The organism is Loigolactobacillus bifermentans DSM 20003, assembly GCF_001434575.1.
In the GTDB taxonomy this organism is placed as follows: Bacteria; Bacillota; Bacilli; order Lactobacillales; family Lactobacillaceae; genus Loigolactobacillus; species Loigolactobacillus bifermentans.
Map to the genome: position 1 here is coordinate 115344 of NZ_AZDA01000046.1, position 57671 is coordinate 173014.

56 protein-coding genes (1 of these 56 only partly in view) are annotated in these 57671 nt (G+C 45.1%); 10 read left to right on the forward strand and 46 right to left on the reverse strand.

Annotated elements, in window-relative coordinates:
- The first annotated feature begins 200 nt into the window (after positions 1 to 200).
- Together FC07_RS07140 and FC07_RS07145 are read left to right on the forward strand one after the other, a co-directional pair.
- Positions 201 to 1889: an ATP-binding cassette domain-containing protein gene (locus FC07_RS07140; protein WP_057904441.1), complete on the forward strand. Its 1689-nt coding sequence runs from the start codon at positions 201 to 203 to the stop codon at positions 1887 to 1889.
- Entirely contained in the window at positions 1889 to 3496 is a 1608-nt protein-coding gene (locus FC07_RS07145) for an amino acid ABC transporter ATP-binding/permease protein (protein ID WP_057904442.1), read from the forward strand. Before FC07_RS07140 ends, FC07_RS07145 begins: the two co-directional genes overlap by 1 nt.
- A gap of 86 nt (positions 3497 to 3582) precedes the next feature.
- Here FC07_RS07145 and brnQ read toward each other — a convergent pair whose 3' ends face one another.
- The 6 genes from brnQ to FC07_RS07175 form a co-directional block, all read right to left on the reverse strand.
- Positions 3583 to 4914 carry a branched-chain amino acid transport system II carrier protein gene (gene brnQ, locus FC07_RS07150; RefSeq protein ID WP_057904443.1) on the reverse strand — a complete coding sequence of 444 codons (1332 nt, stop codon included), beginning with the start codon at positions 4912 to 4914 and terminating at the stop codon, positions 3583 to 3585.
- A gap of 172 nt (positions 4915 to 5086) precedes the next feature.
- Positions 5087 to 6394: an NAD(P)H-dependent oxidoreductase gene (locus FC07_RS07155; RefSeq protein WP_057904444.1), complete on the reverse strand. Its 1308-nt coding sequence runs from the start codon at positions 6392 to 6394 to the stop codon at positions 5087 to 5089.
- 48 nt (positions 6395 to 6442) lie between these two features.
- A complete protein-coding gene (locus tag FC07_RS07160; RefSeq protein WP_057904445.1) occupies positions 6443 to 7036 on the reverse strand; it encodes an NADPH-dependent FMN reductase in 594 nt (197 codons plus the stop codon).
- A gap of 34 nt (positions 7037 to 7070) precedes the next feature.
- Complete coding sequence (locus FC07_RS07165) at positions 7071 to 8003, reverse strand: FAD:protein FMN transferase (protein WP_057904446.1); 933 nt, start codon at positions 8001 to 8003, stop codon at positions 7071 to 7073.
- 359 nt (positions 8004 to 8362) lie between these two features.
- Positions 8363 to 8704 (reverse strand): hypothetical protein, encoded by a 342-nt coding sequence (locus FC07_RS07170; RefSeq protein ID WP_057904447.1) that lies wholly within the window; start codon positions 8702 to 8704, stop codon positions 8363 to 8365.
- A 24-nt stretch (positions 8705 to 8728) separates the two neighbouring features.
- Positions 8729 to 10177: an amino acid ABC transporter substrate-binding protein/permease gene (locus tag FC07_RS07175; protein WP_057904448.1), complete on the reverse strand. Its 1449-nt coding sequence runs from the start codon at positions 10175 to 10177 to the stop codon at positions 8729 to 8731.
- A gap of 295 nt (positions 10178 to 10472) precedes the next feature.
- Here FC07_RS07175 and FC07_RS07180 point away from each other — a divergent pair, with 295 nt between their 5' ends.
- Positions 10473 to 10790: a thioredoxin family protein gene (locus FC07_RS07180; RefSeq protein ID WP_162255869.1), complete on the forward strand. Its 318-nt coding sequence runs from the start codon at positions 10473 to 10475 to the stop codon at positions 10788 to 10790.
- Here FC07_RS07180 and FC07_RS07185 read toward each other — a convergent pair.
- On the reverse strand, positions 10769 to 11311 hold the full coding sequence (locus FC07_RS07185) for a DNA-3-methyladenine glycosylase I (RefSeq protein ID WP_057904450.1): 543 nt from the start codon (positions 11309 to 11311) through the stop codon (positions 10769 to 10771). The genes FC07_RS07180 and FC07_RS07185 overlap by 22 nt on opposite strands.
- Before the next feature lie 119 nt (positions 11312 to 11430).
- Here FC07_RS07185 and FC07_RS07190 point away from each other — a divergent pair, with 119 nt between their 5' ends.
- Both FC07_RS07190 and FC07_RS07195 read left to right on the forward strand, forming a co-directional pair.
- A complete protein-coding gene (locus FC07_RS07190; RefSeq protein WP_057904451.1) occupies positions 11431 to 11931 on the forward strand; it encodes a phosphatidylglycerophosphatase A family protein in 501 nt (166 codons plus the stop codon).
- Positions 11932 to 12031: 100 nt separating this feature from the next.
- Positions 12032 to 12244 carry a hypothetical protein gene (locus tag FC07_RS07195; protein ID WP_057904452.1) on the forward strand — a complete coding sequence of 71 codons (213 nt, stop codon included), beginning with the start codon at positions 12032 to 12034 and terminating at the stop codon, positions 12242 to 12244.
- A gap of 13 nt (positions 12245 to 12257) precedes the next feature.
- Here FC07_RS07195 and FC07_RS07200 read toward each other — a convergent pair whose 3' ends face one another.
- The 16 genes from FC07_RS07200 to FC07_RS07275 all read right to left on the reverse strand — a co-directional run bounded on the left by FC07_RS07200 (position 12258) and on the right by FC07_RS07275 (position 26930).
- Entirely contained in the window at positions 12258 to 12908 is a 651-nt protein-coding gene (locus tag FC07_RS07200) for a GNAT family N-acetyltransferase (protein ID WP_057904453.1), read from the reverse strand.
- 296 nt (positions 12909 to 13204) lie between these two features.
- Entirely contained in the window at positions 13205 to 13558 is a 354-nt protein-coding gene (locus FC07_RS07205) for a metal-sulfur cluster assembly factor (protein WP_057904454.1), read from the reverse strand.
- Positions 13559 to 13615: 57 nt separating this feature from the next.
- Positions 13616 to 15316, reverse strand: coding sequence for a dihydroxy-acid dehydratase (gene ilvD, locus FC07_RS07210; protein WP_057904455.1), 1701 nt, complete (start codon positions 15314 to 15316; stop codon positions 13616 to 13618).
- A gap of 312 nt (positions 15317 to 15628) precedes the next feature.
- Positions 15629 to 16765 (reverse strand): GGDEF domain-containing protein, encoded by a 1137-nt coding sequence (locus FC07_RS07215; RefSeq protein WP_057904456.1) that lies wholly within the window; start codon positions 16763 to 16765, stop codon positions 15629 to 15631.
- A gap of 174 nt (positions 16766 to 16939) precedes the next feature.
- A complete protein-coding gene (locus tag FC07_RS07220) occupies positions 16940 to 18163 on the reverse strand; it encodes an ABC transporter permease (protein ID WP_057904457.1) in 1224 nt (407 codons plus the stop codon).
- The gene (locus FC07_RS07225; protein WP_057904458.1) at positions 18156 to 19052 is read right to left on the reverse strand and encodes an ABC transporter ATP-binding protein; all 897 of its coding nucleotides are present in this window, start codon (positions 19050 to 19052) and stop codon (positions 18156 to 18158) included. The genes FC07_RS07220 and FC07_RS07225 overlap by 8 nt, the downstream gene beginning before the upstream one ends.
- Positions 19053 to 19361: 309 nt before the next feature.
- Positions 19362 to 20723, reverse strand: coding sequence for an MFS transporter (locus FC07_RS07230; RefSeq protein ID WP_057904459.1), 1362 nt, complete (start codon positions 20721 to 20723; stop codon positions 19362 to 19364).
- 83 nt (positions 20724 to 20806) lie between these two features.
- A complete protein-coding gene (locus FC07_RS07235) occupies positions 20807 to 21253 on the reverse strand; it encodes a DUF3021 domain-containing protein (protein WP_057904460.1) in 447 nt (148 codons plus the stop codon).
- Entirely contained in the window at positions 21250 to 21687 is a 438-nt protein-coding gene (locus FC07_RS07240; protein ID WP_057904461.1) for a LytTR family DNA-binding domain-containing protein, read from the reverse strand. The genes FC07_RS07235 and FC07_RS07240 overlap by 4 nt, the downstream gene beginning before the upstream one ends.
- 254 nt (positions 21688 to 21941) lie before the next feature.
- The gene (locus FC07_RS07245) at positions 21942 to 22700 is read right to left on the reverse strand and encodes a nitronate monooxygenase (protein WP_057904462.1); all 759 of its coding nucleotides are present in this window, start codon (positions 22698 to 22700) and stop codon (positions 21942 to 21944) included.
- Positions 22693 to 23430, reverse strand: a complete 738-nt coding sequence (locus FC07_RS07250) for an SDR family NAD(P)-dependent oxidoreductase (RefSeq protein ID WP_057904463.1) — start codon at positions 23428 to 23430, stop codon at positions 22693 to 22695. The genes FC07_RS07245 and FC07_RS07250 overlap by 8 nt, the downstream gene beginning before the upstream one ends.
- The gene (locus FC07_RS07255; RefSeq protein ID WP_057904464.1) at positions 23412 to 23723 is read right to left on the reverse strand and encodes a hotdog family protein; all 312 of its coding nucleotides are present in this window, start codon (positions 23721 to 23723) and stop codon (positions 23412 to 23414) included. Before FC07_RS07255 ends, FC07_RS07250 begins: the two co-directional genes overlap by 19 nt.
- Entirely contained in the window at positions 23674 to 24018 is a 345-nt protein-coding gene (locus tag FC07_RS07260; RefSeq protein ID WP_057904465.1) for a hypothetical protein, read from the reverse strand. Before FC07_RS07260 ends, FC07_RS07255 begins: the two co-directional genes overlap by 50 nt.
- Positions 24012 to 25148 carry a thiolase family protein gene (locus FC07_RS07265; protein ID WP_057904466.1) on the reverse strand — a complete coding sequence of 379 codons (1137 nt, stop codon included), beginning with the start codon at positions 25146 to 25148 and terminating at the stop codon, positions 24012 to 24014. Before FC07_RS07265 ends, FC07_RS07260 begins: the two co-directional genes overlap by 7 nt.
- 1 nt (position 25149) lies before the next feature.
- A complete protein-coding gene (locus tag FC07_RS07270; RefSeq protein ID WP_057904467.1) occupies positions 25150 to 26385 on the reverse strand; it encodes a class I adenylate-forming enzyme family protein in 1236 nt (411 codons plus the stop codon).
- Entirely contained in the window at positions 26382 to 26930 is a 549-nt protein-coding gene (locus tag FC07_RS07275; RefSeq protein WP_057904468.1) for a biotin transporter BioY, read from the reverse strand. Before FC07_RS07275 ends, FC07_RS07270 begins: the two co-directional genes overlap by 4 nt.
- Positions 26931 to 27127: 197 nt before the next feature.
- Between FC07_RS07275 and FC07_RS07280 the strand changes: the two genes are divergently transcribed.
- Entirely contained in the window at positions 27128 to 27688 is a 561-nt protein-coding gene (locus FC07_RS07280) for a TMEM175 family protein (protein ID WP_057904469.1), read from the forward strand.
- 120 nt (positions 27689 to 27808) lie between these two features.
- Here the strand turns inward: FC07_RS07280 and FC07_RS07285 are convergent, their stop codons facing one another.
- Positions 27809 to 28405 carry a TetR/AcrR family transcriptional regulator gene (locus tag FC07_RS07285; protein WP_057904470.1) on the reverse strand — a complete coding sequence of 199 codons (597 nt, stop codon included), beginning with the start codon at positions 28403 to 28405 and terminating at the stop codon, positions 27809 to 27811.
- Between the two features lie 113 nt (positions 28406 to 28518).
- Between FC07_RS07285 and FC07_RS07290 the strand changes: the two genes are divergently transcribed.
- From FC07_RS07290 to FC07_RS07300, 3 genes are all read left to right on the forward strand, one after another.
- Complete coding sequence (locus tag FC07_RS07290; RefSeq protein ID WP_057904471.1) at positions 28519 to 29871, forward strand: MFS transporter; 1353 nt, start codon at positions 28519 to 28521, stop codon at positions 29869 to 29871.
- 69 nt (positions 29872 to 29940) lie between these two features.
- Positions 29941 to 30231 (forward strand): ArsR/SmtB family transcription factor, encoded by a 291-nt coding sequence (locus FC07_RS07295; protein ID WP_057904472.1) that lies wholly within the window; start codon positions 29941 to 29943, stop codon positions 30229 to 30231.
- Positions 30232 to 30292: 61 nt separating this feature from the next.
- Positions 30293 to 31438 (forward strand): MFS transporter, encoded by a 1146-nt coding sequence (locus tag FC07_RS07300; protein ID WP_057904473.1) that lies wholly within the window; start codon positions 30293 to 30295, stop codon positions 31436 to 31438.
- A 102-nt stretch (positions 31439 to 31540) separates the two neighbouring features.
- On the opposite strand, the gene FC07_RS07305 is transcribed toward FC07_RS07300, so the two are convergent.
- Positions 31541 to 32407 carry a LysR family transcriptional regulator gene (locus tag FC07_RS07305; protein ID WP_057904474.1) on the reverse strand — a complete coding sequence of 289 codons (867 nt, stop codon included), beginning with the start codon at positions 32405 to 32407 and terminating at the stop codon, positions 31541 to 31543.
- A gap of 112 nt (positions 32408 to 32519) precedes the next feature.
- Between FC07_RS07305 and FC07_RS07310 the strand changes: the two genes are divergently transcribed.
- A complete protein-coding gene (locus FC07_RS07310; protein WP_057904475.1) occupies positions 32520 to 33809 on the forward strand; it encodes a Na+/H+ antiporter NhaC family protein in 1290 nt (429 codons plus the stop codon).
- Between the two features lie 36 nt (positions 33810 to 33845).
- Here FC07_RS07310 and FC07_RS07315 read toward each other — a convergent pair whose 3' ends face one another.
- The 21 genes from FC07_RS07315 to FC07_RS07405 form a co-directional block, all read right to left on the reverse strand.
- Positions 33846 to 36368, reverse strand: a complete 2523-nt coding sequence (locus FC07_RS07315; RefSeq protein WP_057904476.1) for a M1 family metallopeptidase — start codon at positions 36366 to 36368, stop codon at positions 33846 to 33848.
- A 100-nt stretch (positions 36369 to 36468) separates the two neighbouring features.
- Positions 36469 to 36645 (reverse strand): hypothetical protein, encoded by a 177-nt coding sequence (locus FC07_RS15860; protein ID WP_155797715.1) that lies wholly within the window; start codon positions 36643 to 36645, stop codon positions 36469 to 36471.
- 250 nt (positions 36646 to 36895) lie between these two features.
- A complete protein-coding gene (locus FC07_RS07320; protein WP_057904477.1) occupies positions 36896 to 39382 on the reverse strand; it encodes a KxYKxGKxW signal peptide domain-containing protein in 2487 nt (828 codons plus the stop codon).
- Between the two features lie 252 nt (positions 39383 to 39634).
- Positions 39635 to 40279: a YczE/YyaS/YitT family protein gene (locus tag FC07_RS07325; RefSeq protein WP_235807473.1), complete on the reverse strand. Its 645-nt coding sequence runs from the start codon at positions 40277 to 40279 to the stop codon at positions 39635 to 39637.
- A 51-nt stretch (positions 40280 to 40330) separates the two neighbouring features.
- Positions 40331 to 40762, reverse strand: coding sequence for a MarR family winged helix-turn-helix transcriptional regulator (locus FC07_RS07330; RefSeq protein ID WP_057904478.1), 432 nt, complete (start codon positions 40760 to 40762; stop codon positions 40331 to 40333).
- A 461-nt stretch (positions 40763 to 41223) separates the two neighbouring features.
- Positions 41224 to 41355: a hypothetical protein gene (locus FC07_RS16285; protein ID WP_268872044.1), complete on the reverse strand. Its 132-nt coding sequence runs from the start codon at positions 41353 to 41355 to the stop codon at positions 41224 to 41226.
- A 15-nt stretch (positions 41356 to 41370) separates the two neighbouring features.
- The gene (locus tag FC07_RS07335; protein WP_057904479.1) at positions 41371 to 41622 is read right to left on the reverse strand and encodes a GlsB/YeaQ/YmgE family stress response membrane protein; all 252 of its coding nucleotides are present in this window, start codon (positions 41620 to 41622) and stop codon (positions 41371 to 41373) included.
- Between the two features lie 32 nt (positions 41623 to 41654).
- Positions 41655 to 42164 (reverse strand): Asp23/Gls24 family envelope stress response protein, encoded by a 510-nt coding sequence (locus FC07_RS07340; protein WP_057904480.1) that lies wholly within the window; start codon positions 42162 to 42164, stop codon positions 41655 to 41657.
- A gap of 268 nt (positions 42165 to 42432) precedes the next feature.
- Positions 42433 to 42618 carry a DUF2273 domain-containing protein gene (locus FC07_RS07345; protein WP_057904481.1) on the reverse strand — a complete coding sequence of 62 codons (186 nt, stop codon included), beginning with the start codon at positions 42616 to 42618 and terminating at the stop codon, positions 42433 to 42435.
- Between the two features lie 17 nt (positions 42619 to 42635).
- Positions 42636 to 43187: an alkaline shock response membrane anchor protein AmaP gene (gene amaP / locus FC07_RS07350; RefSeq protein WP_057904482.1), complete on the reverse strand. Its 552-nt coding sequence runs from the start codon at positions 43185 to 43187 to the stop codon at positions 42636 to 42638.
- A 152-nt stretch (positions 43188 to 43339) separates the two neighbouring features.
- Positions 43340 to 43984 (reverse strand): TetR/AcrR family transcriptional regulator, encoded by a 645-nt coding sequence (locus tag FC07_RS07355; protein ID WP_057904483.1) that lies wholly within the window; start codon positions 43982 to 43984, stop codon positions 43340 to 43342.
- A 25-nt stretch (positions 43985 to 44009) separates the two neighbouring features.
- Positions 44010 to 45161 (reverse strand): ABC transporter permease, encoded by a 1152-nt coding sequence (locus FC07_RS07360; RefSeq protein ID WP_057904484.1) that lies wholly within the window; start codon positions 45159 to 45161, stop codon positions 44010 to 44012.
- A gap of 1 nt (position 45162) precedes the next feature.
- Entirely contained in the window at positions 45163 to 45885 is a 723-nt protein-coding gene (locus tag FC07_RS07365) for an ABC transporter ATP-binding protein (RefSeq protein ID WP_057904485.1), read from the reverse strand.
- A 150-nt stretch (positions 45886 to 46035) separates the two neighbouring features.
- Complete coding sequence (locus tag FC07_RS07370; RefSeq protein ID WP_057904486.1) at positions 46036 to 52038, reverse strand: mucin-binding protein; 6003 nt, start codon at positions 52036 to 52038, stop codon at positions 46036 to 46038.
- 276 nt (positions 52039 to 52314) lie between these two features.
- Positions 52315 to 52989, reverse strand: coding sequence for an EAL domain-containing protein (locus tag FC07_RS07375; protein WP_235807474.1), 675 nt, complete (start codon positions 52987 to 52989; stop codon positions 52315 to 52317).
- Between the two features lie 70 nt (positions 52990 to 53059).
- A complete protein-coding gene (locus tag FC07_RS07380; RefSeq protein ID WP_235807475.1) occupies positions 53060 to 53836 on the reverse strand; it encodes an alpha/beta hydrolase fold domain-containing protein in 777 nt (258 codons plus the stop codon).
- Positions 53837 to 54295: 459 nt separating this feature from the next.
- Entirely contained in the window at positions 54296 to 54796 is a 501-nt protein-coding gene (locus tag FC07_RS07385) for a DUF3278 domain-containing protein (RefSeq protein ID WP_057904489.1), read from the reverse strand.
- 15 nt (positions 54797 to 54811) lie between these two features.
- Positions 54812 to 55009: a helix-turn-helix transcriptional regulator gene (locus FC07_RS07390; protein WP_057904490.1), complete on the reverse strand. Its 198-nt coding sequence runs from the start codon at positions 55007 to 55009 to the stop codon at positions 54812 to 54814.
- Positions 55010 to 55317: 308 nt separating this feature from the next.
- Positions 55318 to 55749: a hypothetical protein gene (locus FC07_RS07395; protein WP_057904491.1), complete on the reverse strand. Its 432-nt coding sequence runs from the start codon at positions 55747 to 55749 to the stop codon at positions 55318 to 55320.
- A gap of 356 nt (positions 55750 to 56105) precedes the next feature.
- Positions 56106 to 57317 carry an MFS transporter gene (locus tag FC07_RS07400; RefSeq protein WP_057904492.1) on the reverse strand — a complete coding sequence of 404 codons (1212 nt, stop codon included), beginning with the start codon at positions 57315 to 57317 and terminating at the stop codon, positions 56106 to 56108.
- A gap of 1 nt (position 57318) precedes the next feature.
- A protein-coding gene (locus FC07_RS07405) for an ADP-ribosylglycohydrolase family protein (RefSeq protein ID WP_057904493.1) crosses the window boundary here: on the reverse strand, positions 57319 to 57671 show its final stretch. 646 nt of this gene lie beyond the right edge of the window; the window shows 353 of its 999 coding nt (coding positions 647-999); its start codon lies off the right edge, out of view; the stop codon is at positions 57319 to 57321.

Sequence of the window (57671 nt, forward strand, 5' to 3'; positions counted from 1 at the left end):
GCATCACGTTTTGATTGCCTGCGACCAGCAGTTGATCGCGCCTAACCGTTACAGCTTGACAGTCGGCACCGCTTTCAGGTTAAATTGACATTCGTAACCGCGAATGGGAAAATTATAACTTAATGAAGTCCCTTGTTTGACACTTTTAAACCGTCTGATTTTAAGGACGTGATTGAGATAGATGAAAGGAAGTTTTTAGCTTGTTAAAACGCTTATGGCAGTTAGGCCAACAACAGCGCTGGCGCACTTATTTACAGGTTCTAGGCCAGTGGCTCAGTGAACTACTTGTTTTAACGATTTTAGTCACACTGACCTTGCGCTACACAAATCACCAGTGGTCCCAATTTTGGGTCACGTTGCTGGTCGTTCAAGTGGTGCTGGTCCTTTTATATCAAGGCTTGCTGGCATCACGCCTGAGTGACCGTTGGGCCCACGCTGCCAGTACTGAGTTACAAACACAATTTTTTGATTACTATTTAGCTCAAACTGGCCCTAGTCAGCAACAAACCATGACGGTGATCCATCAAGATCTCGGCACGATCAAACGGCTTAGCGTGCTGTATGACACCATTATTCCCACCACCTTACAATTGATTTTAACCGGTGTGATGATGGTGGTAGCGATCATTTGGTACCATCCGATTACCGTATTGATCCCCTTATTCGGTATTTTAGCCGTTGGTGCTGGGATGGGCATGCTTCAAGGAATGGGCAACAAAAAGAACATGGCTTATATCGATAGTTTTAATCAAATGGGTGAACGCTTTTTAGCAGATTTTAATGGGATGAAAACCTTGATCATGTACAATCGCCAACAGCGCTATGCCAAGGATTTTGCCACAGATTCTGAAAACTTTCGGCAAAAAACGATGGGTGTGCTCAGTTATCAACTCCAAACCCTGACCATTATGGACTTTTTTCTCTATGGTGCTTTAGGCTGGTTTGTCATGGCACAAGGTCAGGCCATTCAACAAGGGACATTGACCCTGCCGCACGCAGTCTTGATCAGTACCCTCGTTTGTTTATGGTTGATCGATTTTCGTAAATTTGGCTATTTTATTCATATTTTCATTTCACTATTACCCAAGGTCAGTCATTTATTTCAGCTGCTCGATCAGCCGCTAACAGTTACCACTACAACAACTGGTCAAGCCTTAACCCCTCACAAGATCCAATTGTCCGGTACTGTTGGCTATGAAGCCCCTTTATTAACTGACGTCGACTTCACCTTAACACGCGGTCACTTGGTGGGCTTAGCAGGTACCAGTGGCAGCGGTAAGAGCACATTGGCCAAAACATTGCTGCAGCAACTGCCGCTGTTACGTGGTACGCTAACGGTTGATGACCAACCGTTAGCGGCGATTGCGCAGTTAGACTGGTGGCAAACGATTGCCTACCTTGGGCCAGATACGGTTTTATTTGACGATACCATCGAACACAATTTACTGTTAGGTGTGTCGCATCCTGATAATTGGCAAGCACGCTTGGCAGACCTTGGTCTGTGTCAATTTGTACTGGCGCTACCGAACCAGTTTCAAACGCAAGTTGGTGAAAATGGCGCACAACTGTCGCAAGGTCAGCGGCAACAAGTCGCTGTCGCGCGGGCCATTCTTGCTGATAAAGCTGTTTATTTATTCGACGAGATCACAGCAAATATTGATGTGGAAAATGCTGACGTTATTTTAGCGGCCATTCAAAAATTGGCCCAAACAAAACTGATGCTCTTGATCACACACCGTTTAGCCGATATTGAACAATTACCAGCTTGCTATTTGATCGACCAAGGCCATTTGACTTACGGAACACCACAACAGTTGGCGCAACAGGTGCCTGCTTTTCAGGCGCTTCTTGACGAACAAGCAGCATTATTAAAGGAGGTGCACGGCTAATGCTCAAACGCTTATTAAAAAACGCTGGCCGTTTAAATATGATTTTAAGTGCCAGTATTCTTGTAGGTGTCTTGGCCACTATGCTCCAACTCGGCATTCTCGGGTTAGGGTTTACGGCGTTAACCCACGGCTTTACCCGCACTCCCTGGCTGGGATTAGGCGTCTTGGCCCTTGTTGGTGGATTTGCCCGTTTCGGTGAACAGTACCTAGGACATTTAGTCGCCTTTAAATTATTATCCCGTTTTCGCAATCAAGTTTATCAAAAAATCATCACCTTAGCGCCAGCAAAACTTGATCATAAACGGAGTAGTGATCTTTTAAAACTTATTGCACAAGACATTGAACAAATCGAAATTTTCTACGCCCATACCCTATCCCCCATTGTGATTGCGGTACTGGTCTCGATTTTACAAGTTTGGCTATTCTGGCGAGTTGCCCCTAGTCTTGGTTTGATTGCCTTGCTGGCTTATCTCACCATTGGTGGTCTATTACCACTATGGCAGCAACGTCGCATGCAACAACCTGCGCTTGCATTTGGTCAAGCCGACCAACGCCACCAACGTTTGGCAAGTGAAACAGTGCATGGTAAATTTGAATTACAACAATATCAAGCCATCACGCAACAACGTGCTAAATTAGACCAAGCCACAACAGCCTACTGGCAAGCCAATCGACAAAAAATGATTCGGCAGGACCAGCAAGCTGGTCTCATGCAACTGATCTTAGTCGGTTACTTGTTCATTTTCGACCTGGTTGTCGTTTTACAACAACTCCCGTTAATGTGGTTATTGCTGTTTCCCTTTACATTTGGGCGCGTTTTGGCATTGGCGACTTTGCCGGGCTCCTTATCCGGGGGCTTACTGGCAGCCCAACATTTATTTGATTTACTAGATGAAACGCCTGCCGTTGCAGCGCAATTGACGGGGGCCCCTTTAACCACCGTCCAGCAAGGTCACTTTGACCAAGTCACCTTTCAATATCCAACCCGACCTGATCAAATGATTTTAAACGCTTTAAATTTCCAATTTAAGACGGGACAACGGATTGGGATTATCGGCACCAGTGGTGAAGGTAAAAGTACCATTGTCAAATTGTTAATGCGCTGGTACGCGCCTACTACAGGACAGCTCACTTTGAATCAAGCCGGCATCGAGACGTATCAACTGACCACAATTCATAAAACCATGAACTATGTGCCACAAATGGCGCAAATCTTTAGTGGGTCACTGCGGGAAAACCTAACATTACGCAAAGCCAACTTTACAGATCAACAACTGTGGACGGTATTAGATTGGGTCCACCTCACCGAATTCGTTCAAGGCTTACCACACCAATTGGACACGACTATTGGCGCCGACGTTGAAAACCTATCGGCTGGTGAAATGCAGCGGTTGGAACTCGCTCGAGCGTTTCTCCACCCCAGTGATGTCCTTATTTTAGATGAACCAACCAGTAATTTAGACGTTCTGAATGAAGCAATGATTCTTGCAGCCGTTAAACAACACTACGCTGGCACTGTCCTGATCGTCACCCACCGTCAAAGCACGTTGGCAATCTGTGATCAAGTCTATCGCCTGCAAAACGGCCAATTAACCGTGCCTCGCTAGCAACCAAAAAAGCTATTTAACCAAAAAAAGACAAGCAAACGTCGCATCACGCAACGTGGCTTGTCTTTTTTGATAACTGCTAAATTTTAAGTGTTTTTAAGCTTTGCCAGCAATAAACCAACGACCACGCCAACACAAGCCGGTATCAACCAACCTAATCCCATACTAAAACCCGGTAACCAATGGCCCAGGCGTAACACTGCAGCAATCCAACCGTGATGCAGCGTTGCTGGTAACACATTCAAGCTATCCAACAGCGCCGGCAATAACGTGAACACCGTCACAGTACCAAATAGCCAGCGAGATTCGCCTAAGAAACGACTGAATAGCCCTAATAAAATCAGTGTAATGGCCAACGGATAAATAAAATACAAAATCGGAGTTGAGATTTGTAGTAACCGTTCCAAACCAACATTAGCGAAAATCAACGGCACCGCACTGGCAAGCCCAATCAAGGCTGCATATGGAATTTTGGGAAACAACGCTTTAAAAGTGTCCCCAAAAGCGGTGATCAATCCAATGGCCGTCTTCAAACAAGCAATCACCACTAACACAGCCAGTAACACATTGCCAAAGCGACCGAAGTAAGCGTTGGCCACATTGGCTAATACCGGTCCCCCATTTGCGGCTGGTGCAAACTGGCTGGTGGCATTACGGCCTAACAGTGCCAACAACCCATAGATTACGGCCATCAGCAATACGGCTAAGCCACCGGCCCGCATGGTGGAAACGGCAATTTGTGTGGGCTGGGTAATGCCTAAATTCTTCAACGCATTCACCACAATGATACCAAACGCCAAGGCAGCCAAGGCATCCATGGTGGAGTACCCTGCCGTAAACCCAGCACTGATCGGTGTGGTGGCATAAACGCCAACGGCTGCCTTCCCCGTCCCCATTGGTTTTAAAACGACCATGATCAATAAAACACCTAACAACACTAAAAAGGTAGGCGTCAGTACTTTCCCAACGTAAGTCATAATTTTGCTAGGTTTCCGAGCAAAAAACCAAGCCACACCGAAAAATAAAAGCGAGTAAAGTAACAAACCGTGGCCTTGCTGTGGCGCTGGTACAAATGGTGCCAGCCCCACTGTAAATGAAATGGAGGCCAACCGCGGTAACGCAAACAACGGGCCAATGCACAGATACAACAAAATGGTAAAGGCATAAGCATAAGGCCGCCCGACCTTTTGGGCAAGGCCAAAAACGCCACTGACCTTGGTGATGCCAATGGCCATTACCCCTAATAAAGGTAACCCAACACCAGAAATCAGAAAACCAAACAAGGCCGGCCAAAAAGCATGTCCGGCTTGTTGACCAACAAAAACAGGAAAAATCAAATTACCGGCACCAAAGAACAAGCCGAATAACATCATCCCAATAAAGATTAAATTACGTGTACTTAACTTTTGAGTCTGCATCGCGAATCCTTTCTCACAAAACGTTCGATAATCGTTGTATGAATTTTACCTGAATTTTCTTTGAATCCGCTGTCAATTTTGTTAGAAAATCGCCATGTTTTTTGAAATGATTGCCACACAAAAAGCGTCTCACCCTTAGTAAGACGCCTTTTGTTCAAAATTCAGATTCTCATTAATCGTTAATTGAAGCGCTGCTTTCTGTATCTGTTGCAGCTGGCTTAGCAGGTGCTTCAGGTGCTGGTTCATCAACAGAAGCACTGGCCTCTGTATCAGCAGGTGCCGCCTTTTCAGAAGCACCAGCATCGGCATCAGCAACAGGCGCTTTTTGAGAAGCACCGGCGCCAGTATCAGCCTTAGCATCTGGATCGGCCACTAATTTTTGACCTGTCCGTTGCAAGAATTTCTTGACGATTGGCATAATGTCTAAGACCAATTCATTGATCCCAGCATAATCACCGTTTTCATCATGCATGGCTTTATAGTAATGCATAACATACTTGTCGGCAGTGTTCCCTGGAACAGGCATTTGGACCATTGGGGTCTTTCCGGTCCGCAAAGCATGGATCACTTGCTTTACATGTTTCACGGCGCGCTTAGGGTGAACGCTTTCTAACGGATCGCCTGCTTGGCCTGGCCGACGTGGTGCCAACATTTCTTCAGTTGGTGCCATGTTGTTGTAATAAATGAACTGGTTATTGCTATCCGCATAAGTCAATTCCATTGGCATCGAATTTAAGAAATAATTCAATTGATCAACCGTTAAGATCCCACGGTCTAACTTCACATAAGTGTTGCCAGAAACGGCGTGGACCTTTTCAGCGGCCTTTTCAACCCAATGTTCGTCCGTCATTTCAACGCCTTCAATGGTGGTTGAAATCTTGCCAGAAGCGGTTAAGTCTTCTTGTTGGGCGGCATCTTCTTTAGCCACAACATTCATGGTGTTAATCACTTTTACGAAACTATGGAACTTCTGTAACGTACTGCCTAAGAATTTCACAGTCCCAGCATCTTTTAAGTTCCCATTTTCATCAAAAGCTGTTTTCACATTAGCCAGTAAAAATTCATTGCTTGGCATCACAACGGCATTGACCCCTGGTGATTCCAAAATTTGGCGCAAGTTTAATTGGGCCCGAGATGAGCCTTGATCATAGTAAGAAGCGCCAACCAGTAAAATAGGCTTGTCTGTTAACGGATGGATTTTATAGGATAACCATTCGATCAGACTCTTTAAAGCTGGTGTGGTGGTATGGTTGTGTTCTGGTGTGGCAATGATCACGCCGTCTGCGGCTTTGATCTTGCGGTTTAAATATTGAATGGCGCCACTGTTGGTTTGGTCATTATCTTGATCAAACATTGGTAGATCATCAATGCTTAAGATTTCCACGTCGACTAAATCACTAAATTGATTGGCAATGTATTGAAGCAACATTTTGTTGTAAGAGACTTCTTCAGTGGTCCCTGCAATTCCGACTAATTTCATGATGACACTCCTCTTAATTAAATTGTAATCAGGTCTATTATAACGTTACTATGCTTGCGTGGCGTTTTGTTTGTCGAACTGTGCCGTGTGCCAGAGTTCGTCTGAAATTTCAACAAAACGTTGGAAATCTGCAAATAAAGCATCCAAATGTTCAACTAATTTATCATCGGTTAAGTTCCCATTTTCATCCAAGACTTTTAAGACGCTACCGACCCGATATTCAGAACTTGGCATGATGCGCGCCCGAATTTCAGGTGAGTCTAAGATTTGACGTAAATGTCCTTGCGCCCGCGATGTGCCTAATGCACCAAAAGAGGCGCCGACCACCATGACTGGTTTGTCCATTAAAGGCTGAATGCCATAGGACAACCAAGCCAAAGCATTCATTAAAATAGCAGGTACAGCATGATCATATTCTGGTGTGCTAATGATCACCCCATCAGATGCTTCAATTTTTTCCGCCATTGCCAAAGCTTGATCAGGTACTTTCATATTCCGCGGTTTATTAAACATTGGTAAACCAGAAACTTCCATTAATTCAATTTCAGCTTGGTCTGCAAAATGACGTTGCATGTACTGTAGTAACTTACGGTTGGTAGAGTTTGTTGTGTTGGTGCCAACTAGTGCGATAAATTTTCTCATGGGCATAAGCCTCCTGTTCTGATTTTAAAGACTTCTATAATAAATGGTAAGCCGTTGGTGGCAACGTGGTTGTCACGCGACCATCTTGAGTCATAACAATACCATCAATTCCTGGTGTAACAGCAAGTGTGGCCATGATGTGATTCCGTGATGTTCCAAATAAGCGTGTGGTCCATAATTCACCATCAAGCGAACGGTCTGACAAAATCGTTAAACTGGTTACATCCGTTGTGACTGGATAACCCGTTTGACGATCTAAAATATGGTGATAATCATGGCCGTTTTGTGTCAGGTGTCGTTCATAAATCCCTGAGGTCACAACCGAGCGATCTTGAACCGGCACGATCAAGCGATACTGACCACGCGAACGACTTGGATCTTGAATCCCAATTTGCCACTGACCTGTTGGCCGGTTTGGATTGGGACCAAACACCACCACATTGCCGCCTAAATTGATCAAAGCAGCTGTTACCGCATGTTGCTTTAAAAATTCAGCAATCAAATCCGCAAAGTAACCTTTGGCCAAGGCACCGAGATCGAGCCACATACCTGCCTTTTTCAAGAAAACACTGTGTTGACTTGCATCAAGCATAATATCATGTGGATCAGACAGTGCCAAAGCTTGGTGGATCGCCGTTTGCGTAGGCACATGCGCATCGTCAAATCCAATGCGCCAAGCCTGCACCAGCGGTCCTAAGGCAATATTCAAGTTATCCTGTGCCGGTAAGCTGGCCTGAACACCAATGTCAATCAAGTGATATAAAGCCGGATCCACAACGACTGGTGCAAGCCCCGCCTGTTGGTTCACCTGCCCTAATTCAGAGTCCAGCGTATTGGCATTAAAACGTTGCTCATAAGATTGCAACTGCTGAACCACCTGCGTCAGTAACGGTGCCGGATCATCATGGGTGATCTGAATGGTGATAATCGTGCCCATTAAACGAATGACTTGACTTTGCGTTGCCATGCACCGCGCCTCCCTTTTGGACTAGATACTTAATTTTTATAGAATTAATATAAAAAATTATATCACTGCCACAATGTGATTATATATCATTTAAATAAAAAAATCACTAATTCATCTCGGATTCTAAATATTTTTTAAGTATTACGGCCAAAATAGGCGTGTTGACAGCCATCTTGTGAAATCGGTTTTATCTTTTGTTTAACAAGACTTGTAACCGAATTCGTTGTGGTACATGTTTCCAAATGCTTTACATCAAACTAGGAATTGATTTTGGATATATTGATTCACAAACTCATTAAAATTTAAAAAACGTATTGACTCAGTACAGCTTTTTAGTCAATACGTTTTATTTTATCTGGTTACGCGGTTTGATGAATTGGAATCGTCGTCAGTCGACTGTGGACAGACACTGAAATCGAGGTCACAAATGAGCTTTGTTGTGCGTACTGAAAATCAACACAGCACTTAAATGGATTGTCACGTACCAGTGATAAACATGCGACTGGCGTGCTTTGGGGCAACGATTGCCGTTGTTGCAGCCGTCGTTGCAGCCGTTGAACTAATACCTGCTGCGCCGTGGCCAAGGCTGCGGTTAATGTCGTTGCCTGAATACTGCGGCCACCCCAATCTGGAAAATAAACGAGGAATTCGCCACCAGCCTGGGTGGCGGCGTAAACAAACGCTGGATAAGTCATCATCATCGGACATCGCTTCTCTCTTTTAAGTTAAACTTTTAATCGTTTTTGAACAAAATTTGACAACCAAGTTAACAAGGTAATCATGGCGATATAAATCATTGCAATGATGGTCCAAATTTTGAAACCTTCCAAGTTACGGGCAATAATCACCTTGCCGGTTTGGGTGAGTTCCAACAGGCCGATCACCGATAAAATCGAGGTATCTTTTAGTGTCATAATAAATTGATTGATAAACGATGGTACCATAAGTCGTACGCCTTGCGGCAGAATTACTTTTAATAGTGATCGACCATACGTAACACCTAAACTCCGGGCTGCCTCCATTTGGCCTGGATCAACGGCTTCTATGCCTCCACGAACGAATGCAGCAACATAAGCTCCTTCATCTAGGGTTAAGGTCAAAATACCTGCCACAAAAGCTGATATTTTATGACCAGTCAAACTGGGAATGCCGGTATAAATAAACAGCGCCAATACCAGCAACGGTAGGCCACGGAAAAAATAGATCACAATATTCGAGCTTGCTTGTGTTACTTTGTTAGGTAAGACACCTAACAACCCAATAATCAAGCCAAAAAGCGTGGCACAAACAATCCCAAAGATCGTCAGTAACATGGTTGTTTGAAACCCATGCCACAAGGCGTGTTGATTTTGTTTCAATAAAGCTGTAAACCCACGGGCCTTTTTTTGAGCTTGTCCCGACCTTTTTCGTTGTGAATGACCTAAGTAGCGCTGCTGAATCGTTGCAAACTGACCATTGTGTTGCAATGTGCTAAACCCACGATTAAAAGCCTTTAATAGGGCTTGATTTTGCCCTCTTTTAACCGCAAACCCATAATTGCCATTTTCCGTTGGTTGCGTTACGATTTTTAACTTCATACCTTGCTGAATACTGTATTGCATCACCGGTTGGTCTTCAAAACATGCGGCTGAATTACCGGTAACAACATCCTGATACATGTTATCCGAATCATCAAACGTTACCGTTTTAAACCCATACTTGTGCTTAATGCTGTTAGCATAGGTTGCACCGGCTGTCCCAGTTTTAATGGCAACACGCTTACCACGCAACTGCTTTAAACTGTGCACCTTGCTATTTTTAGCGACTGCCATAATTGTCCCAGTTTTGTAATAAGGTGTTGAAAAATCGAACTTCACGCGCCGTGCCGGTGTAATGGTTAAGCCAGCAATCAAACCGTCGATTTGCCCGGATTCTAAGGCTTGAATCGCTGCATTAAACGCTAATGGTTTAATTTTCACCTTAAAACCTTCTTGTTTTGCGATGGCTTTCATTAAATCAATATCAATGCCAACGTAACGATTCTTTTGATTCGCAAATTCAAACGGCGGATAAGTCACATCTGTTCCAATCACATATGTTTTTGAAGTTGCATGACTTGTTGTCGTACGCAAGCAATTGATCAAAATGCCACACAAGATCAAAACAAGCACTTGTATCACCCAACGTATTCGCATTGAAACATCCCCTATCAGAGCTCATGTGATAAAATCTAACATTCGATAAAGTGATCATAACATTAACTCAGAGAATATCAATTTAACGAATATTTGAATACGATATTTTATTAGTACGCTGAGCATTTTTTAAAGGTAACGGCTTGTGATTCTTACCAATAATTAGCCACCATTTCGAATCATTTTACGATTTAATCGTTTTCAAATTAATTACTTTTTTATTCAATTAGCGTCGACACTTCAGTTGACATACACGGCCTAAAGCCGTTCAATGAAACTGAAAGGCGGCGTTGTTATGCAACCCTTACACGATACAACTTATGCCGCGGCGACTGCTGCTGGCGACTGTGTGATTGAATTTAAAATGGACTTTTGTGCACCTTGCCGCACCATGTCGGCCTTGCTCACACAACTAGCCCCACAGTATCCCAAACTAAGCTTCTACTGTTTGACGGTAAATCAAGAACCACAAATTGCACAGCTATTAGGTGTGACGCAAGCCCCAACCTTGCTGTTTAAGCGCCAAGGTAAAATCGTCGGTGCCTTGGTGGGCCCTCAAACACGAACACAGCTACAACAACAATTTGCTCACTATTTTGGAGATTCCAAATAATGGTCAACAAGCCCAGCGGCCTGCATAAAACTGTAAAGCAGCGTTGGGCCAACAAAGGTAAAGCCATTTTGTTTAAACACAATGGCCGCCTTTTTAGATAAGGGCGTTTGTCGTGCTATTTTAGTCAAATCGGTTGTTGGTGCCACAATTGGCTGCCCATCGACGATGTCCCACACAAACTGATCAAAACTGCCAAATTGCGTTTGAACGTGCTGTACCACTTGCGCATTATGGATCACTGCTTCAATTTTGCGCCGATTGCGAATCAATTTTGGGTCTCGCAGTAACCGTTCAATGTCGGTTGCCTGCATTCGGCTTACACGGGCAGGTTCAAACTGCGCAAATGCCTGCCGTAACGCAGGCCGCTTTCGTAAAACTGTCCGCCAACTGAGACCCGCTTGAAACATTAATAGTGCTAGTATTTCAAATAAGCGTTGATCATCATGCTCAGGTCGTCCCCATTCGGTTTGATAATAAGCGTTTGCTTCAGGTGATCCCGTCCACCATTGTTTTGTACGCATGTTGCCACTTCCCTTCTATCTTTAAATTACGCTAAAGCCAGCAAATCCGACGTGCCAGCGACTATGGTATAATTAAGGGAACGGTTACAACCCAGTTCATCAAAAAGGAAGTCTTTCAAATGGTTATGAATCCTCATTATAAATATCCAGACAGCAAGGCATTTGAATTTGTGAATCAAGAATTCCAGCGCAAACAGATCACCCCGCATGCCATTGCAGAAGTGATCTATGGTCTACAGCACCGTTTTTTGCCTGACGTAACAGTGGCCCAGTTTGAGGCTGAAGTGATCAACGTCATGCACAAACGGGAATTTTTAAATAATGCCATGGTGGGCCTGGCACTGGACAAACTCGCTGAACAAAATCAATTACCCGAACCTTTAAATGACATTATTCGCAATGACGTTGGGGTTTTTGGAGTCGATGAAACCATTTCGCTGGGTATTGCCCAACTGTCTGGCTCCATTGGCATCACCAACTACGGCTACTTAGACCGTACCAAACCTGGTATTATTGGCCGCTTGGATAACTCAGATGAACATGTGGATACCTTTATTGATGACTTAGTCGGTGCCTTAGCATCTGCAGTCGCAGGTAAAATGGCTCATAAGTACGCTTAAATTAAACTTTTCATGAAAAATAAGTGTTATCGCTTGCTATTTGATATCAATCTCTTTAGGATAGAATGGTTGATTTCATTTAAGGAGCGATTGGCTTTTCATGAAAACTGAAGGATTTGTTGAAAAAATTATTTGGCTCACACTGGCTGTTACCTTTGCGTTGTTAGGCAGTTTGGTGCTTTTAGGCATAAATTTTAAGCAACTGCTCCCTTGGCTACAGGCCATTGTGAGCGTGGTGTTCTTGGTCTTTTTCTTAAGTGCCAACCATCATCAATTACGTCATGACGTTAAAAAAGCGTTAGGCCACTCATAGGCTTAACGCTTTTTTAACGGGCATTGGCATACAACGCGGTTAATTGTTCGAGGGTTAGTACCTGTGCCAATACCGCTTTGGCGGCCTCAAAATCACTTGGGTGGTCCACAAACTGTACGCCACCATTACGATATGAATTAGAAGCCAAATGTTCTGTTTTGGCAATATAAAAGCCTAACCGATGATAGAGTAAAATTGCTGGATAGCTCCAAGTTTGCGTATGCAACATCACCGGTGAATCTGGCGCTAATGCCGGAAACAAGGCTAGCGCCTTTGACACCACCGCCTTGCCTAAGCCTCGCTTTTGATAATCGGGCCGGACACTGACCCACTGAAGGGCTTCTTGATGGCCATACTGCGGAGTATCAATGAAATACGCATTGGCTGTTGCAACAGGCTGATCCTCCCCATTTACCACAAATACCAAACGTTGTTGCAAGGCCGGCACATTGATCAGGTAAGCTTGGGTAAAATAGCGTAATGCATCGGCTTCCGTTTCAAATTCACCAACAGCGGTTTCGATCTGTGCCCAATACTGTTCATCACCAGGCTGAAAAAAGCGGTAACGAAAACCAGTTGGCAACGCTGGGACGCTGATTTTTTTCAGGTCAGCGGCTTCAATTTTCATATAAACATTTTTAAATGGAATTGATTTGATCAACATAGAATCGCCCCTTTATGGCTTTAGCCCTATCGTATCAAAAATCATCGCCGGATGATAGCCAGATGGTTACGTGATGATGGTTGACACTAAAAAAATCGCATTTTCAGAAAGATTACTTTACTGAAAATAACGATTTTTAAGCAAAAAACCATTGTATTCACAACAGTTCCGTGCTATGCTGTTCATTGCTTCTCAAACCCCATAGTATTATCACGATTTGAATGACTTTATTCGTGGAGAAGTGAGGCATCTGCAAAGAGCGGCAGGTGTCTTTTTTTGTCACAACGGTTTAGCCATCACTTCGTGCGATGCGCCACACTAATCCCTAATGCAATGCGCCCCATGCGACTGATCCGTGTCAAAGTCCAACTAGGCTCCCAAACGACTTCTACATGAACAGTTTTGATTTCAGGAATCTTGGTTAATGCCGCTTCAATGTCCTTGGGCATGTCCGTTAAACAGCCACAACCCATTTCAGAAAAGGTCATGGTTACCTCACAGTTCCCCGCTTCATCTAGCTTAATCCCATATAAAAACCCTAGATTATAAATATCCAACCCGAGTTCCTCATCATAAATCTTTTCAAACTGCGCCACAAGTTGATCACTAATGGCTGCTGCTCGTTCATCTAATTGAATATCCTCACGCATTTAATCACCTTCCCGTTAAAAAAAGGAATGCAACCCAGTTGCATCCTTTTATCAAAGCTATTTTTCAGGTTTCCAAAAATCGGTTGTTGCACCAGTCGCCGCGCTGGAAACCAAATGGGCATATTTACCTAAAACACCACGTGAATACAATGGTGGAATCTTAGTTTCAGCCTTCCGTTTCGCCAACTCTGCATCAGAAACTTTCATGGTAATTTCTTTGGTATCTTGGTCGATGATCACCGTATCACCATCGTGTAAATAAGCAATTGGCCCACCATCTTGGGCTTCAGGGGCAATGTGACCAACTACGAAACCGTGACTGCCACCGGAGAAACGTCCGTCTGTCAGTAAGGCAACCGAATCGCCTTGGCCTTTCCCAACTAAGATCCCAGTTAAGGCTAACATTTCTGGCATCCCAGGTCCACCTTTTGGCCCGACATAACGAATGACTAAGACATCGCCATCGACAACTTTATCTGCCAAAACGGCCTCAACAGCTTCGTCTTCACTGTTAAAGACCTTAGCTGGCCCTTCATGCCGCCGTACTTTTACCCCGGCTACCTTGATCACAGCACCTTCAGGGGCTAAGTTCCCATGTAAAATCAACAGTGGGCCATCTTTACGTTTTGGATGATCCAATGGCATGATTACTTTTTGACCAGGCGTTAAATCAGGTTCATCAGCTAAGTTTTCAGCCAATGTTTTCCCAGTAACCGTTAAGCAATCGCCATGTAAATAACCGTTAGCTAACAAGTATTTCATCACAGCAGAAACCCCACCAACATTGTACAAGTCTTGGAAGACGTACTGACCACTTGGCTTTAAGTCAGCTAAATGCGGCACTTTGGCCTGGAATGTGTTGAAATCATCAATGGTTAAATCAACATTAGCCGCATGGGCAATGGCCAACAAATGCAACACGGAGTTGGTCGAGCCACCTAACGCCATAACCACGGTTAGCGCATTTTCAAAGGCGTCTCGGGTTAAAATATCTTTCGGATAAATACCCTTTTCAAGTAATTTCAAAACCGCTTCACCGGCGGCTTCAACATCTTTTTGCTTGGCTTCAGTGGTTGCTGGATGAGAGGCCGAACCAGGTAGGCTCATCCCCATCGCCTCAATGGCAGAAGCCATCGTGTTGGCAGTGTACATCCCACCGCATCCACCAGGGCCAGGACAGGCGTTACATTCGATCTGCTTAACCTTTTCAGCATCAATATCGCCGTGATTCCATTGACCCACCGCCTCAAAAACGGACACTAAGTCAATGTCTTCACCGTCTAATTTACCAGGTGAAATCGTGCCACCATAAACGAAAATCGCTGGAATATCAGAATTTGCCATGGCAATCAAGCTCCCAGGCATGTTCTTGTCACACCCGCCAACTGCCACAAAGGCGTCACAGTTATGCCCGCGAACGGCTGCTTCAACAGAATCTGCGATCACATCCCGTGATGGTAATGAAAAGCGCATCCCAGGCGTTCCCATAGCGATCCCATCAGAAACCGTGATCGTCCCAAATTGAACCGGCCAACCACCAGCTGTGATCACACCTTGTTTGGCCTTTTCGCCTAAACCACGTAGGTGCATGTTACAAGGGGTGTTTTCAGACCAAGTGCTGATTACCCCGACGATTGGTTTTTCAAAATCTTCATCTTGCATGCCAGTGGCACGCATCAATGCCCGGTTTGGTGAGCGGACCATGCCATCGTAAACATGACTTCTGATTCTCAAATCTTTTTTTGACTTTTCCGTCATTTAAAAGACCCCTTCCAAATGAATTATCTATGATAAATCAGTATTTTTTCTCATATTGATTTAATAGAATTCTAACACAGTCATGTTTATTTGAGTAGGTTCTTTCAAAATTTTAGGGTAATCACGGATTCACGCCATTAGATAAACGCCACCAGCATTCGGTTCATCTCATAATTTTATTATTTTCGATAAAAAGTATCCGAACTGCTTTCTGCGCCTCAATGTCCTTGTATTTTGCAACGGCACACTACTGTTAGCCCACAAAAATAGGCGGAACGCCATTCCAACGTCCCACCTTGATAATTAAGCGCATCATGCATGAACCGCTAACCGGGTGCCACAAATCGTCGTTTGATCACGACCATTTTCCTTTGAAGCATATAAGCTTTTATCCGCTCGCCGATAAACTTCCATGTACCCACTGTCACCAGCTAAGATCACATCACAGCCTAACGACATGGTCCAACGAACCGTGCCTTGCGCCGTTTGGCAGCGTTGCTGGCGTATGAGATCTTGTAAATGCCGACATAAATTTTGCAACCAAATATCATCCTGTTGCGTTAATAAGAGGCTAAACTCTTCGCCACCCGTCCGATAAGCGCCGTTACAAGCTGGTTCCAACTGAACGACTTGCCGCAGGACTTCAGCGGTTTGTCGCAAAACGTCATTTCCAATCAAATGGCCATAAGTATCATTCACAACTTTAAAATGATCGATGTCCATGGTGACCAACACAAAGCGACTGTTGCGCTGTCGAAAATCAGTATAGCGCTGATTAAGATCAGCCCGAAAAGCGCGAAAATTTTTCAAACCTGTGAGCTCATCATAATTTGCCTGTTTGGCCAACATCATCTCACGGTTATAATCCCGCTGTAACCGAATGTTAAACGCATTTACAATGATAAACTGTAAGCTGAATAGCCCAAAGTTGATTACCCAATCCCCGACACTATCGCGCGTGATCGTAAGTGCCGTTGTTGCCCAAATCGTGAAGCATAACAGGACAGACACCAGATAACTGCGCCAAAAGTGCCGCAATACTGCTGCTGCATAGTGACACATGGCAAGCGAAATTCCTAACACAACGCAAAAAGTCAGCCAGGCCTGCCAATAATGAAAAAAGCCACGTTCCCAATAAAATAAGATTAAAGTACCTGTTAAAAACACCATCCCAATTCGAGAGGATACCGTTACCGCCAAATAAATGAACAAGATGATCTGCATATTCAAAAAGGTCCAGTCAAAGGAAAAAGCCCCTAAGTGAAAACTTTTAAAAGTCACCACTTCGGCGTGTAAAAAAAGTAACATGCCAAACAACACTGACGCAATGGTCAAGTCGACCTTTGCAGGTGTAATTTGTAAGGTTAACATTTTATCACTTAGCCATTTGCAAACTGCAATGACGCCTAAAATTAAAAATAAATTGCCAATTTGAAATTCATAATACATTTGCGTCGCCAGCTTTCCCGTTTAACCACATAATTTCTAAGATAAACTGCCACCGCCTGAATTTCAAGTCTTATTTAAAAAAAGTGACTGCCGGCGCTATTACCATAGCTGCTACCACTCAGCGCTTTTGTTGGCCGTTCATGTCAGCCTGTACAGCCGGCAACGATCAAACAGTTAATGATACGCCAGTCCCCGTTTGAATCGTTTCCAGAAACTGCCTTCATCTGCTTGTAAAATCAAACCTTGATAGATGCGACTAATATACCAAATCAAACCGAATATCGTTGCGACCAAGATCAACAGAGACAGTCCGGCTTCCATCATCGTCGCATGATGGGCAATCAAGCGCACCGGCATAAAATAAGAAGAGAAAAATGGGACGTACGATAAAATTTTAGCCGTCAGCGCACCAGCATTATCTTGAAACGGAAAACTAATGAAAAAGGCAAACATACTTAAATAAGTAGCTGGATAAGCGGCCTTTGGTGCATCTTCAGCCTTCGCCACCAATGCCCCACTGAAAGCCGCCAAAATAGTATACAATACCACGCCTAACAATAAGAAAATTAAATTAATGTTAATCAGATTGTGAAGCACGCTGTGGATCAATGGTTTAAATTGCGTGAATACCGGTTGTAATTTATCCAGTCGTTGGGCCAATAAGAAACACAGACCGCCTCCCACTAAATAAATGACGATTTGCGTCAAAATCACCCCCAACATCCCTAAAATCTTGCCACAAAAATACTTGGCCGCGGTGGTGCTAGAAAAAATCACTTCCATGATCTTCGTTCCTTTTTCAGAGGCAATCTCTTGAGCCGTGATCGACGAATACGTGATGATGATCATGTACACCATGAAAACCAAAACGTAAAATGAGATTTTTTGTCCAGTTTTAGCTTGGGCTGTCTGTTGAGACACAGATTGGGTCAAAGTCGGTTGTTGCTGTAGCTGCTGCCATTGCTTCGCTGTTAGGCCTGCCGCTTGAACATTTAATCGCGTTTGATATTGCGTTAAAACTTGTTTCACCTGCGCCACTTGGCTGGTGCTTAAAGTTTGATCACCGCGGTAGTGTGCTTGCAATTGCTGTTGGCGCTGGGTGACCACCACATAGCCTTTTATGCGATTTGCTTTCACAGCCCGTTTTGCCTGAGCCACTGTGGTCACCTGTTTTTGGCGTTCCGCTTGATCAAACTGCTTTAAAATGGCTTGACGCAAGCCCTGATTTTGCGACACCACTGCCACTTTATCGTGCTTGACAGCCGAGGTTGCCGACACATAACCGAGCCCTAGGGATAACGCTGCGAAAAGAAATGGCGCTAACACTAAGATCACAAAACTCCATGATTTGATCTGACGAAAATAAGTATCTGCCGCCACAATTTTTAATTTATGCATGGTTGGCACCTGCCTTTAATTTAAAGATCTGATCTAAGCTTGGCGGCTGTTGACTAAATTCTTCAATATAACGTCCTTGCGATAAGGCCTGAAAAATCGTTGGCCCAGCGGCTGGATCAGCAATGATCAGTCGATACCGGCCTGGCGTTAACGCATGAACCTCAGTAACGGTTGGCAACGTTTGTAGCCGTTCAACGGACCAATCGGTGGTCACTGTGATCACGGTTTTGCCAAATTGTTCACGAATTGCTTGTAACTCACCATGTAACACCATTTCACCACGATTGAGCATTACCAAATGATCGCATAACGCTGACACATTCCCCATATCATGACTGGAAAAAATAATCGCTGCCCCTTGGTCCCGAGCGTTTAAAATCGCCGTTTCCAACAAGGCCACATTCACTGGGTCCAATCCGCTAAAGGGTTCATCTAAAATAATTAATTTCGGTTGATGGATCAACGTACAGATCAACTGTACCTTTTGCTGATTTCCTTTAGATAGCGCTTTGATCTTACTGTTCGGCTGGCCCTTCACTTCAAAACGGTCTAGCCACGGCCCAATTTCAGCACGAATCGTTTTGGTCGCTTGATTTTTAAGTCGAGCCAAATATAAAATTTGCTGCGCCACCGTTAACTTTGGCATTAAACTGCGCTCTTCCGGTAAATAACCGATGGTGTCAAATACCGCTTCGGTAATTGGCCGGTGTTGCCAGGTAATCTGACCATCATAATGAAGGAACTGTAAAATACTGTGAAACGTCGTCGACTTTCCCGCACCATTTTGCCCGATCAACCCCATGATTTCACCTGGTTTGACGGTAAAGTTGACATCTTGTAGTGCCTTTAAATTCCCAAATGATTTGCTTAACTGGCTCACTTCAAGCATGAAACCACCTCCTAAACACGCTAAGGACTACTTTGCTTTCGCAAACTCTCATTTCCGGAGGATGTCCATTCCTACGGGCGCAATCACCCTCGTAGGAAACATGGCGCCTCCTAAACACGCTAAGGACTATTTTGCTTTCGCAAACTCTCATTTCCGGAGGATGTCCATTCCTACGGGCGCAATCTCCCTCGTAGGAAACATGGCGCCTCCTTTCGTTTTTAGCATATCAAATCCTGCCAAGCTTTAATAGGCCAAATTTTGAAAGCCGATTTTGGATAAAATAAAAAAGCCATTTCAACTGAAATGACTTTAACGGGTAGACGCCCCAATATCCTGAGGTAAGGTTAAGGCTTCTAAAATCGGATAGAGCACCAACAATCCTAGGAAAACAAAACACAACCGATAGGCGCTAGCTGTGGCCATAGTGGTGCTGGCTAGCGCAATCACAATACTCACTAGGGACACGCCTAACCCTTGCGCCAAATTTTGCATCACCACATTTAAGGTATTGGCATCATTACGCTGTTGATACGGAACATCCGCAAAGCTTAAAGCGTTGTACGAGCTGAGGCTTAATGAGCGCATGCCCCCTGACATCACTGCTAGGCCCATAATGATCCAAGCCGGCGTTTGTAAGGTGACAAACGCCAAGCCAGTTGCACTGGCAAAAATCAGGACAAAGGCAACTAATAAATTAATTTTGTACCCAAAATGCTGGATCAACGGTGTCGTTAACGGCTTAATGCACACATTCCCCAGAAAAATAAACAGCACATAACTTCCCGCTTTTAGCGCCGACCAGTGAAAAATATTTTGCAAGAAAATCGTTAACAAATAGGGCATGGCCCCCACAGACAACCATAGGAACAAACCACCCGTTTGCGCCACCCGAAAGGACTGAATGTGCATGGTTTCTAAGGTGAATAAGGGTGTTGCCGTCGTTTTCAAATGATGATAACTCCAATAAGCTGCGCCAGCACCACAACCTAACAGCAAGCCGGCCAACCAAGCCCACTGTCGGCCGTGGGTGCCCACTTCAAAGCCCCCTAAAATACTGATCGACATCAGCGCAATTGCCAGAAACCCCACCACATCAAACTGAGTACGGGCACCCGGTTGATCCGCATCGATCAATTGCCGACCAATCACCCAGATCACAATTCCAATGGGTAAATTGATCAAAAAGATCCAGCGCCAACTCAGCACCGCAATAATCGCACCACCAGCCACTGGGGCAATCGCTGGCGCTAACAACGCTGGCCAAACCAAGTAGCTGGTCATCACCAATAATTGCTCAGGCTCCGTTTTTTCTAACACAATGATCCGCGCAGTGGGGGTCATTAGGGAACCAAAAATCCCTTGCAGCACCCGCATCACCAGCAGCATGGCAAAATTCACCGCTAAAGCATCCCCTAATGAACTCAACGTAAAACCTGCGACTGCCAGCAGCCAAATCCGTTTTTGACCAAAATGCTGACTGATCCAACCACTAAGCGGAATAAAAATCGCCACTGTGATCAAGTAAACACTGATCATCAACGCGCCGCTGGTTGCCGACACATGCAACGCGCGAGTCATGGTGGGTAATGCTGTGGTGACAATGGTGCCGTCCATAATTTCCATAAACAAACTGGCGGCCATTAATAGCGCCACTTTCACTGGTTTTGTCATTGCAATCTTCCTAAATAAATTTAAATTTTGAACTTAAGTTATTCAAAGTTTAGGCGGTTCTGGCAGTTGCGTCAAGCCCCCCCTTACTGGTTCAACCGCCGATTCATAGCCGCCACCAACCGCCGCATTGCCAAATATTGAACTAGCCAAATCACCAAATAGAACAACCCGAACAAACCTGTATAAAGCAATAGCCACACTAAATTAATTGGAAACCAGCGGGCCACAATGGCCAAGCTACTGAAACCAACATAAGTGATGCCAAAATTCAATGCTGTTTGCCGGGCGAGACTCCAGCGTTCTTGTTCAAAAATCAGGCTCCCTAAGCTAAAGACCACGCCCATCCCAGCCCATAACAACACCGAACAACTCAAAGCGTTGAGTGAATCGGTAAACTGCGCCATAAAGGCTGGTGTTGAGGGTTGGTAAGTGGTGCCAAAATAATAAGAGATTCCCAGCGACCATAATAATCCGATCGTGATCCCCATTGGAATGCCGAATAACAGCCGTTGCATGACTTGTTTGCTCATAACCCTAGCCCCCGTTTCAAATTTTTCATGCGCCGCCGAGAAACCTGTGCCACCTGCTGATTTTTTAAGTGTGCATTGATCAAACCACTGGGTGTCACCTCTAAATAAGCAATCGCATGCTGATTCAGAATCTCACTTTTTGAAACACGTACAAACGCAATGGGTAGTTGCGCTTCAATTTGATAAAGACGCTGTTTCAGACGTAATTGACGCCCATCCTGTAAGTAAGCGTAAACTTGCTGATCAACCACACTGATCAAAGCAACTTGCTGCAGGTCTAAGGGAATCATTTGGTCCGCTTGATACCCCCAAATGAGACGTGCTTCCTTGAGTAATTGATTGGCAACTTGTTGTAAAGCGGGTGTTAACTGTTGCACGAATAGTTCTGCATGCTCTGTTTTTAGTTCTGGTGAAACGTGGAAATTAACTTGCATGGCACTACCACCTCCTAAAATCTCTAAGGTTAGATTTTGCTAATGCAAAATCGTATTTCGGAGGTTGTCCAGTCTTGTGGCGGCAGTTCACACCGCAAGACACATGGCCTCCCATAGAAAGCATAGCATGTTTTCTAGCTTTAAAAGCCGGCTTTCGGTATGCGGTCTTTTTTTGGCGCTAACTGGTCACATTTCGTAACTTTCAGGGCATTTAAAAATGGTACTTTAAGTCATCTATCGGCTTAAGTACCATTTTAAAGCGCCTTAAAAGGCGCCATGATCGTCGCTAATGATTGCACTGTTTGAATGTGCGCCGCCACCGTGCCGCAAGGAATCAGCTGACCTTGAACCCGCAGCCCACGCAAGGTTGGTTGTGTAGGCTGCAGCGGTGGGTGTTGGCCTAACAAGTGTTGTTTCATAACGAACGGTAAGTTGGCTTCCTGGCTGAGTAAAAAGCGCGTACCCATTTGCACCCCACAGAAACCCTGTTGTAAGGCAGCTTTTAATTGCCCGGCTTGATAAATCCCGCCAGCTACCACCAACGGTTGGCGTACTTGTGATTGAACTTGCGCCAATAACGTTGCCCGAGGAGTACTACCAACATGCCCACCGGCTTCATTGCCCTCTAGTACCAAACAATCAATCGGTAAGACCGCCATTTTCAAGGCTTGCTGTAAACTGCCAACCACTGCAATCATTTGGACATGAGCCTGGTGGAGTCGCTGCACCAATTCCGGTTGATACCCGGCACTTAGACTCACAATTGGTACCTGTTCGATTAGCAATACTTGGGCCAGCGCTGGCCAATTCGACTGTTGCAACATCAGGTTAACCGCAAATGGTTGCTGGGTTTGAACGCGAATCTGGTGTAAGGCTTGGCGCAATTGCACTGGCGTCACCCCATAGGTGGCCAACGTCGGCAACGCCCCATAACGGGCAACGGCCACCACAAAATTAGCGTCCGCAATGCCGGCCATCGCCCCTTGGATCACAGGAAGTGTTGTTTCAAACATTTAAAGTTTCCCTTTCTGGTGGCAAGTAACGGCTGAGCTGCTGACCATTGATAGCAAAACACTGACCAGTTAGGCGCGGCCGTAACTGGGTCAAATGCCAAAAAGTCGCCGCTAGTGCCTGTGGTGTACCCAGTTGCCATGCTGGCGGCAGCGGACCGCGCTGTTGTAATTTAGCAATCACCGGTGCAGTCATCGCGGTTACCGCCGCTGGGGCAATGGCGTTCACCGTCACTTGTACCTGCTGGCCTTCCAATGCCAATGCCTTCATGAAGCCCAGCAAACCCGCTTTGCTTGCGGCGTAATTGGTTTGGCCAATGGCGCCAGTGATGCCATTCGCCGAAGTCATCAAGTAGATTTGTTGCCACCCTGTTTGTTGGGCCATTTGCTGGAAAACGGCTTGGGTCAGGCCAAAAACACTTAACAAGTTGGTTTGCAATACCTGTTGCCAATCATCCTGGGTCATTTTTAAAAATGTCCGGTCGCGACAAATGCCATGATTGACAATCAAACAATCAATGCGCCCAAATTGTGCCACTACCTGGGCCACTAAAGCGCGGCTGGCACTTTGATCATTTAAATCACAGGTTAGTGTCAATAAACGGGGCTGGTGCGGCAACTGTGCCATATGCCTAGCGCAAGTCACCACCTGGTCACCAGCGGCCAAATACTGTTGGACCAACGCTTGGCCGATTCCCTGACTGCCACCGGTGATCAGGACCACTGCACACATTGAAAAGTCCCCTTTCCTACTCGCTGTTGCTGGCACCACACTTCAAATCGATGCTTGCCAATTTGATACACCGTACAAACTTGGGCCACATAAACAGGCTTTAAAAATTGATACGTATATTGCGTTAATGGTTTTTGAAACAGTTTAGCAACGTGGGTCATCAATTGTAAGCCATAAACTATCCCTTGCTCATGGACTGGATTTAAATCTTGCGACAATTGCCGATAAGCGATTAAATCGGCCTCACTGACTCGAAATTGGCCTAACGTAGATCCGGGTTTCACAGTCTGCAACTTGTTGTCCCTCTTTCTTTAAAATCAAATGGTAAATCCAAATTTCAGCCTGGTGTTTCGGCCAAACTGCCGTCCGTTGCAAACTCACATCATAAGTAGCTGGCCACTGTAATGGCTGTTGTAACCTGATTTGCTGCTCGATCAGCAGGTAAGTTCGGCCGACCAGCGCTGGCACTGAAAAAGCTTGCCACAATGTGAGTAAAAACGTGCCTGGCAACGTATCCGGCGGTAGCCCAAAGGCTTGCTGGTAACGGGTTACCCGATTCGTATCAATGAAAAGCTGCTGAGTTAACATTTCGCCACCGCCAATGCCGCCCCTTGCCCGCCACCAACACACATGGCCACTAAGCCTAATTTAGCGGCGGGAACCTGCTGTAAATCAGTCATCAACCGCCGCACTAAAATGCCACCAGTAGCCCCAAAGGGATGACCAAACGCTAAGGCGCCACCGGTAGGATTGACCTTGTCAGCCGGCCAGTGGCCCTGTTGCAAACAAGCTAACACTTGGGCAGCAAATGCTTCGTTAAGTGCCACCTGATCAATATCCGCCCAAGTCAGTTGCAAGCGGGCCATTAATTGGGCCACGGCTGGCACAGGCCCTAACGCAAAGTCCACCGGTGACACCCCTACAGCCGCACTGCCTAATACTTCAAATCCCGCAGTGAGGTGGTGACGGCGACAATAATCTGCACTGGCCAGTAACACCATCCCCGCCCCATCATTTAACGGACAGCTGTTGCCAGCTGTTAACGTGCCAGTTGGGCTAAACACAGGTGGTAACTGGGCTAAATCGGTTAAGGTCGTCGCTGGTCGTGGACATTCATCTTGTGTCACGTGCTGAAAAGGACTGATTTCTGATTGCAAAATGCCTTGTTGTTGGGCTTGAGCGTAACGGTGCTGACTCTCATAAGCGTATTGATCTTGCGCCTGGCGGCTGATGCTAAGCCGTTGGGCCAACTGTTCCGTGGCCACCCCCATATCCAAATCAGAATCGTCCCCTGCGCTAAGCGGCGGCCGCGACACAATCACCGGTGGTCGGCCGTATAAGCGTGATGGCCGTTGGAGCTGCCATGGGGCTTGACTGGTACTTTCCACCCCACCGCACAACACACAATCCGCTTGACCGCTGGCAATTTGGGCCCAGGCTAAGGCAATGCTCGTTAAGCCTGACGCACACTGTTGATCCACGGTTAACGCCGGGATCGTTACATCTAGCCCTGCAGCTAAGGCGACGCGCCGGGCAACATTGCCGCCACCGCCAACCACATTGCCTAAAATCACGGTATCAACCGTTACGGCTGGTTGCCGTTTGACTAATGCCTGAACGGCTGCTGCGCCTAATTGATCAACTGATACGTTGGCATAAACACCACCGTAACGTCCGATTGGCAAGCGCACAGCATCAATGAGCTTGACAGTTGTCATGTTAAATCCCCTTTCCACTAGCAGCGTGCGGTAGCTGGTCCACTGTGATCAACTGATCAATTTTAACTTTGCGCCCTGGTTGCTGGGCTAAAAACTGATTGATTGCGGTGACAGTTAACGGCGTGCCTTGCCACACAATTGTTGCGGTCACACGGGTGGCACCGGTGATTCGGACTGCCGCGATTGCCGGATGTTGTTGTAACCGGAGTACTAATTGCTCCGGAAAAATCTTTTCGCCTTTCCGATTGATCCGCCGATCACGCCGACCACAGACCATTAATTGCTCACCGGCCCAGCACCCAATGTCCCCGGTGGCCACCCAAGTGGTTGCTGGCCTAAAGCGTCCAGCTTGCCAGTAGCCTTGAAAATTTTGCGGTGAACAAATCTCAATCTCACCACAGCCTTGGTCTGTACCGTGGGTTAAGCGAACTTGTACCTTGGGAAATAGCCGCCCAACCACCTGTGCCGGCGGCAAGCGGTGTAAATTAGCTGCAATAAAACTGGTTTCCGACGCCCCATAAAAATCGAATAACCGACTTGCTGGCAGTTTTTGGTAAAAAGCGGTACGTAACGTCGGTGTCACTTGCTCGCCACCTAAAACCACGGTTAGTGTCTTTGAGGAGCAAGCTGCCAGTTGATATTGCACCACAGCTGGCACAGCAAAAACGAGACTGTGGGGTGGTGCGGTGGCTAATTGGGTCACATCCAGCCAAAAACACTGGCCGGCATGTAAGCTTTGCAACAAGGCGTACAACCCTAACGAATAATGCAGTGGCGTTAATACCATAACCGGTGCCATCGGCAGATGAAACACTTGCTGAAAAGCTTGAAAACTAGCCTGCCAACTAGCACAATTGCGAACAAAGCCTTTTGGCGCACCTGTGGTCCCAGAAGTAAAGCCCACAAACAGTGTATCAGGTGGTAATGCCCCTGCCTCAGATCGGCCTTGGAAGCGCTGACCAATCGTTCCCCAAACAAAAGTGCTCCGAAAGTGTGCGGCTACTGCCTGTAACTGACGTTGTGACACGTCAGGCGCCACCGGTACAAAAGGCCGCTGGCTTAGCTGACACGCCACCACTTGCACCACCGTTTGAATCGTACGCGCCATGGGAATCACGATTACTTGAGCAGTCATGGTGGCTAACTGTTTGCTGGCAGTTAAGGCTTGGCGGTACAGCTGGGCGTAGGTCACCGCTGTGGTAGTCGTTCGAAGGGCTAATGCCTGTGTACCTTTCATCCGATCAACCCTTGCCGTTGTAACCGGTGGTGAATCAACGCCGCCACCACAACCTTAGCCGTATCCATTGGTAAGTAAAAAGCTGCCATTTTTAACCCGGCACCCCAGGACACATGACTGACCAACGCCAATGAAAAACTACCACAGAAATTGATCAGCACCGCACCACCTAGCCAATAGACCAACCAAATTTGCCAGTAATGCTGCTGACCAAACACTTGAAACAGGAGCCCTTCCACCAGCGGGCACAGTAAAAAGCCCACTAAAAAGCCAGCACTGGGTCCGATCAACAAGGCGGCCCCACCACGGCCACCGGACAAAATTGGCAATCCTAACGCAACTAACCCTAAGAAAACCAAAACCGTTAAACTGCCGTACTTTTTGCCCAACACCCCGCCTACCAACATGATCACCATATTTTGTAACACCACCGGCACGCCAATGGCAGGTACTGGCAGTGCAAACGCCCCAGCGACAATGATCAAGGCCAACATCAGGGCCATTTGTGTTACGACTTTCGCCGTACTTGCTGTTTTTGTTGTCATCTTATTTCACTCCTTGTTAACCATATTTTTATATTGGTTAACGACAATTAAAGCACGTTTTCTCACGCGGAACAAGTCCCTTTTTTTAAATGATTCCAAATTTCTATAATTCAATTCACAATAGCTGACCAAGACAAACCGTGCTGTAGCCTTTATACTAAAGAGCATCAATTGCTTTTTTGAGGGGGAAATATAGCATGTCAAAAACGCGTTTGGAAGCGTTTAACGACGCAGTGATTGCCATTATTATGACCATTCTCGTGTTAGAACTAAAACCAGTGACTGATCTTTCATGGCACGGTCTATGGGATATTCGCACCGAATTATTGTCCTATTTATTTAGTTTTTTCTTGATGGCGGTTACCTGGAATAACCACCATCACATGTTTCAGGTCATTGGAAAAATCAATGGAGCCATTTTGTGGGCGAACACGAATTTATTACTGTGGCTGTCACTATTTCCATTTGCCACTACCATTGTTGATTCGCACTGGATGTCACCATTTGCAGAACAGTTGTACGTTCTTTTATACTTCTTGTACAACATTGCTTGGCTGATCTTACGGCTATTGTTAGTCAAGCAGAATCCAAAATCAAAACAAATTTTAGGTCATAAAGACCTCATCACTTGTGGTATCACCATTATGATTTTTGGCCTCACCTTTTTATATCCACCTTTAGGCGTCATCGGCTGCTTCCTGAACACCTTACAATGGGTGATTCCTTACCGCAAAGTGGAACGAAAATTTAATCATTAAACGGACTGAAACAAAAAGTTCCCGTTAAGATAATTTCTGGTTATCTTAACGGGAACTTTTTAAATTGAATCAATTTTTTATATTACATTTTGATGAATTCAATTAATTAATTTGTATCATTTATTGATCTTGTTTCAACAATTGCATTGTAGGCACCCGCATAAATTTTAGCATGAGCTGCGTCGCATTTGTCGCTGTCATGTTGGGATGCTCACTCAACCAAATCACCATAAAATTAAGGATCGAACTGGCAACGTGCCGAATCGCATATTCTAATGGGATATTGGCTTGTCCTTTTTGCCCTGATAAAAACAAACCGGAAATTCGATTCGTAAATAACTTGTGAATACGTACAAGTAGCGTTGCATCACCATGTTCACCAAATAAGAAACAGCATAATTGCTGCTGACTTGCCACGTATTCAAAAACTGCTGTTATCAATTTCGTAACAGCCTGTTCATCGTCTTTAGCACGGATCAGTAGCGGTAATTGAGCCGTTATAATTTGATCAAACCGCTCAAGCATTTCATCTTCAAGCGTCGCAACAAATGTTGGCTTGTCTTGATGGTGAAGATAAAACGTGCCCCGACTAACCTGCGCTTGCTTAACAAGATCACTGACTGTAATCGTGTCTAAGGTCTTGTAACTGCCAACTGCAAGCAATGCTTGACGCAAATCATTTTCAGTTTGTTTAAATTGCGCTATTTTTGATAACATTGTTGCGCTTTTCCCCCTCAACACTGAACACTTTTGTCTTTTCTGAATATTGTTATGATGCGCCTATGTTGCTATCTTTAAGGCATTATAGCTTTTGAAAAGGGGAAATACAAATGACTGATAACCAACATCACACGACGTGGTTATTGCTACTAACGTCTATCGGATTCTTCATGTCCATGATGGATTCAATGATTGTCACAACGGCTTCAACTGCGATTCGCACTGATTTTCATATTTCAGTTGCGAATCTTCAATGGGCAATGAATGCCTACAACATCACAATTGCGGCACTTTTACTGGTCGGCGTAGAGATTGGTGCACGAATTGGCCAACGACGGCTCTATATCATTGCACTACTGCTATTTGTCGCTGGATCGGTTGCCTGTGCACTAGCATTCAATCTCACCACACTGATTTTAGCTCGTATTTTTCAAGGTATCGGTGCTTCTGTCATGACGCCAATGTCAATGGCAATTCTTTCCAGTGCCATTACACCCGAAAAACGCGGCAAAGCACTTGGCATTTGGAGTGGTATCGGTGGTTTAGCATTGATTATCGGCCCCGCACTAGGAGGCATGATTGTCGCTAAATTAACTTGGCAATGGATTTTTTGGATCAATGTACCCATCGGTTTAAGTTGTTCGTTCTTATCATGGCAGCATTTACCAATTTCAACGATCAAAACTGGTCCACTAAACTTACTTGATAGCATCCTGATCACCGGTGCAATTGCCGGCATTATCTGGTCACTCGCACAAATAACAAGCCCGAATATTCCCAAAATAGTGCCTAGCGTATTCGTATTATCCCTTGTCATCACCCTTTGGTTCATCTTGCGTCAACGCCATGAGACCCAGCCGTTATTGCAACTTAACCTCTTCAAATCAGCTGCATTAACTGGGGGAATCCTCGGCACTTTTTTCATGTATGCGTCAATGTATGGTGTCGTCTTTTTTTTACCACAATTTCTACAACTTGTCGGACGAACCAATTCAATGACGGCCGGTATTGAACTCCTACCTTGGACAGGTACATTAGTCCTTTTTGCACCCATTGCAGGAAAATTAGTTGACCACTATGGTGAACGCTTGATTGCAATTTGCGGCGTTGTCTTACAAGGTCTGGGCTATTTTGCATTGGCCTTATGTGCACATCAAACATATCTCTGGCTTGTATTACCATTGATGATTGCAGGAATTGGCCTGTCAGTTGGCGGCCCTGCCATGCAAAAAGCTGTTGTCGGTGCCGTGCCCCGTGAATCAATGGGATCGGCATCAGGATTATACAATTTAAGTCGCTTACTCGGCGGTGCAGTCGGTGTACCGCTATCTGTGATGGCCTTTTACCAAATGGGCGGCGTTGCGGATCTGTCACAATTCACCCAAGGCTTTACTGCAGCAATGATCAGTGCCGCAGTCCTTTCGCTTCTAGGCGTGTTGCCACTTTTAAAGGTAACCGCATAGCTCCATTCGTTAATGGATCAACTCAATCTTGGGATTGACAGCCACCAGGAATGACGCTAAACTAGTTCTATGACAATCGAACAATTAAACAATGATGAATCTAGAGTTATTATTTTAAAAGCTGTTGCAGATGCCATGCGCCTGAAGATCATCCGGATGCTTTACTACCATGGTGGCGAAATGAATTGTGGTGAAATTGGAGAACAACTCAATATACAAAAATCTACCGTTTCGTATCACTTTCGCACTTTACGGGAAGCAGGACTCACAACAACACGGAAAATTGGCCAAAACAAATACGTTAAACTGCGGTTAGACACCTTTGCAACGTATTTACCTGGTTTTTTGGATACCTTGTAAAAGGTATTTTTTTCCTGCTTTAGTTCGATTGTTATAAAACTATTGTACAAAGGAGACTACTATGCGCCGTTATTCAAGCTTATTTTTTCTGATCATGTTTCTTATTGGAACAGATACATTCCTTGTTTCACCGCTTTTACCAACCCTTAGTCGATTATTTGCGATATCAACCACCCTTTCAGGGTGGTTAGTGTCAGCTTACGCAATCGGTTACGCCGGATTTGCATTAATCTCTGGCCCCATCTCTGATCAACGTGATCGTAAACAAATTTTGCTTTATAGTCTAACTGGTTTTGCATTGTCGACGGCGCTTTGTGGGATTGCGACAACGTTTTGGCTCATGCTCCTATTTCGTTTTCTTGCAGGCGTCTGTGCTGCCTTTATCACACCGCAAGTTTGGGCCTCAATTCCAGAAGTTATTGAACCAAAAAGTATTGTTAAAGTCATGGGCTACGCAACGGCTGGGTTATCGGTGGCTCAATTAGTTGGGATTCCCATCGGTAGTTACCTTGCAGCAAGCTCATGGCATACGCCATTTTTTGTCATTGCAGGAGCCGCGTTACTTCTGATGGTGATCTGCTCAAAATCATTACCGGCACTTCAAAACCAGCACCCTCGTGTCAGCTTTTGGCAAACTTATCGCCGCATCATCAGCAATCAGCAAGCGGTAAGCTATTTACTGGCTTACTTCATTTTTCAAACTGGCAGCTTCACTGCCATCACATTCATTTCAACTTGGTTCACCCACGACTACGGTTTAACACTAACTGCGGTTGGCACTGCAATGATTGCAATTGGTGCAGGTAATCTCCTTGGTTCTCTACTCAGCAGTTATTGGGCAAAAAAATTAACCTTCCCACGTGCATTTGCCAGTAGCTTTATGGCACTGATTCTACTTTACATTGGTTTAACATCTGCCAAAAGCTTCATAATCAGCGAGGGACTGGTCACCCTCATCTATATGTTTAACGGTCTCATTTTTCCACTTCTCATGACGAATCTTCAGCAAACTGTTGTGGCTGCACGCAGCACCATGAGTTCACTTGCAAATGCCGCCATGTATTTAGGTGAAACCGTAGCTGGCGGACTTGGTGGTCTTCTTTTCCATATGTGGAATTTCACCGGCATCGCGTGGTTTGCAGCAATTGTCATTGCACTTGGTACACTGCTATACTGGCATTATGGCGCATTTAAAGTCTCTGAATAAAATGACAAACTAACTGCATCATTGATTTTACATTAGTATCATGTCATTCCGCTTATTTCATGGCTTAGAACAGCTTAAAAAAGCTTGAATCGCCCACACGATTCAAGTTTTTTTCGTTTGTAATAATTTTAAAAATTGTTGGGCTGTTTCTGACAAGTCTGCTTGTTTGGGCCAGATCACAGCAGTTTGCGTCATTAACGCTGGGGTGTCTAGTGAATAAAGCTGCAACTGATGTGCCTGAATATTGTGGGTCATGTCTTGTGGCACAATCGCCACCCCTAGTCCGGCTTCAGCTAAAGCAATCAGCATCGGTGAACTATCTACCTTGGCCACAATTTGAGGTTCAATCCCAGCTTGTCGACAAGTTTGAATGATCAAATCAGCATAATGGTGATCGACTAATAACCGCTGCTGTCGTAACCCGTTTAGTCCCAATTGTGCCAATTGCTGTTGTGGTGTGCTGCTTAAGGCCACTAATGGGGTTTGAGAAAAAGTAATGGTGTTAAATAAGTGTGACGCAACCGGTGTGCGGATCACCCCTAATTCCACCATACCATTGCTGAGCAGGTCAAAAATATCATTCGTCCAGCACTCACGAATCTCAAAATTAATTTCTGGAAACTGTTGATGGTATTGTAACAACCGCGGCATTAAGATTTGACTGATCACCGCGCCAACACCGCCGACGCGCAAGGTGCCTTGCCGCCCTTGCGCGCGATTTTGAACATCTGTCACCATTAACGCCTGTAGCTCCAATAACTGGCGCGCTCGCTTTTCCAGCGCTACCCCAGCATTGGTTAACGTTAATTGACGCGTGGTACGATGCATCAACGTCACACCTAATTCGGCTTCTAATTTCTTTAATTGCTGACTTAAATAAGGCTGCGGTAAATGCAAGGTTTCAGCTGCGTGGGTAATACTACCTGCTGTGACGATGGCTAAAAAATAGCGTAATAAATTGAAGTTCATTCAAGCACCTCGATTAAGATCCATTTACATCTAAATCCATCTTATTTAGATATTTCTATTATAAGCGCTGATTCGCTACAATAGAAGACAATCATCAATTAGAGGTGGGTTTATGTTATTAGGATTAGGCGTTGGATTGTCATTTTTAATTTTAGTCTATTGTGTGTTCAATCAATTGTCATTAGCGTTAGCGTTATGCTTGTGTTGGCTGATTTTTGCTGGGTTAGCCTTACGCGAACAACCACTGTCCGTCCTATTACAAGCGGCTTGGCAAGGCGCCAAAACTTCTTTCGGTGTTATTAAAACCTTGCTATTGATCGGTGCTACGATTGGTGTCTGGATGGCTGCTGGTACTATTGCCACCATTGTCAATACCGCTATGGTGTGGCTAGATCCCCATTGGTTTGTGTTACTGGCCTTTGTGGTTTGTGCCGTCGTGTCCAGCATTATTGGCACTTCCTTAGGTACGGTAAGTGTGGTGGGGCTACCGCTCATGCTAATTGCCAAAAGTGGTCAAGGACACTTAAACTTAGTCGCTGGTGCCATTATGGCTGGGATTTATTTTGGCGATCGATGTTCTCCAATGTCATCTAGTGCTAGCTTAGTGGCAACGGTGACAGGCACCAAATTGTTTCGCAACATTCGCACCATGTTTGCCACAGCCTGGGGTGCTTTAGCCCTGAGCCTGCTAAGCTACGGCTGGTTATCCTGGCGTTATCCTTTAGCCCAAGTGAACCAACACATGCTCACCCATTTGCAACAACAATTTCAATTATCGCCTTGGTTATTACTACCAGCCGCCTTAGTATTAGGGTTGTCATTGCTACGCCGACCGCTATTTGAAGCCATTGGCGTGAGCATTCTCACGGCATTCCTGCAAGGGTTGCTCATTCAACATGTATCATTATTGGCCTTGCTGCAAGCGGGATTGTTAGGCTTACACCAAGGTGGTTTAATTTCCGGTGGCGGTGTGATTTCTATGGTAAGTCCTGTGATCATCGTCTTCCTGTCTTGCAGCATTGCAGGCATTTTAAATCAACTCGAGCAACTGCAAACGTTAAAACAGCGACTCACACTGCCAGCTAACCGACCACTAACACGCTACGGCATCACGGTACTACTCAGTCTGATCGCCAGTATGATCGGGTGTAACCAGTCTGTCGCAGTGGTCATGACCAACAGTTTGGTACAACAAAACTATCCTCAGGATCAGTCCGTTTTAGCAGCAGAATTAGAAAACACCAGCATTTTAATTGCGCCACTGATTCCGTGGAACATTGCCGCCTTTGTCCCGATCACTGTGTTAGGCACTTCTTTTGCCGGTTACTTGCCCTACGCATTTTATTTATATTTGGTCCCACTGTTGTTTGTGCGGCGAAAATGGCATCATAAAAAGGCTTGACCTCGCAAATGCGGGCAAGCCTTTTGTAATCGAACTTTAACGAATATCCGCAATCGCTGCGTTAACGGCAGCTTGTTGGGCGTCGATCAAGGCCACCCGACTGCTGATCACTTTCAGATCCATGGTAATTTCACGGGTCAAACCAGGTGTGGCCAATTTGGGTTCAAAGAAAGCCTTAAATTCAGCCAAACGTGCTGGGGTGCGGAAAATACCAGCAATCACGGTGACGTAAGTGGCAAATTCCATATCACCGCCAACTGTGGCCTCTAGCCAAGACCATTCCGTGCGTAACCAGTCCCAAGCGGCTTGTTGGCCAGCTGGATTGGCCAATACCCCACGGAACCAAGCCCGTAGATCTTGCGGCTTAATGACCTGTGCGTCTTCAAAGTAACCGATCAATTTCGCCAAAAAAGTCATGTCAGTGCTACTGGTCAATGCCGCACATAAGTCAGCTTTATAGCTAGCGTCCGTTGAGTGCTCATACGCCGCTAATAAACGATCAAACAAAGCGGTTTGCCCAAAATGTTTGACTTCATTGGCCAGGACTAACCGCCGAATATCAGCTGGTAGCCGCAACAAGTCAGCTTGGTGCTGGGTAAATAAGTCGTGGGCCGCTTGAATGGTGACCGCGTCTTGACCATATAATGCCGCACTTAAGACAAATGGTCGCGTTAACTGATCGTCGTTGACTTCACCTGGTTGCGCCAGCCAGCCTAACCGGGCCACTTGGCGTTGACTTAACCGGTCGAACAGCTTTTGCAAAGCTTTTTCAGCTTGACTATCTGGCTCCACAAACTTCTTTAAGTTTCCCGCCACTTGGTACAATGCCGCATTAACCACTGCAGAGGAGTTGCTGGCAAAACGCGTTAACAATGGAACAACCGTGGCGTAAGTGATTTGGTTGCCTTCTGCCAATAGCCGCAGATCTTGTAACAATTGTAATTGCGCAATGGCATCTAAATCCGTTAAATGCGCCAGAATATCGTCTAGCAATGTTTGATCGTACTGCACAATAAAGTGTGAGTTGTTCCCGACATTTAACCGGAATGGGGCATCTAACGCGGCACGCAATTGGGCATAGTCGCCAAGCACCGTTTGTTTAGCGGTTAAAATCTTAGGGGCTGCATCCGAATTACTGTTTAACGGAATCTGCCAGGTCCGGTTCGCCGCTTTACCATTGCCAATGAAGAATTGACGTTGCGACAACACCACTTGTCCGTCTTCAACACTGGCCGCAACCACTGGATAACCGGGCTGTTCCAGCCAGGAATTCATAATGGCGCCGACATCCATCCCTGACGCCTTACCTAAGGCTTGCCACAAATCGGCCCCTGTGGCATTGCCATACTTGTGCGCTTCAAAATAGTTTTTCAAGCCAGCCCGCAAGTTGTCATCACCTAGTAACGCGCGCACCATAACTAACATCCGCGCCCCTTTGGCGTAAACAATGGCGGCATCAAATAAGGCATCGATCTCCGCTGGGTCTTCCACAGCCACGTGCACGGCTTGTACCCCATCAGTGGCATCCCGTTGCAAGGCTGCCGGTACATCTGACGTTTGGAACATTTCCCAAATATGCCAATCCGGTTCAATGGCATCAACCGCCACATACTCCATCATGTTGGCAAAACTTTCGTTAAGCCATAGGTCATCCCACCACTGCATCGTCACCAAATCGCCAAACCATTGATGGGCTAATTCATGAGCAATCACGGTTGCCACTAACTGTTTCGTATCTAACGCCGTATTGTCAGGATCTAACAGCAAATAGGCTTCTCGATAAGTGACCAAGCCCCAGTTTTCCATCGCCCCTGCCGAGAAATCCGGTAATGCCAACTGCCAAGAATGTGGCAACGGATAAGGCGTTTGGTAAAAGTCTTCGTAAAATTCGATCGACCGTTTGGCAATATCCAAGGCAAAATCTAATTCATTGGCCTGATGCGCTTTGGTCCCAAAAACACCGACTTTCACGCCACTTTTCGTCGTGGTTTGTTTGCCTTGTAATTCCCCAAAAGCAAAGGCAATCAGGTAGGTGGACATGCATACCGTGGTGTCAAAATAGTGAACCCCATTTTCAACCCGATTTTCAGGCATATTGCTGAGGATCAATTCACCCGGCTTTTCATCAAATTGAATGGCCAAGTCAAACGTTGCCTTAGCTGCTGGCTCATCAATACAAGGAAATGCTTGCCGCGCTGCGTTGGTTTCAAACTGGGTGCCGATCAACTGCTTGCGTTCCCCATTCACCGTGTAATAGGACGGGTAAATGCCCATCATCGTATCAGTTAACGGCGCTTGATAAGTGATCGTCAAGGTCACCTGACCTAATTGCGGCAACACAAGCTGCAATGCGTCTTGCTTTTGATCGATGGTAAACGGCAGCGCCCCGCCATTTAAAGTCACACTGTCAATGGTCAGATCCTTTTGATGAATGGCAATTGCCTGTTGCTTAGCCTCTCCTGTGATCGTGGTCCTGCCACTGATCTGCTTGGTGGCCCGGTTAATATTGAAATATAAATCGTAATGCGTCGGTTGAAATGCGTTATAAAAATGTGCCAAAAAATCCGACTCCCTTCAGGTTTAACAATTAGCTACATTATACGCCAAACCAGTTGCCGTTACTGCTAATTTGCCTGTGAAAGCCGGTAAAACTTCATTTTTATGAGTGTAGCTGTCGTTGATCACGCCAGTAATACCCTGCCAAAATCACCACTAAACCTAGTCCAAACGCAATTAACGTTTTGATCACACCAAAATGAAAACAACCCATGACTAAAATCAAGCTTAAAACCCCAATCAGTAACAAGCCCCCGTAAGTTCGAAATAATGCCACCATCCTACTCACTTCCCATTTCAAATTTCATAACCCAGATATTTTATATAGTCAATAAAACCGTAAATTTTAATTACCAAATGAAATTTTACCATGTTGGTCCTGATTAATGAAATTTCGTCCGCTAAGTACAAACCGGGCTCTGACAAGGTTTGGTCAACTTCTATCAACTCCTATTTATAAATTTTGACATCGCTTATTTCAAATAAAATAGCCGTGACTACTAATGAAGTCACGACTACTTATCTAAGCTTTAAATTTCATAAGAACCATCGTCACGTTTGCGCATTTTAGTGGCACCGAGTAACCCAATCGAGCCTAACACCGTTAAACCACCAGCAATCACTAACCATTGCTCAGTTTGAGCACCAGTTTTCGGCAAAGTTGTTGCCGTTGTGGTTGTCACTGATTCCGACTTCGTTGGCACTGGTAAAGTTGTCTGATTAGCTGCTTGAACCACACTATGATTTTGGACGGTTTGGACTGCAGCTGCAGAGCGGCCATTATCAGCTACAGATGTTGCTTGAACTGAACCTTGCTTATCGGCTGCTGTTTTCGTTGGATTTACCGTTTGTTCATGATCAGCGGCCACATCAGTGTCTGCTGTAGCCCCATTATCTGTGCTGGTCACTGCTGTATCGGTGGTGTTATCTGCGTTCGTTGATGCTGTTGTACGATTATGAGTGTCTGTAACACTAGCAACACCACTGCTATGATTCGAATCGATATTCGCTGAATCAGTTGTCGTACCACCATTATCGGCTGTATCAGTTGCTGTATGATCATAGTAATCTGTTGGCGTCACTGAAACAGCTTCACCTAATTGGACTTTACTTTGGGGATGAGAATAATCATAATAATCGTCAGCTGTCACACTTAAGGCGTCACCTGTTTGTGTTTTAACCTGGGGATGAGAATAATCGTAATAATCATCGGCTGTTACGCTGACGGCATGTCCTACCTGTGTCTTTTTAGCAATCACAGCCTCATCAACCACACCTTTAGGCGAATTATAATAGTCGTCTGGTGTGACAAATACGGCATCCCCAACTTGGGTTTTAGTCTGCGGATGAGAATAATCGTAATAATCGTTCGCTGTCACGCTTAACGCATCACCTGTTTGTGTTTTGATCTGGGGATGAGAATAATCATAATAATCGTCAGCTGTCACACTTAAAGCGTCACCTGTTTGTGTTTTGACCTGGGGATGAGAATAATCATAGTAATCATCGGCCGTTACACTAACACTATCTGATAAGTTCGTTCGGACAGCGATACCATCAGGAACCACGCCTTGATCATACGCCACATACACGGTATGAACGGTCCCTTTTACACCCATTGTGGCGTCTGTTGGCTGTGTTTCACCAGTGCCTAGTTCATCCGCCGTTGCATAATGATAGCCTGCGGGAAGTTCACTGGCTAATGTTGCACTACTCAGATCAACGGTCCGACCATATTTACCGGTTACCGTTTGAGATTCCCCAACTTGTGTCCCATTAATGGTATCCACAAACATAACTGTATTATCAATATCACTGGCTTTAAAGTAAACCATTGTATAATCATCAGCCATCATTGCGTTAAAAGCCGAATAAAATTTTCCACTGACACCACTAACAGAAATTCCTAAAATTGGTACTACGTGATACTCAGACAACACTTTATACGCTGCATAATAACTGGTTTCTGTATAATCATCAAGCAGTGCATTAAGTGTATCTGTGGCAGCGTTTTGAGTCCCTTGAACTTCAAAATACAGCACTGAACTATTAGGATTATCCATATTATGGTCAGCATTTTGACCATAATAATAAGTAGCACCATAATAAGTATCGTAGTCGGCCATAGTTGTACCTTCCGTACCATTTACATTAATGACCAGTTGGTCCTCGTGCGTACTATTATAGGCCGCGACCTTTTCATCATATATGTCAATGAACTTTTGTTTAGCATCATCTAAGGTCATCCCTAAAATCGAACCAACATTTGGCGTATGATCATCGCCATCAATTTCCCATTGATAAAGATTTTGATAAACAGTATACCCATAATCACCATTGAGAATCTGAGCAACATTTGCATTCACTTCTTGGTCTAAGACCAGGTCACCTTCGCGGCCAACGCTTGCTGGTAAAATCTCCTGACCAGTGTCTATATCTATATATGAAACTTTTGTTTGTTCCACAGGTAAAGTCGTATCACCAGCAGTTGCGCTATCGGTTGTTGGCTGGACCGCTGAAGCTGCCGTCACCTGTTGCGCCTGGCCTGTGACTGCTGCAGTACTCGCCGCTGCTGATTTGGCAGTGGCAACTTCAGTAGCAGTGGCCGCGCCTAAATTAGTAACGTTGCTAGCCGCACTGGCTGGTGTCGCAGTTGATGAATAACTGGCACTTGCTGCCGCACTAGTCGGCTGAACCGTAGTAGCCGACTGATTCGCTGCAGCACTTGAAGCGGTTGCGGTACGACTCACTGCACTTGACGCAGCTGTGCTGGTTGCCGCACTTGCATTTGTTAAAGCTACCGTGGACTGTTGTAAGCTGTTGGCATCAGTTGTATTTTGAGCATCTGCTGTCTGGTTAGCAGTATCACTCGTAGCCGCATTAACTTGGGTGGTTAATCCAAGCACCCCAAAACTGGCCGTTGTAACGCCTAATATTAACCATTTTTTACCGCTTTTATACAATTTAAAATGTTGCTTCTGTTCAACTAAACTTGCTGTAAACCGTACTTTTCTCATTGTGCTTCCCCCCAAAATCGTGTTGATGACCATGGTTTTATTAACAATCGCTGGTCTATGTACATTTCATAATTAAATTATCAAAAAAAAAAAAACAAATTATCAATAAATGAACTATATAACTTTAACGCCGATTCAGCAAGCGCTTGTAAAAAAATAACCGACGCTATTCAACGCCGGTTTAACAAGGTTTGTTCTTTTTTTATATAAATGCTTTATGATTAATGACATAAACTTTTTTAATCAATCCGATCAAACCAAGCTATAACGCCACTTTCCAAAAAAGTGCATGATCACATTTAATGTGGTGCCCACTAAAATTGCCGCTAAGATCGTGCCTAACCCAACACTTCCTAAGCCATGAACCAACAATAAGCACGTTAACACCGAGATTAAGACCATGGTACTATCTGTAGCAACTTTAACTTTGGGAAACGGAATGTGCGTCACGTCGGCGATCACACCCATAATGCCTTCCCCCGCTAACGGAATTAAATTGGTCGGCATGTAGCAGAAAATCCCAATGGCAATCAGCACAATGGACAACCCTGATAAGATTAATTGCGCAAGTAACGTCCGCGGTGTTGGTAAAAACGTGGCCAGCCAATTACAAAAAGTGGTGAAGTAGCCAAAAATAATTCCTACCACCACCTGAAAGAGTTGGTGCCAGTCAAACGCTTTTCGTAAAATTAAGATCTGTAATAAAACCAAAAAAGTATGTAAGATAATGGTCGCTTTGCCCATTTCAATGCCCCAAACTACTGTCATGGTATAAGGAATCGAACTAATGGGCGAGACGCCTAAATGGGATTTAACGGATAAGGCGATGCCAATCGTCATCACAAATAAACCCAGGCCATAAAAGCCTAAACGCTGTCCCAACGCTGCTTGTTTCAAATTTAAAACCCCTTTCAGATACTTAGAAAACTAACTATTGTATTAAAAATACTACGCTAAATTTGCAATCATTTTTTCGATGACTTGGAAGAAAATAGCTAACGCCGCTGGGTCAATGCCCTGCGTCAATTTATTTTCCATCGTCAACAAATCCGCAAATACCCCTGCCTGCGCCGCTTGTGCCTTGGCCGTTGGCATAATACGTTTCAACCGTTTGTCTTGTGGCAACGGTTCACGCTGAATCAATCCCGCTTGAATCATTTTTTTTAATAGCGCTGAAGCCGTTGAGGGCCGGATACTATATTTTTCTTCAATGTCCTTTTGAAACAGATCACGGTTCTGTGTTTCCACTAAAATGTAGATCAGCACGTGGGCCTGTGCACCACTGATCTGATTACGCACCGCCAATCGATCCAGTTCCCGCCGAATTTCATTATGTAGTCGGCTCACATACTGCCCGACATCCCGCTCTTTCACACTCATTGTGTACCTCCTAGGTTCTCTAAGGTCTATTTTGCTACCGCAAAATTCTATTTCGGAGGATGACCATTCCCTCGGACGAAAAACGTCACGATGGAAACATGGCACCTCCTAGGTTCTCTAAGGTCTATTTTGCTACCGCAAAATTCTATTTCGGAGGATGGCCATTCCTACGGGCGCATTCACCCTCGTAGGAAACATGGCGCCTTCTAGGTTCTCTAAGGTTAGATTTTACTTTCGTAAAATTTCACTTCGGAGGATGGCCATTCCCTCGGACGAAAACCATCACGATGGAAACATGGCGTCCCCATTACTTAGTTTACTAACTAATCTTAAATCAAATGTCAGTAACTGTCAAAAAAATCATTTGCGCAACCTCCCCGATTCGATGCATGGCACCACCAATTTAACCAAAAAAACACCAGACAAAATCAATGTCTGGTGGCTTGATTCATTCATCTGCCTTACTCATGATAAAGCCTGGCCTGTAAACGATCGCCTACTTGATCTACTTTTTTAGCAGTTAACACGGTCAGCCCCAATAATAGGCCACTTACCATCAGGCCAATCGCCGCTAAGATTTTAAAAAATGTCATGGCTGTCACCTACCTTTAGGATTTGGCTTTGCGGCCAACAACCAGGCTCACCACTAACACTAAAATCACAGCACCGATAATCGATGGAATCAATGCCATGCCTGCTAACTGTGGACCCCAGCTCCCTAGCAACCCTTGGCCTAAAGCAGAACCGAGCAGACCGGCGACAATATTGGCGATCCAGCCCATGGATTGCCCACGATTGGTTAATGCCCCGGCCACAGCACCAATAATCGCACCAACGATCAATGACCAAATAATTCCCATGTTGAAGCACCCCTTTCATGATTTTCAACGGTTTAGTCGACGCGAACAGGTTCTTGATCAGGTGTTAGTTTTTCCATTCCTGCACTTACCCGATCACTGCCTTTGCTGACAGCTTCTTTCGTTTTGTCGGCCACATTCCCTACCCGATCTTGCAACGTCACGGCATCTTTTTCATATTCAGCTTTTGTTTTCACATCAACAACGGTAACGTTGACTTCAATCACGTCTAACCCGGTCATATGCTTCACTTGCTTTTGGATCGCATCTTTCATTTGTTGGTATAATGCGGCGATTTCAATGCCATAGGCCGCCACAATGTCCAAGTCAACGGCGACCTGCTTTTGACCGACTTCAACATCGATACCAGTGGTTACATCACTGGTATTCACGAGTTTTTCTGCAATATTTGAGAAAAAACCACCGTCAATGGTCAGTACGCCATCGATTTTAGCTAATGCGATCCCTACGATTTTCTGTAACACCCTATCTTCATAACGTAATTCACCTTTAATCGTTGGTGTGGTTGATTGTGTATTTGCCATTTCAAGAAAACCTCCTCAATACTTTAAGGACTATTTGACTGACGTCAAATCTTATTTACGGAGGATGACCATCCTGCCGGGCGAAAAACACCACGCCAGAAACATGGCCCGCCTCAATACGCTAGGGTCTATTTGACTAATGTCAAATCTTATTTACAGAGGATGACCATTCTGCCGGGCGAAAAGTACCACGCCAGAAACATGGCCCGCCTCAATGCTTTAGGGACTATTTAATGAACATGTCATCCGACTTTCAAAATCGCACCACTTACTTGAACCAGCGTTGTAACCAGTTGGTTTGGGCCAGATAAAAGCCCACTAAAATGCCGATCAAGGTTAAACCGATGATCAACAATGTTTTAAAAAAGCCAAGGGTTAAAAATAGCAATCCCAGTATGAGACCGGATAACCCACCTAGCAAGGGCCAGCGATACAGCTTAAATAATTCTGCCATGGCGGTTCTCCTTTCTTTTACAGCACGCGCGCCTGTCGCTGACGTTTTGTTGAAAAATGCTGTAATTTAACAATGATTTTTTTCTTAGCGGAAATGCCTAAAAACTGACGTAGCTCTTGTTCCAATTGTTGTCCTAAGGCAGCAACTTGTTGAGATACTTGCTCCGAAGTCCGTAAATCGCCACTGATCTGAATTTTCAGTTGACGCCGGGTCAGCTTCGCCGTGACTTTCGGCGCCTGTAAATAAGGTTCTGCTTGGATCGCAGTGGCCACAAATTGTTCAATCGCTTTTTTAGTCACCCGTAATTGACCACTGGCTTGCTGGTTCAAATACAAGGTCCGTTGCCGCGGCCAGCAAAGGGCAATGATCCCGAAAAGACCTAAGCCTACCGCCAACACCACGCCGCTCCAAAAAAGATAAGACGGCCCGTAAGTTTTGAACCACGCCTGTTGGAATAACCACGCCCCTGAGCCATCGACCACTTGCGCATACCGAGCAATTGTGACCAGCGGTAGTGGCAACAATAGCACCACGACCAATGCAAGCAAAAATTTCACCAGGACACGCAACTCATCACCCCCTTTCTTAACTATTATCGTAACAAATTCAAATTCTGGACTCACGCAATAAGCTGATGCTTTTACTCGCAACTAAACCGACGACTAAACAAAAAATCCCAGGCAAACTGCCTGAGATTAATCCTGCCGCTACCGATATCATGTTAAGCTGCCAAACCTTTGCTTAAAAACGCCACAATTTCGCGGGTTGCTTGGTCTAAATCAAAAGCCTGTGCAGGCATCACGATCACCGGCGCCGTATAACTAACCACCGTTCCCACTACCAGCCGCAAAATACGTGGTAACGGCCAGTCAACAAGTTGTTTTTGTTGCTTTAACGTTTGGATCTCAGCCCCTAGATCCTGTTCAAAATAATTCAAGATCAATTGGTAACCGGCCTCCAATAATGCTGGTCGTACCAACACTTGTTGGACAAAAATATGGATCACCCGGCGATTATCCACCACAAAGGCAAGCCGGTCTTTCACGATAAAAGTTAAAAAATCCGTTAACGTCACAAATTGTTGGCCTTTGATCTCTGTAATAAATTCAGTAGCCACTTTTGGCACCACGCTGGTGACCAGCGGCTTGAGCAGCGCCTCTAAAATAGCCTGCTTCGTTTTGAAATGTTTATAAACAGTGCCTTCAGCGACACCTGCTTCTTGGGCAATATCCGCAGTAGAAGTGCGTTCAAACCCTTTTTCGGCAAATAATTTCAAACACGCTTGCAAAACGGCCTGCTGTTTAGGTGACAGCTCCGATGCAGCTAAACTCGTGTTAAAAAGCGTTTCAACTGTATTGACTGCCAATTTTCATACCTTCTTTCTAACACGATTATACCTTACGATAGCGCCGTAACCCAAGAATATTTAAGCCCGTTAAGCCCAGCAAGAAAACCAATAAAATGCCAATGTCTAACCCTAAACCGGACAATTTTGTCCCATACATCATGATTTGCGTCATGGCATCCCCCGCGTAAGTTAATGGCAAAATATAGGCAATGTTTTGCACCCAATGGGCCAGTGAATCCAGCGGCACGATTCCAGAGAAAAAGACCTGTGGAATCACCACAATGGGAATAAATTGCATCATTTGGAACTCTGACCGGGCAAAAGTGGACATGAGAATCCCAAAGGCCAAGGCCACCAGCGCCAGCAAGAAGTTCACCACCATTAAGGCCAGTAAGCTTCCTGTGATTTGGACATTCATCAGATAAACAGTAGTGAGTACAATAATGATCGTCTGGATCACTGCTAAAATGCCGTAGCTTAACATGTAACCCACAACGATCTCACTGCGCCGTACTGGTGTGGCTAACAGGCGCTCTAGCGTGCCAGACGTCCGTTCCTTTAATAGCGCCATTCCAGAAATTAAGAAAACAAAGAAGAAAACGAAAAAGCCCATGAGAATTGGCAAGATCTTATCGAAAAAGCCGGTATCTTTGTCGCCATACGCATAGTGATTGGTGATCATCACGTTACCGGTACTGGCCTTTTTCGGCGTGGTGGTGGCAGTAACTTGACTACCCGTTTTAGCTGCCACTTGCTGCTGCAGGCCGACTAACGTTTGCTGCAATTTCGTGGTGGTGGCTTTTAATTGCTTTGTCCCGTTGGCAGCTAAAGCACCTTTAAACGCCTGCTTCGTTAGTGCCGTTTTACTGGCATCCGTATTGGCATAAGTGACCCGGTAGTGCTGCGACTTGGTTTGCTGGATCACCGCATCCACCTTTTGGTTCTTTAAAGCTGTTTTAGCTGCATGAACACTCGCCTTTTTCACCACGGCAACATGTTTCACCGCGTTTAATTCCGTGCGAATACCACCATCTAAATCCACTGTGGCCACCTTCACCTCAGTGGTGGTACTCGCCGCAAAAATCAGCTTCATCAAAAACATGATCAATACAGGTGCCAAAAACATCAGCGCTAAAGTCCGCTTATCCCGGAACAACTCTTTGATCACGCGTTTTGAAATTGTCCAAGCTCGCATATTAAGCCACCCCTTCCGCTTTTAAGAACACATCTTCAATCGTGGCGACTTGATAGTCAGTCTTAAGTGCCTGGGGCGTGCCAAAAGCCATGATCTTACCCGCTAATAACAAGGCCACTTCATCAACTAACTCTGCTTCATCCATCACATGAGTGGTAATCAGCACACCGCAGCCATTATCCCGCAGCTTACCAAGCTCCGCCCAGATCTGACGGCGTAACGCAGGGTCAATCCCCACCGTTGGTTCATCGAGGATCATCAACTTCGGTGTCCCCAACAGTGCAATTGCCAATGAAAGACGGCGCTTCATCCCACCTGAATAGCCACTGACCCGCCGCTTTAAATCAACTGTTAAGTCGACCACTTTAGCCACATGAGCAATTTCAGCGCCTAGCTCAGCTTTGCTGACCCCTTTCATTGTGCCAAAAAAAGCGAGGTTTTCTTGCCCGGTTAAGGCTTCATACAACGCATCATTTTGCGCCATATACCCAATATCACCTAACAATTTGCGATTGGGCATCGTTGCACCTAAGACTTTAGCGGTTCCGCCATCGGCTACTTCCATCCCTAACGCCGTTTTGATCACCGTCGACTTACCTGACCCTGACGGCCCGATCAACCCAACAATCTGACCAGCCAACACATCTAAATCAACATCTTGTAACACACGTTGCCCATCAAAGCTTTTCACTAAATGGTTCAGTGCTAATAATTTTTCAGTCATAGTTGTCACCTCATTTTTAAAAGTGAGTTATCACTCACTCGCTGTGATCAGTGTACGTCGTTTTAAAGTGAGTGTCAACTCATTTTTACTTTTAGACAACTAAAAAGCCTGCACATCACTGTACAAGCTTTTGATTAATTTTATTTGAAGCTAATCGGCATCATTATCGCGGCGTTTCCGTAAAGTAGTTGCGCCTAATAACCCAATTGAACCTAACATCGTTAATCCTGCCGCTGCAAGCCAAGTCTCATTGGCATCACTGGTTTGTGGCAAAGTCGTTGCCTGTGACGTTAATGTAACTTGCTGGGGTGTTTTTGGTGTTACAGCCGTTGCTGTCGTCGCGTCTGAAGGACTAGACACTGCCGGCGTGTCGCTTATTGTAGGATCCACTGGCGTCGTGGTTGTGCCACCATCGGTTCCCGGATTGTCTGGTGTCGTGGTACCGCCATCGGTTCCTGGATTATCTGGTGTTGTCGTGCCACCATCAGTCCCCGGATTGTCTGGTGTTGTCGTGCCACCATCAGTCCCCGGATTGTCTGGTGTTGTCGTGCCGCCATCGGTTCCTGGATTGTCTGGTGTTGTCGTGCCGCCATTAGTTCCCGGATTGTCTGGCGTTGTGGTGCCACCATCGGTTCCTGGATTATCTGGCGTTGTGGTGCCACCATCGGTTCCCGGGTTATCTGGCGTTGTAGCACCACCATCTGTTCCTGGATTTCCTGGCGTTGTCGTACCACCATCGGTCGCTTTGGTATAAGTGACAGTAGCTTGCACATTCGCACTAGCTGCCGTTAAACCAGTAACCGCTGCAATTTCGATTTGGTCTGGGGTATAACCCGTAATACTTGGTGAAACTTTCGCCTCAAACGTGGTATCCCCAGCTTGAGCCGTCCAAGCGGTATACGTGGCTTGCCCTGTCACTTGATCAACGGTGCCATGTCGCTGGAAGGTCACTTGATCTGTCACCATTGGTGCCGCTGTGGTGCCATTTGCATAGACATAGGTCACTGTTTCGGTGACTACTTTTTGCAAATTAGCTGTGGCCGGTTGGATTTGATGTTTCAGATGAACGGTGTAAATTTGGTCACCCGCCTGATCATCAAAGGTAATGATGCTCTGCGTTGGTAAATCATTGCCCACAATCACATAACCTAAGGCCATCAGACCTTGTTCCACCTCATTTTGCACCTTGGCATATGCGGTGGTTTCGGCCGGCACGCCGGTTAAAATATCCTGATGGACTTGGGCACCATTGGCATCGTCATCCACATAGTTCACAAGTACCCGTTGTGGGGCTACCGCAGTGTAAGTAACCGTTAATAAAGCATCTCCAGTTGTTGGTGTTACGGTATAGGCCTGGGTCGTCGCCAAATCGTTGGTGTAGCCTGCTTTTTTAGGACTGGTAATCGCCTTGAAATCAGCGCTGCCAGCTGTAACAGTCCAACCATTATCGGTTAATGTTACGTTGCTGTCTCCAGTCTGATAACCAGCCACATCACTTGGTGCCAAATAGCCTAGGACTTGTCCTGTCACTTGATCAACCACCGCCGCGCGTTGGAACGTGACCTGTTGCGTTTGATCAGCCGCCACTTTGCCACCGGTGCTGTAAACGTATTGCACCGTTTGCGTCACCGTGCGATTTAAATCGTTAGTACTGGTACCAGTTGGTGTTTCTGTTGGCGGTGTTGGCATATCTGGCGTCACCACTGTGGTGTTGTGCTTCAAATAAATGGTCGTCACCTGATTTTGCCCATCGTCGGCGTCAAAAGCAACCTGATTGGCCGCATTTAACGCGTCGCCAGCTTGTTTCACGTAAACATAACCTTTGGCCGTCAAATCAGCTAAGGTTGCGGTACGCTTGGTGCTGTAATCTATCGTTGTTTCACTTTCACCGGTGAAATCGTCGGTGTGTAACACTTGATTATTTGCATCTTGATCCACATAGTCAATCGTGGCCTTTTGTGTGGTTTCACCACCGGTACTTGGCAGCCCAGGTTGGTCGTCATCTAACGTATAAGTGACCATCACTGTTACATCTGAACTGGCGGCTGTTAAATGCGTTACTTCAGGCACACTTAATTGGTCAGCAGAATAGTTGTCGATCAGCGGTGACACTTTTTCGGTGAAACCCGTCACGCCATTTTCAGCAACCCAGTCCCCATTGGTAACCTGCTGCGTCACTTGATCCGTGGTATTGGTACGATCAAAGTTCACTTGATCCGTAACCGTCGGTGCAGCGGTACTACCGTCTGTATAAACGTAAGTAATGGTTTCAGTAATGGTTTTACGTTCAGTTGTGCTAGCCGTCGCGTGTTTTAAGTAAATTGTTGTGACCTGATCAGCTGCATCAAAATCAACGACATTCGCATCATCTAAGGCGTCACCATCTTGCTTCACATAAACGTAGCCTTTTGTGGCCAAGTCCGCCAAAACGGCTGTCCGCTTGGTACTGTAATCCTGGGTCGTTCCTGATAAACCAGTTAGCGTATCGGTGTGTAATGGCGCATTATTTGCGTCTTGATCCACATAATTGATGGTGGCTGCTTGCGTCACTGCGTTCGGATCCATCACTGGAATTAAAATCGTATCGCCATCAGCATCGTATTGCGCAAGCGTGCCAATTTGCGCCGTACCGTTGACACCATTTAAACTGCTGTAATCGGCGTCACTGTTCACCGTTTGCCCAACTTGATAATCAGTAGTACTCTCTGTAAAGCTTAATGCTTTGCCATCAGCGCCGACCAAATCATAGCCAGCTGGTAGGTCTGCAAGCGTCAGGGCTGGCTTGGTAATGGTGTCACTGCCCAGTTGCAAGGTTTGGGTTAATTGTGGCGCTGCTACTTGACTACCGTCTGGTAATAAAAACGCGTAATTAACGGTAGCCGTACCTTGAACCGTCAACTTTGCCGCCATGGTTTTATTAGCAATAATTGGAATCAAATCGTCTGCGTAAACACCAGTATCAAAATAGGCTGTTTTACCCACATCTTGTAATTGCGTCGGATCCTGAATTTTAAAACTGACCTGTGCTAAAGCAGCTTGTGACGCCACTGAATCGGCGTGCACGATCACCGAACGAATGGCTGACCAATCCGTCACCGCATCCCCTGTTACATAACCCGCTCGCGTTGGCTCCGAAATACCGGTTTGCTGTGCCTGAGCGGTTGTGCCATAGTAAACGGTTATGCCAGCCGGTAATTTCAGATCCGAGTTATCCGCCAAGTTCACCGTAAAGGCAGACCCATACACATCATCTTTAGTCGGTAAGTTAACTAACACATTGACGTTGTTCAACGCTTTATCCGCAACGTTGGTGACGGTAACGGCAAATTGATTATCGTCTAACATATTGTAAACCGACGTGCGCCCAGTATCTGAAAAATCAGGATCCTCAGAACCTTGAATTTCAGCGTAACCGTTGACCCCACTTAAATTTTGAATCTTGTAGGTTGGGTTTGAAATCGTAACCTTGATGGCGTTTGGGTCGCCAGTTAAAGTACCGTTGGTATCCTGTCCTGCTGTCAGATCATTGATTTGATTTTTTGACGTGTAGAAAATTTGTAAGTCATCTGAACCTTCCAGCGCATTATCATCGGCTTTGATCTCGAACATGTTGATCAAGCGTTCTAAGATCCCGTTATCTGCTCGATAGCCGTCAATCGTCCCATTGCGGAATACCCCGGTCACCGCAATGGGTTGATCATCGCGATACCAGGCATCTCCAGAGAGAACAAACTCATCACTTGTTGCGTTGGTTAGATCGATTTTATAGGCGTCCTTGCCATCCGGTGTGGTGTACTCGGTTAAAACCGCGCCTGGGATCTTGCTAGTCAAATTGGTCTGATTCACCACAAAGGTCGTTTGTGCTGGCGCAATGAAATAGAAGATCGGTTCGTTTAAGAACTGGGCTTCTAAATCGGTAGACTTGCTCGTCGTACCATTGCTCAGCGTTAAACCAGCAGTAGGCTTACTTGCCACACCGCTTAAATAAGTGGTGCCACTATCCGTTAAAACCGTGCCGCGAGAGGTATTGGTTTGCGTTTGGGCGTTGGCTGCAACGGTGACATAAGCATTGGTTTGACCGTCTACCACTTGAATGTACTGATCGGCAGCATGATCTGTTTTCTGCTGATTCGTAGCATTGGTAAAAGTCAACGTGGACGTTACAGGATATTGTCCCATTTCCGTAGTTGAATCGGTGTTTAACGTTAAATGAACGACTGGCAAGCTGACATAAGGTTCCACGTGATCATAAGCCGCAGCCCCAGTCACTTCTTCAGCTTGGCTTTGGCCATTGGTCAAGCGCGGTGTATTCGGCACATTAAATTGGTAAGCAATTGTTTGGACCACTTTACCAGCATCTAAGGTAATTTTGTTTGTTGTTCCGGTTAATGTCCCGATGGTTTGCGTACCATCCGTATAAGTAATTTGATAAGGCAACGGCTGATTATCATTAACGTCTAACAATGATTGCTTCACTTCAATATTCATTGCAGTTGTGGTAAAGCCAGTTGGAATCGTAATCAATTCATTCCCATTTGTCGCTGCAGACCCAAAATAAGCCGCAGTACCCACTGACAAATTAAATGCATCAGCGGATGCTGCTGCCCGTTGTAGATCTGGATAAACCGTACTGTTATTGGCGTTACTAATATAGTCATTTGGCCAAGAGGTCCAATAACTTGTGTTAAAAGTGTCCCCTGAAACATAACTAAATTTATTATTACCTGATGATTGCATGGCTAACACAGTGCCATCTTGTTGGGTCACCTTAATCACATTTGGAGTTGCTACAATGACTTCACTTGGCGTTGCAGCTGTTTCAGTGTCTCTAGTCTTATCAGGATTGTACCCTGTAAACGCCCCTTGCACATAAACTGTTGCGTCATCAGCGACCGCTTGGGCCGTTAAATCATAAGTTAAAACAATTTCATGCGTGGTGGCATCTTGGGTAATGGTGTAAGGTCGGTTGGCGTTAAGGTCTGCGGTAGCGGCTTGATCCAACACAAAATCATCTGGCATGACCACCCGATATTCCGCTGCTGTTGCATTTAATTGCGCCAAGTCATTTAAAGATAAGGAACCGGCTTGCTGATTTTTTGCGCCTGAAATGCCAAAGTTCGGTAATTGGAACACTTCTTGATCTGCATTATAACTCACAAAATCCTGATAATAGTTGGCCCGAACTAAGCGCACGGGCACCACGTTGTACGTGGCCTGGAAGGTGGTCTGATCAGCCAAATCACCATTAATAAAAACCTGAATTTTACGATCAGTCACGGTTTCAGTGGCATAACCAGTGGCCGTAGTGGAATATTCGGTGTAGTTTTGCAAGGCCAATAAATTAAAACTTTGCTGATAAGAACCAGCCTTAATAATTGAATCAATGATTGCCCCATCTGCTTGATTTTCCAGAGTATTCACATTACTGGCATCTTTAGCCATCACCACGTTATCCACTTTGGCATACTGCGTAGGGCCATTGGTAAACAAGGCATCACTGATATCCGCTCCATCAATCTTAACGGTTACGGTATCTCCAGCCTTTACATTAAAGTTCACAATAAAAGTCGTCCCAGCTGTGCTAATCGTCGTATCCGCCTCAGACTTTGGCTGAACGGTAGCTACCTTTTCATCTTGCACCCCACCATCTTTCACAGGTGGTGTCTGATACTGCACGGTAGCGGTGCTACTGGCCGCTGCGCTTGACGCAACCGGAGCTGCTGAAACAGCACTGCTGGCCGTCGAACTAGCCGGCGTGGCAGCACTAACTGGTGTAGCACTGCTAACGGCCGCTGAACGGCTTGACACTGCGGCCGAGCTAGCAGCGCTACTCGCTTTACTAGCGGTAGGCGTTGTTACAGCCTGACTAGTCGGCGTAGCACTGGTCGCCGCCGAACTAGTAGCCGCACTGGCTGCGGCTGTCACGACTGCTGCACTGGCGGCGCTACTGACTGCCAGCGTCGCACTTGCCGGTGCTGTACTCCCTGTTACAGTAGCCGCTGCAGCAACTGGCGTGGCTTGTGCCATGCCAACTGTCCCCACCCCAAAACTAAATAATGAGATCCCTGCAATTAGCCAATTTTTCTTAGCTTTATATAATTTATAATGCGTTGTCGTTTCCCCACTTGCTTGACGATAGCTTTTTTGCCGCATCACGTTCACTCCCCCAATATTCAGCCTATTTACAAAATCCCATAATTTAAATTAAATTTTATTATATTTTCAGTATAGAATAGCAATCAGCAGAAGTCTGTTTCATCTTTTATAACGAATACGTATAAATATTGACATCACTTTTTTGAACGGCAAAAAAACGTTGTCAAAGCAATGAATTAAGTGATAACGCTTTTTTTAAAATTTACTCAGCTAATTTTAAGTTTTTCGGCTAACAAAAAAGACTAGCCCGCAAGCTAGTCTTTTTAACGTCTCCTATGATTGAAAAGCAGCCGGTTCTTGTGGCTGTGACAGAAAATATCCTTGCCCACGGGTAACCCCTACATGGCTGGCCAGGTCAACATCAGCTTGATTTTCGATGCCTTCAAAGGTAAATAACATTTGTTGCGCTTCAGCCTGATCAAACCAAAAATGCAATGACTCGATCATCGCTTCTGACGTACGCTGCCCTTGCTGCCGTAAATTTTGCAACGCAAATTTGATCGTATTCACATAAGGCAATAAGGTAGCAATCCGCTCATAACTATGATCTGACCCCACATCATCAATGGCCAGCAACACCCCGGCTTCACGATAAGGCACCCCCATGCGCTTAACATCCGCCAAACTCGGGCAATCCATTAATTCAACTGTTAGCTGTCGCGGCAATAACTCGGCCTTCGCAAAATCAGCGATTGCCTGCGCCATTGCTGGATCTAAAAACTGTTGCTTAGTCAAATTAACACTGACCCGTTTCGTTTTTAAATGCGACAACGCCTCACGTAATAAGGTGATCGTGGTAGTGGCATCGATTTCAAAACAACCTGGTCGTTGCCATTGTTGCTGTTCAGGCTGCCATTCACGTAACAATAATTCATACGCGATTACACGTTGCGTTGAAATATTTTCAATCGGTTGTGCAAAATACCGATAACGCATCATCACGAACATCCCTTTCTCCTAATTTCTTAATTGTCAGCTTTTGTGACCGCAAAATTGCCACTAGGGTTTCCCTTAGCACCTAATGGACATAATGTTTCAAAAACGCCATCGTGGCTGGCAACACATCCGCCAAGTACCCCTTGCCATGCCGACTACCGGATAAAAAGGCCGTCTCGACTGGCACTTGTGCTTCAACGGCAGCCGTAGCAAAAGCCTGCACCCCACTAACCGGCACAAACTCGGCTAAAGAATTCGCTAAATATAATGGCCCGGTTTGTGGTGTCACACGATGAACAGGCGTGGCGGCCGTTAACTGATCCGTACGCTGGTTAAAATAATTCATGATAAACCATTTATAAAACTGATCATTCGCCCCGGTTTGATTGATTTGCTCACTAGCCAACTGATTAAACTGACTCGTATCCCCTTCAGCCGCCACAACTTGGGTATGCTGCGCCAACCAAGCATCAATATCCAAAATACCCGACAACGAAACGGCCGGTATGCCATACTGTACCGCTAATTCAACACTTAAATTGCCACCAGCTGAAGACCCCACCGCCCCCAACGGCAAGTCCTGCCACTGACTGTTGTGCAGCCACTGCATTAAAAGCGCGAGATCCTGTAAAGGTGCCGGATAATAGCCCACCGGCACTAACCGATAATTCGGTACCACGACCACAAAGCCTTGATCCGTTAGCGCCGTGGCCCAATCCGCGTCCTTACGCTTATCCCCACGAAACCACCCACCACCGTGCAGATCAATGATCAATCCTTGCGGCGTACCAACTGGTTGATAAAGATCTAACGCTAACTGTTGTTGTGCCGCATAAACCAATTCTGTTACAGCTACCAAAATCCTCGCCTCCCAAATGATGCCTGCCTTGCTTGCAATCATGTGACTGGGGCCTTCCCCCGACGACTACTAACCGTCCAACACAAAAATGTTTTTCAAGTACTAATCTTATTCTAGCCTAATTTTCTTAATTTTGGATGCCAACATTTATAAATTGACTTATTGTAACCTGGAAAATATCACTGGCTGTGGGGGTTCCGCCGATTGTTTCGATTGTTCGGTTAATGGAACGATTATGGTTTGGGAAGCTTGGCAAAAAGAAAAAACCGGTAAAAACTGGCCCACTTACCAGTTTTTATCGGCACTCACCTTAATCGATGGCTGATACAAGTATTCATTTGGTCTGTTAGATTGCACTGCGATACATATTATACCCATTTTATCGCACGGCAGTAGCTTACCAATGGTGCTTTGCGGCGCTTGAATTCGTCTGAAACGACCAGCCATTACAGGATTTGATCAGTTCTGGTCTGAAACGATTTTCAAGTGCCTCAGATCATAGACAAAATTGAAACCATTAATGCCAATTGCAAATACTGCCGCGCTCCCCCAAGCAGATAATAAAGCAAATGGGCCTTCTGCTGCTAACAGCGTTAACAACAGTCCCACTATCACAAAGGTTACCCCAGTACTAATCCCATAGCGACGCTGATAACGACGTTTCAACTGTACATACTCTGCTCTCGTCACATCCCTTTTGGTTAAGCCTAAATGATGTAAAGCGACAACACTGTATATGGCACTAATCAACAAACAAAGTGCTAATAAAACACTTAATATCTGATAGGCGTGTGCGGCATCAGGTATAAACAGCGAAATTAACCAGCTTAACCAACCACCACTAAATAACATCAGAAAAGCAATTAACCCCACATGACCAACTGCCTGTTGTGCCCGTTCATCAATCGGTTCTGCTACCCCTAACATCAAATGCAACAATCTTTTTTCCAAACGATTCATCCAAACCTCTCCCCCTTAAGCTGGTGGTGCTTGCCAAAATAATGTATTTAAATCAGTTCCTAACGCCCATGCCAAGGCAAGACATAACGCCAAAGACGGATTATATTTATCATGCTCAATCAAGTTAATCGTTTGACGCGCCACATTGATCTGCTGCGCCAATGCCGTCTGTGACAGCCCTAACTGCTGTCGATATACGCGCACTTGATTCATACTAACGCTCCTTTTTGTCATATATATTTGACAATTTTAGTTTACTGTACGTTTTTCGTTTTGTCAATTATATATGACAGGTTATCAAATAACGACGAAATTTCTAACCAAACACTTAATCCAAAATATGCAATCTTCAAATAGAATTGATTCATTAATCGTTTGGAAAATAATGGTGACGGCTAATATTCCAACAATGACCCAATAAATAAAGCGTCAGTTTACACCAAATGTGTAAACTGACGCTTTATTCAGGAACCGATGATAGCAACTCTGATTCCAGTTTATGGACTACTGCGCCTATCCTATTAATCTAAATCATCGCGAACATTATAATGAACTTTCCCGCAATAAACCTGTAAAAAAGTACGGGACTTATCACTCGGGTTCAAAATCTGGAAAGCCGAATATTTTGAATAGCCCTTCTTTTTGATCTGTTTTGAGTCATCTTTGATAGTATCCACCAACGAATCCCAAATCGTTACCTGCCCTTGATCCATTTGCTGGTACAACGTACTATCAGGATCTAATGTTGCCACAAAGGATTCAGATGATTTGTCCCACTTAAAGGTCATATTACCTAAATCTGTATCACTTGATAATTGCTCATTGACAATTTTAGCCAGTGATTTTTTGACACTTTTGGCCTGAACATCAGTTGACCCATTTGCTAATACCATCCCAAAAATCCCGAAAAACGCTATAAATAGCATACACCAACGCAACTTTTTTACTTTCATATAAAACAGCCTCCAAAGTAAACAGCTTTTTTAGTCATCAGTATTTGGACCTGAATTCAATTTATGTCTTACTACAATGATCTCCCAATTCACCGTATATATTTAATTATACCAAAAATGATAACGGCTTCTATATCTAAAATTAATTTAAATGAATAGTAATATAATTAAGTTACATAAGTTAATTGATCACAAAATAGCTATAGTCACAGACTGTTCCAAATAAAAAAACGATTTCATCTAAAAAGCTCAGATGAAATCGTTTTTATAAGCTGTACCCTAAACGACAATAATTGAACAATTTCAATTCACGTATTCCTACGCTTACTAGCCATTAAAACAGCTGGTAAGTAATACTAAACAGACTGTGGTGTCGCCCCTTGACGACGATTATGTATCAGGTAGAACAAGCCAAAGGCTAACGCAACTGCAAACAGTACAATAGCGCCAATAAAAATTGGTAGCCGGAAAGATTCACTTCCTGAAACTGCGTGGACAGCTCTCAAAAAATAATGCGGTAAGTAGCCACCAAAACCTTGAAAGACTACTTGGAAACCAGAAATCAATGCAGCATTTTCATTATTCGCACAACCAGCAATTTTCATGTAAAAGGCTGACGACATGGTGCCAATGCCAATGCCAACTACTCCTGCTGCAAAATAAAGTACCGGTAACGTTTTAGCAAGAGCAATCAATAACGATCCCAAGCCTAGAAAAAATACGCAGAAGGTAATGGTGTAATCTTTACAAAACTTATTGATCCAACCAAAGGATAACGCCGCAATCATCGCCACAAATGTTGCTGTGGATAATACAGTAGCTGCCGTGGTGGCATTGCCTAAATGCTCTGTCACCACAATACTGGATAAATTAACTTGATAAACCGTTTGCATAATCGCACAAATACATAGGAAAATCACAAAAATATACAGCCGCTTTGGCACCGTACGAATAGACTCTTTAATTGATAATTGTTCTGCTAATGGTTTCACTTCAGGTTCTGGCAAAAATAAAATTAAAAGTGCAAAACTCAATAGTAAAGCTAGATAAGCGCCCCAAGAAATCTTAATGGACACCCCAACTAAAATTCCCACTAACATTTGTAAACTGATCAATGATAAGTTTTTGACCACTTCGCCAATACCAAACATAAAGGCCCGTTTTTGTTCCGAAAACAAATCAATAATCAAGGCATTACCTAATGGAAATAGCAATCCTAACCCAAATCCTAATACCACCCGTGTCGCTACCACTGCACTAAAACTGGTCAAAAACAATGGTGCTGCCCCACTACAAATAATGAGGGTAAAGGAAATACTTAACGTGGTGCGATACTTCAGCCGTCGTCCGGTTAAAACCCCAGATAAAATCGATGCTGGAATCGACGCCAAGTTAGGAATGGTAATTAGTGAAGCAATATCTTCATGGGAAACGCCCGGAAAAACACTGGTTAGGTTTTGGAGCGCGGGATCCATTACATTAGCTGCAATACACGCAAAATAAATTTGTAGTACCCCTAGTGCCATTAAAATTGTTCTAGTGCGCCCGTTAAAGCGTTGCGTTAACATACTATAACCCCTTTCCAACGATTGGCGCCAATTGTTGCGCTAACCGTTCTAACCCTAATTGATTAACGTCTGCCAGTTGCTGCGCCATTGCCGGTACCAGATTGTAATGATACCCACCACAGATTGCACCACAAATTGCACCGATGGTATCCGTATCACCACCAATATTTGCTGCTGCTTCTACAGCTTGCGTTAAATCACCACGATAACGATAAACTAGTGCAATCGCTGCTGGTACTGTTTCAATCGTTGGTAAACCGGTACCTAAAAAAGTGTACAACTGCTTTAAAAAGTCATCTTCAGCTAAATCATCAGCTAATTGACGGCTATAGCTTAGCCGCTGACCCATATCTG

Bases quoted from the DNA above. Each gene is read 5' to 3' on its own strand.
- FC07_RS07270 (WP_057904467.1), bottom strand. From the start codon at position 26,385: ATGAAAGGTACACAGGCATTAGCCCTTCGAACGACTACCACAGCGGTG.
- FC07_RS07260 (WP_057904465.1), bottom strand. From the start codon at position 24,018: ATGTTAACTCAGCAGCTTTTCATTGATACGAATCGGGTAACCCGTTAC.
- FC07_RS07240 (WP_057904461.1), bottom strand. From the start codon at position 21,687: ATGCAAGTTAATTTCCACGTTTCACCAGAACTAAAAACAGAGCATGCA.
- FC07_RS07395 (WP_057904491.1), bottom strand. From the start codon at position 55,749: ATGAAAGTAAAAAAGTTGCGTTGGTGTATGCTATTTATAGCGTTTTTC.
- FC07_RS07200 (WP_057904453.1), bottom strand. From the start codon at position 12,908: ATGTTGATCAAATCAATTCCATTTAAAAATGTTTATATGAAAATTGAA.
- FC07_RS07310 (WP_057904475.1), top strand. From the start codon at position 32,520: ATGTTATTAGGATTAGGCGTTGGATTGTCATTTTTAATTTTAGTCTAT.
- FC07_RS07235 (WP_057904460.1), bottom strand. From the start codon at position 21,253: ATGAGCAAACAAGTCATGCAACGGCTGTTATTCGGCATTCCAATGGGG.
- FC07_RS07220 (WP_057904457.1), bottom strand. From the start codon at position 18,163: ATGCATAAATTAAAAATTGTGGCGGCAGATACTTATTTTCGTCAGATC.
- FC07_RS07280 (WP_057904469.1), top strand. From the start codon at position 27,128: ATGTCAAAAACGCGTTTGGAAGCGTTTAACGACGCAGTGATTGCCATT.
- FC07_RS07275 (WP_057904468.1), bottom strand. From the start codon at position 26,930: ATGACAACAAAAACAGCAAGTACGGCGAAAGTCGTAACACAAATGGCC.
- FC07_RS07225 (WP_057904458.1), bottom strand. From the start codon at position 19,052: ATGCTTGAAGTGAGCCAGTTAAGCAAATCATTTGGGAATTTAAAGGCA.
- FC07_RS07295 (WP_057904472.1), top strand. From the start codon at position 29,941: ATGACAATCGAACAATTAAACAATGATGAATCTAGAGTTATTATTTTA.
- FC07_RS07190 (WP_057904451.1), top strand. From the start codon at position 11,431: ATGGTTATGAATCCTCATTATAAATATCCAGACAGCAAGGCATTTGAA.
- FC07_RS07370 (WP_057904486.1), bottom strand. From the start codon at position 52,038: ATGCGGCAAAAAAGCTATCGTCAAGCAAGTGGGGAAACGACAACGCAT.
- FC07_RS07375 (WP_235807474.1), bottom strand. From the start codon at position 52,989: ATGTTCGTGATGATGCGTTATCGGTATTTTGCACAACCGATTGAAAAT.
- FC07_RS07265 (WP_057904466.1), bottom strand. From the start codon at position 25,148: ATGACAACTGTCAAGCTCATTGATGCTGTGCGCTTGCCAATCGGACGT.
- FC07_RS07305 (WP_057904474.1), bottom strand. From the start codon at position 32,407: ATGAACTTCAATTTATTACGCTATTTTTTAGCCATCGTCACAGCAGGT.
- FC07_RS07390 (WP_057904490.1), bottom strand. From the start codon at position 55,009: ATGAATCAAGTGCGCGTATATCGACAGCAGTTAGGGCTGTCACAGACG.
- FC07_RS07145 (WP_057904442.1), top strand. From the start codon at position 1,889: ATGCTCAAACGCTTATTAAAAAACGCTGGCCGTTTAAATATGATTTTA.
- FC07_RS15860 (WP_155797715.1), bottom strand. From the start codon at position 36,645: ATGGTGGCATTATTTCGAACTTACGGGGGCTTGTTACTGATTGGGGTT.
- FC07_RS07185 (WP_057904450.1), bottom strand. From the start codon at position 11,311: ATGCGTACAAAACAATGGTGGACGGGATCACCTGAAGCAAACGCTTAT.
- FC07_RS07385 (WP_057904489.1), bottom strand. From the start codon at position 54,796: ATGAATCGTTTGGAAAAAAGATTGTTGCATTTGATGTTAGGGGTAGCA.
- FC07_RS07365 (WP_057904485.1), bottom strand. From the start codon at position 45,885: ATGACTGAAAAATTATTAGCACTGAACCATTTAGTGAAAAGCTTTGAT.
- FC07_RS07160 (WP_057904445.1), bottom strand. From the start codon at position 7,036: ATGAGAAAATTTATCGCACTAGTTGGCACCAACACAACAAACTCTACC.
- FC07_RS07215 (WP_057904456.1), bottom strand. From the start codon at position 16,765: ATGTATTATGAATTTCAAATTGGCAATTTATTTTTAATTTTAGGCGTC.
- FC07_RS07180 (WP_162255869.1), top strand. From the start codon at position 10,473: ATGCAACCCTTACACGATACAACTTATGCCGCGGCGACTGCTGCTGGC.
- FC07_RS07285 (WP_057904470.1), bottom strand. From the start codon at position 28,405: ATGTTATCAAAAATAGCGCAATTTAAACAAACTGAAAATGATTTGCGT.
- FC07_RS07245 (WP_057904462.1), bottom strand. From the start codon at position 22,700: ATGTTTGAAACAACACTTCCTGTGATCCAAGGGGCGATGGCCGGCATT.
- ilvD (WP_057904455.1), bottom strand. From the start codon at position 15,316: ATGACGGAAAAGTCAAAAAAAGATTTGAGAATCAGAAGTCATGTTTAC.
- FC07_RS07335 (WP_057904479.1), bottom strand. From the start codon at position 41,622: ATGGGAATTATTTGGTCATTGATCGTTGGTGCGATTATTGGTGCTGTG.
- brnQ (WP_057904443.1), bottom strand. From the start codon at position 4,914: ATGCAGACTCAAAAGTTAAGTACACGTAATTTAATCTTTATTGGGATG.
- FC07_RS07345 (WP_057904481.1), bottom strand. From the start codon at position 42,618: ATGGCAGAATTATTTAAGCTGTATCGCTGGCCCTTGCTAGGTGGGTTA.
- FC07_RS07400 (WP_057904492.1), bottom strand. From the start codon at position 57,317: ATGTTAACGCAACGCTTTAACGGGCGCACTAGAACAATTTTAATGGCA.
- FC07_RS07330 (WP_057904478.1), bottom strand. From the start codon at position 40,762: ATGAGTGTGAAAGAGCGGGATGTCGGGCAGTATGTGAGCCGACTACAT.
- FC07_RS07195 (WP_057904452.1), top strand. From the start codon at position 12,032: ATGAAAACTGAAGGATTTGTTGAAAAAATTATTTGGCTCACACTGGCT.
- FC07_RS07165 (WP_057904446.1), bottom strand. From the start codon at position 8,003: ATGGCAACGCAAAGTCAAGTCATTCGTTTAATGGGCACGATTATCACC.
- FC07_RS07290 (WP_057904471.1), top strand. From the start codon at position 28,519: ATGACTGATAACCAACATCACACGACGTGGTTATTGCTACTAACGTCT.
- FC07_RS07175 (WP_057904448.1), bottom strand. From the start codon at position 10,177: ATGCGAATACGTTGGGTGATACAAGTGCTTGTTTTGATCTTGTGTGGC.
- FC07_RS07155 (WP_057904444.1), bottom strand. From the start codon at position 6,394: ATGAAATTAGTCGGAATTGCAGGGACCACTGAAGAAGTCTCTTACAAC.
- FC07_RS16285 (WP_268872044.1), bottom strand. From the start codon at position 41,355: ATGACATTTTTTAAAATCTTAGCGGCGATTGGCCTGATGGTAAGTGGC.
- FC07_RS07205 (WP_057904454.1), bottom strand. From the start codon at position 13,558: ATGCGTGAGGATATTCAATTAGATGAACGAGCAGCAGCCATTAGTGAT.
- FC07_RS07230 (WP_057904459.1), bottom strand. From the start codon at position 20,723: ATGACAAAACCAGTGAAAGTGGCGCTATTAATGGCCGCCAGTTTGTTT.
- FC07_RS07340 (WP_057904480.1), bottom strand. From the start codon at position 42,164: ATGGCAAATACACAATCAACCACACCAACGATTAAAGGTGAATTACGT.
- FC07_RS07360 (WP_057904484.1), bottom strand. From the start codon at position 45,161: ATGCGAGCTTGGACAATTTCAAAACGCGTGATCAAAGAGTTGTTCCGG.
- FC07_RS07170 (WP_057904447.1), bottom strand. From the start codon at position 8,704: ATGATGATGACTTATCCAGCGTTTGTTTACGCCGCCACCCAGGCTGGT.
- FC07_RS07320 (WP_057904477.1), bottom strand. From the start codon at position 39,382: ATGAGAAAAGTACGGTTTACAGCAAGTTTAGTTGAACAGAAGCAACAT.
- FC07_RS07250 (WP_057904463.1), bottom strand. From the start codon at position 23,430: ATGTGTGCAGTGGTCCTGATCACCGGTGGCAGTCAGGGAATCGGCCAA.
- FC07_RS07300 (WP_057904473.1), top strand. From the start codon at position 30,293: ATGCGCCGTTATTCAAGCTTATTTTTTCTGATCATGTTTCTTATTGGA.